Source organism: Vagococcus allomyrinae (genome assembly GCF_017829975.1).
Lineage (GTDB): Bacteria > Bacillota > Bacilli > Lactobacillales > Vagococcaceae > Vagococcus_D > Vagococcus_D allomyrinae.
In genome coordinates this window covers 230686-288356 of the sequence record NZ_JAEEGA010000004.1, presented here as the reverse complement: position 1 = coordinate 288356, position 57671 = coordinate 230686, and the positions used below count along the sequence as shown (strand labels likewise).

Below are 57671 nucleotides of genomic sequence, written 5' to 3'. Positions count from 1 at the left end.
TCAATGGCAGTTTACCTATAATCAAGGAGTCTACATTGGTGCCTGTTTGGCGTTTTATGAGATCACCAAAGATTATCAATACGTCCGTCTAGCCAATCAAAATGCTCAGACAACCATTAAGCTGTTAAGCGATGGCAAAATTTTTAAAGAAGAAGGAGAAGGAGGCGATGAAGGTCTCTTCAAAGGCATTTTTTATCGCTACTTTGCTGACTTAGCCGCCATTACTCATGATCAGAGTCAACAACAGTTCATTGAAGCCGGCGCGGAGATCCTGGTCACAAATGGACTAAAAGATCAGCATTTGTTAATGGGAATGGACTGGTATCACCCAACAGTTGGTAAAATTCCTTTCTCGGCACAACTCAGTGGCATCATGATTCTAGAAATGATGGCGAAATTAACGAAATAAACGAAAGAACAACCTCAGGCTCTCACTTAGATCATTAAACTAAGTGAGAGCCTGAGGTCTTTTTCTGTTAGGAAAATTAAGTAAGGGAGCGGTACACACGTTGTAAAGCTTGTGAAAAAAGACCAGTCGTTGACAATAGGGTATCAATATTGATAATGGGGCTTTTACATTTGAAAGCGATTACGGTAAAGTGGAGATACAAATAGATGAGTTGGAGGAGTAAAGATGAGACACAAGCAAAAATGGTTGACCAGTATGGTAATGTTATCCAGTTTAACACTCGGACTATCCGCCTGTGGGACAGGTGGCGAAGAGAAAGCCGAAACAAAAAAGGAGATTACTTACGCGATTTGGGATCAGATTCAACAACCGGGGATGAAAGACGTGGCAGATGCTTTCATGAAGGAAAACCCTAATGTTAACGTGAAAGTTCAGGTAATACCTTGGGATCAGTATTGGACCAAATTAGAAGCTAGTGCCAATGGCAACACATTACCAGATGTCTTTTGGATGCACGGCAGTGAAGTGGATCGTTATATGAAAGCAGGAGCTTTATTGGATTTAACAGATTCTTATCAGAAAGAAGCTGGTAACTTTCCTGAAGACTTAGTTGATCTGTACGCTTATGAGGGGAAAAATTATGGCATTCCTAAAGATGTCAGCACGATTGGTTTATGGTACAACAAAGCCCTATTTGATGATCAAGGGATCGCTTATCCCGATGATACATGGGACTGGAGCACACTTAAAGAGATGGCCAGTCAGTTAACAGACAAAGAAAAAGGGATCTACGGCTTTGCAGCTGCCAATGACACTGAAGGAGGTTATTACAACGCAATTTTCCAAAATGAAGGAAAAGTCATTAGCGATGATAAGCAGACCTCGGAACTGAATAACCCAGCAACTCAAGAGGCGTTGCAATGGTGGGTTGACTTTTCTCTAAAAGATAAGGTTTCGCCAACAGCTACCCAATTTGCCGAAAATAATGCTCGCAGTTACTTCACTTCTGGCAAATTAGCCATGCTTTTTGATGGTTCTTGGATGTATGGTGAGTACGCTGCCAATGACTACATTAAAGAAAATGTTGATGTGACCGTCTTACCAAAAGGGAAAGTCCGAGCAACTGTCTATAATGGCTTGTCGAATTCAGTTTCGGCCACAACTAAGAATCAAGCTGAAGCGGTTAAGTTTGTTGAGTTTCTGAGTTCCAAAGAAGGGATGGACATTCAAGGGAAATCAGCAGCGGCGATTCCAGCATATAAAGGAGCCGAAAAAAGTTTTGTTGATGAAACCAGCGGCACCTTTAATACGCAAGTGTTTTCAGATATGCTGGAATACGGTGTCTTAAGACCTAATGGACTGAACTTTAATAATGCCGAAAACTATACGACGGAAAACTTAAATAAAGTCTTTAGTGGCAAAGAAACGGTTCAAGAAGCTACCGAGCGAATCGTCCCTGAAGTCAATAAAATATTTAGTGAGTAAGCGATAACCTAACATCTAAGAAGAGACCACTCTTCTTAGATGCTGAATAGAAAGAAGGGCTAGGAATGGAAAGCATTGGAGACTTACCGAAAGCAAAAGGCAGCGTTAAAACGAAAAAGAAATATAAGAAAGATGCCATATTCTGGGGATTTTTATTAGTTGCCCCAACGATGTTAGGCTTATTCTTTTTAAACATTAAACCCGCTATCGACACGATCATCATGAGTTTTAAAAAATCCACTGGCCTCGGCGGTTCTCAGTGGGTTGGCCTCGAAAACTATCAGCGCTTACTGCAAGACGAGAACTTGCCCTTAGCGATTGGCAATACCCTTAAATATTCAGTGCTAGTGGTGCCGGGCATCATCATCTTTTCTTTGCTGGCAGCGGTATTACTCAATCAGAAAATTAAAGGCAGAGGGCTTTACCGCGTGATTTATTTTTTACCAGTCGTCGCCACACCAGCGGCCATCGCCATGGTTTGGAAATGGTTGTACAATTCAGAATATGGGCTGATCAATTACTTATTGAGTTTAGTGGGCATCACTGGGCCTGCCTGGCTAGCCGATCCCAAGTATTCGATTGTGGCCATTGCGATAGTTGGCGTTTGGAGTGCTGTTGGCTACAATATGGTGATCCTACTGTCAGGATTGCAGGAGATTCCCCGAGATTATTATGAATCATCAAGCTTAGATGGGGCCGGACCAATTCGTCAGTTTTTTGCGATTACCTTGCCATTGGTTTCGCCGACGCTCTTTTTTGTCAGCATCACCACGGTGATCGGGTCACTTCAGGTGTTTGACGTGATTTATTTGATGTTTGACATGAAAAGCGAAGTCATACCCTACACCCAAACACTGGTCTATATGTTTTTTAAACATTCTTTTGTCATGAATGAAAAAGGTTATGGGGCCGCCATTGTGGTCATCTTGTTAGGGATCATTGGGTTCTTGACTTTTATTCAAATGAAACTGCAAAAACGTTGGGTTCACTACTAGGAGGAGCATTATGAAAAAAATACACACTAAAAATCACCTGATCATCCACAGCGTGTTGCTGATTGGCAGTGTGATCATGATCATGCCCTTTATTTGGATGATTCTGACCGCCATTAAAACACTGCCCGAATCGACGATGGTCCCACCGATCTTATGGCCAAAGGTGGCTCAGTGGCATAATTTCCCTGAGATATTAGCCAAATTGCCTTTTATGGCCTTTTATGTGAATACTGGCTTGATGATCGTCGGCCGCGTCTTTTTCGCCTTGTTATTTAGTTCCATGGCGGCTTACGCCTTCGCGCGAATTGATTTTCCTTGTCGCAATCTGCTTTTTAGCGTTGTGCTGATTCAAATGATGATTCCCTCGCAAATTTTTATTACACCACAATTTTTATTGGCCCAAAAATTAGGGATGCTTGACACGATTCCCGGCTTGATTCTGCCTGGTTTAGTCAGCGCCTTTGGTACCTTTTTATTGCGTCAGTTTTTTATGAGCTTGCCTGATGAGCTAGAAGAAGCGGCTATCTTAGATGGCTGTAATATCTGGCAAATTTTCTATAAAATCATGCTGCCATTAGCCAAATCCGGGTTGGTGGCACTGGGGATTTTTACTGCGCTATTTGCCTTCAAGGATTTAATGTGGCCTTTGATCGTCAATATTTCAGAGGATAAAATGCCTTTGTCAGCTGGCTTGGCTACCTTACAAGGCCAATATAGCACGAATTTCCCTGAGCTGATGGCCGGCTCGTTGTTGGCGATTTGGCCGATGTTGTTGATTTTTATGCTCTTTCAGAAAAAATTTATTGAGGGAATTGCCACTTCAGGTGGTAAGTTATAACACTCGATCGGGGAGGTCCTTATGGAAATTAAGATGTTGGAAAATGAATATTGGTATGGCACAGCGGTTGCCCATGGTAGGGAGATGCCCTTGCATAAAGAGAGCCACCTAGCAATAGATTTACGGGTCAATCAAACTGTCAATCAAACGATGCCGTTGCTAGTCTCAAGCAAAGGGCGCTATTTGTGGCACGCTCAAGGTTTTTATTTACAGGTGGAAAATGGTCTTCTGATCAGTGATCGAGAGATCCTGCTTCAAACAGGCTTTGATAACTTAAAAGGGGCCTATCTTGCGGCAATGGCCAATCATTTCCCCTTTAGCTCATCCGCACCCAATGAAGCTTTGTTTGAAAAAATCATTTACAATACCTGGATTGAATTGACCTTTTTTCAATCTCAAGCAGCGGTCTTAGCTTATGCCAAAGGGTTGATAGACCAGCAATTGCCGGCGGGTGTCTTAATGATTGACGACGGCTGGTCGAATAGTTACGGGGATTGGCGTTTTCACAGTGGGAATTTTCCTCAACCCAAACAAATGATCAGCGAGTTAAAGGCCTTGGGCTTTGAGGTGATGGTGTGGGTCTGTCCCTTTGTGACTGCTGATACTGTCGCTTATCGAGAAGCGGCCGCCTTGGATATTTTGATTAAAGCAGCTGATGGGCAGCCTTTGATTACCAAGTGGTGGAATGGCTACTCAGCCGTTCTTGATCTGTCACATCCTCAAGCTGACGCTTGGTTGACCCAACAGCTAGATCAGTTGTTGGCATTGGGAATTGCCGGTTTTAAGTTTGACGCCGGCGACAGTCTTTATTATCCTGCAGATATGGTGACCTTTGGCCATACCTCCCCTGATGAACAATCCAATGCTTGGGCCAACTTTGGTAGCAAGTATTCCTTTAACGAGTTTCGCGTGACGGCCAAAGCTGGCGGTTATCCATTGTTACAACGACTTTCAGATAAAGATCACGCTTGGGGCGCTACTGGCATTGCCTCTTTAATCCCAGATACCTTGTTACAGGGGATTACGGGCCACGCTTACAGTTGTCCCGATATGATTGGCGGCGGTGAGTACCTTAATTTTCAGGAGATCACTCATCTGGATCAGGAATTATTTGTCCGACATGCTGAAATTGCTTGTTTGTTACCGGCAATGCAGTTTTCGGCTGCACCGTATCACTTAGATCCTCCTTATCTAGCAGCGATCCAGCGAAGTTTGGCAGTTCGCCAAAGCTATTTACCAGAAATCATGCAGTTGGTGGCCCATGCCCAACAAACTGGCGAGCCGATTATACGTTATCTGAGTTATGAATTTCCCGCTGAACCAGTGGAAACCATCACCGATCAATTTATGTTAGGAGCCGATCTCTTAGTGGCCCCGATCTATCAAAAGGGCCACCGCAAACGCCACGTTTATTTGCCTAAAGGTCGATGGACTTTGGCGGAAAAGAGCTATGAGAGCAAGGGCGAAAGGGTGGAAGTCGAGATGCCCTTAGGAGTCCCAGCAGTGTTTCGTCGGCACAGATAATGCTATAATGAAAGAGTACTTGATAATCAGAGAAACTGACGTAGCAAGGCTATGTCAGTTTTATCTGTAGTTGTTTGAAAGTGCTTTCTGATTAATTTGCTAGTGGGGTGGCTGTATGAAAAAGAAATCAACACTGTTTTTAATGTTATTAATTCTCTTTTTATGTGTGATTGTGGCTTTTATTGGGTATTTTTATTTTGAAACGCTGCGAGTGAGCCGAGCTAATTTGCAATCAGTGGTTAAAACGAATCTGACCTATGTTCAATCGCGGCTTGAAGGCAGGCAACAAGAGATCGAAGATGGGGCCGCCATGTTGTTGGTCAATCAAAAAATTAAAGATTTGCAAAAAGATCAAACAGACCTTTATAATTACGATTATTTAGAAAAGCTGACAGAAATTCGCCATATTTTAAAAGAACGATTGATTGACACAGAAGTCATGAGCAGTATTTCCATTTACTGGCCCAAAAGTGGCACCTTTATTTCAACTGATAGTAAGCAAGATTTAAAGCGCGAATTAATGACCAATAAACTCTCCAGCAATGGTTGGCGGATGGCCGAAAGAGGCTTGTATTATGCGATTACTTCCACCTTTGACCGAGAAAAAGGGGATGAAATCGTCGTCATGATCCACATGGCCGATGCCCTGTTACTGGACAGTGAAAGTCTGCTGACGGCTGATATTAACGGTGAAGTTAAGTCAATGTTGGTCTTGCCTGATGGCACGACCATCGGCAATGATCCAGACTTTCAAGCCAGCGTTGTGACGTATCTGGATCGAGAAACAGGAGCCAATAGTTCCTTGACCATCGCTAACAGAAAAGGCTATCTGATCTCTCAGGAATCTGCAAAGTCCGGCATCCAGTTAGTTTCCTTTTTGCCCCAAAATCCCAATGAGCATAAATTTAGTGCTATCGCGTTGGCTGTCATCCTGCTAACCGCCTTCGTGTTGATTTTTGGCTTCTTTCTGGTGCTACTGTTTTACCGCAATGTGGTGACAGAAGTTAATTTGCTGATTAGTAAATTTCAACAAGTCGAAAGAGGGGACTATGAAACGAGAATCACCACCGTGGTCAACAATGAATTTAATTATTTATTTGAGCAATTTAATGTGATGATCGGCGGCATTCAAAAATTGGTCACCTCTCTGCAGAAGGAAATAAAATTCCGGGAACAAGCTGAAGCTCGCCAGTTCCGCTCGCAAATTCAACCTCATTTTTTATACAATAGTCTCTTTTATATTGTTTCCGTCGCCGATAATCCGCGAGCGGTTAAAGAGATGACCCGACATCTGGCAGAGTATTATCGCTATTTAACGAAAAAAAATGACCGTGTGACAGTCGCCGACGAGCTGTCCTTTGCTCATCACTACTTAACCATTCAAGCATTAAGAAAGGATTTTCAATTCTCGATGACCATCGATCCTAAGATTAACCAGCTGACAATTCTGCCTTTGATCATCCAACCGATTATTGAAAATGCCATCGAACATGGCATCGAAGCCAAAGAAGGAGCCAACAGAATCGAGGTCACTGGCGAACGGATTGGCGACTGGTGTCAGGTGACGATCAGTGATGATGGGCCAGGGCTGACGCTGGTTGAGCGCGAACAACTGGTTCAAAGCCTGGAGAAAGGGCAGTGTGAAGACAAACAAACAAGCGTTGGTTTATGGAATGTTAACCGACGGCTGATCAACTTATACGGCAGCAAGGCCAAGATTAAATTGAGGACTAACAGCTATGGCGGTCTAAGTGTCTCGTTCCAGTTCAGAGGGGAGGAAGTTAAATGAAAGTGTTAATTGTTGACGATGAAAAACAGATCGTCAATTATTTACAGCGCATCATCCCATGGAAAAAATTTGGGTTTCAGGAAGTGAAGGGGCTCGTCAGCTCCAAGGAAGCCTTAGTCTTGCTGACTAGTGGCTATCAGCCTGACTTGTTAATTACCGACATCAAAATGCCCGAAGTCAGCGGTCTGGATTTAGTTCAAGCGATCGACGCTCATACCCAAGCCATCATTATCTCCGGCTATTCGGAATTTGAATATGCCCAACAAGCGATTCGCTATGGGGTGAAAGAGTACTTATTAAAACCGATCTATGAAGAAGAGTTGGAAGGGGCTGTCACGCGAATGATCGAGGGTGTTTCCGCCGAACAAGCTGCCAGTCAAATAGATCCTTTTCAGTTTTATTTGTATGTATTAACAGATATCAACGACTATGACGAGCAGCTCGAGACCATGTTAACTAAACTCAGGGAGAATGGCTATGAACCGCGTTTCTTAGCAGAAGGGGAAACTGGGCTTTTTAAGTTAAACTGGCAAAATCAGGTCTTTGGCTTTGTTAAAAGTGATCAAGAAATGCCGAAAATGACGAAACAGGGCGAGCGACAAAGGCTTTTTAAGGTACTTTTTGGTCTTTCTCTAAGCACCAATCTGTTGCCACCTACGATCAAAAAAGCCATCGACCAAAATCATTGGAACCTGTTAGTTGAGCTCTTAAGCCCATTGGAACAAGCGCCAGAGACTCAGGAAACTCTTACGCAAAAAATGCAAACCTTGACCTACCTTTACCTAAAGCGGCCGGATATCTTTAAGGAAATGGAAATCGATCATTTTTTACAACTGGCTACCGGTCCATTTTTGCGTCAGTTTCTTGAAAAATGGATGGAAATCAGTGTTTTAGCCGATAGTAACGAAGGAATCGTCCGCTTTATCCAAGGCTATGTCAACCGTCATTATCAGCAACCCTTATCCTTGGAGATTTTAGGAGAGCTGGTTCATCTCCATCCCGTCTATTTATCGAGAATGTACAAAGAAACCACCAACGAAAATCTTTCCACCTATATCTTAACCGTTCGCTTAGAAAAGGTTCGTGAATTGTTAATTAACACCGATTTTTCGTTAAAAACCATCGCTGAACTGGTGGGCTATCGCAAGCCGCAAAATGTCATTGCCCTTTTTAAACGAAAGTACTCAGTGACCCCAGCCCAATACCGAAATCAGCAAAAAAGTCACCTTAAGCACCATTAAATAAAACCACCTCTCGAAAGCTCCCGAAGGACTTTGGTGAGGTGGTTTAATTGGTTTATTCTGATTCAGCTCTATTGTTGGATATCCTGATTGGTTAAAAAGTTTAAAAAGGACTGATAATCATCGTGTTTTAAAGCTGACAGGACTTTTTTTCGGTCAGAGAAGAGCAAAGAAATCATCTCAAAAATAGTGTAAAATATTTTTTTATCTTTGTCATTAATGGCAAACAAGAACACAATATTGACAAACTCCTCATTGCCCCAGTCAATCGGTCGGTCACTACAAATGATATACATTTTAGAGTGGCGAGCGTTCATTTTAATCGTGTGTGGAATCGCAATATTGTTGTAAGCAGTGGACGAGAGGGTTTCTCTAAGCAACACTTGTTCCTCAAAATCTGCCTGAACAATTCCGGCATTAACAAAAATATCGGCCACTACTTGAATGACATCTTTCTTAGTTGTTAGCACATCGTTTTTCATAAAGTAATGAGAATCGCTGACTTGCCAGACACTTTGTTTAAATTCATCGTAACGTTTTTTTAATAAGGCTTCCTCAATATCAAAATAGATTTTTTTCTGATCAGATAGATTAAAAAAAGGGCTGATATTAATAATCGTTGCCTGACTGTCAACTAAGGCAAGCGGGATAGTGGTGATAATCACATCGAAATTTCGAAAGTCATTATAATCAATCACTCGCGTGTAGACCTGATCAATAAAAAGGGAATCTCCAAACTGTTTTTCTATTTTCGTTTTTAAATCGGAAGTCAGCGTGCGGATATCGGGAATAACCAAGGCTGTTAACAACTTCCGATATTTTTTGTTTTCTTTTGCAAAGGCCCCACCAAGATGAAGTGCCAGAAAGCCAATCTCGTCATCAGTTATTCGATTACTAATTTGCTTATTGATAATATGAGCAATCGAGACAGATAGTTCGTAAACAAAAGGGTGTCCCTCTTTAATACTTGCTAACAAGGGATTTTTAAGGAAATAAGCTGTTTGACTGCGGGTAAGCAAATTATTAATATGAACCGTAAAAGGAATTAAAAAGCCTTCATCCTCAATATCAATCACATAAAAATCATTTAAAAATGCCATGATTTCCTCAACAATCGTCAAGGCTTGAGGGTCAACAAATTGGATAATATTGTCCTTGGTGATTTTTTTTTGGCTGACCGTTGAGGTTTTAGCCAGCAACAAGACATAGACTTCGTAAATTTCATTTGTGGCAAAAGTTAATGCCGAAGACTCTTCCAAGTAAGTCACTAACTGTTTGGCAATCGAATACAGGACAGGATCATTGACCTCGATCTTCGTGTTGATCGTTAAGGTATGACTGTTTTTAATCCGTTCCACCATGATCGTCAGATGAAGCACGATGCTAGTTAAAAGGTAATCATCCACAAAAAGATTGTTTTCTTTTAATAAGTTGAAGGTCAATTCAGAGATCTGTTCAACGGGAATTGCAGGGAATAACTTTTCAATAAAAGCGATCGACAAACTGTTGGTATCATAGTCATCGTAGACCTGATCAATAAAAAGTTGTCGCTTATTTTTTTCTGAGCCAAGCACCTCGACAAAATCACCACTTACCGCAATCTTTAACTCGTAGTTAGAGAACTCTTCTCTGATTTTATTTAAATCATTTTTTAAGGTCGTCGGACTAATAAAGAGCAGTTCTCCAAGATCAAAAACATTTAATTTATGGCGTTCTCTTAATAATGCTAGAATAAGTTGCTTACGTCGTTGACTTAAACTTTGTAAGTTAGGCGCCGGATCAATTTGAAAATCGCTAAAAACTTGATTTTTTAAAGAGGGTGTTAGCTGATAACCATTTTGAGACGCACTAATGCCATTTGGCACAAGTCCATTTATTTGTTGGACGTAGTTTTTGATCGATCGCTTAGAGCAACCAAGATACTGAGCTAATTCATTTGAAGTTGTCCAACCACTTCGGCTATCCAAAAATAAAATAACTCGCATAAATTTTTCTTCCAATTTTATAGACCTCCTGACGAAGACGTTTATCTACTATTATTATACCTTCTTTTATCAAGGAACAACAACTTGGAGTTGCACCGGCCCGGTGAAAAAGTCAGATGTTCAACTCGTCAAATACTTGCTAAACTAGGGTTATCAAATCAGAACGGAGCGATGTAAAATGGATAAGATAACAGTTATGTTAGTTTGTGGTGGCGGTGCAAGCAGTGGCTTTTTAGCCAGTAGCATGCGGAAATCAGCGAAGAAGCAACAATTAATCATGGAAGTGTTTGCTACCAGTGAGTCGGAAATCGATAATCATGTCGACGAGATTGATGTGCTACTAGTTGGCCCTCATCTACGTTACCTAGAAGAAGAAATTCAAGAGAAATTAGCGGGGAAAGACATTAAATTAGCGATCATTGAAAATGATATCTATGGGTCGCTAGACGGTGAGCGAGCAGTAAAAAAAGTAATCAATATGATGGAGGAATAAGAGATGAACGCATTTATTACCCTTGTCAATAAACGAGTCACCCCATTTGCGACCAAGTTGTCTCGCAATATCTGGATAGCCAGTTTACAAGATGCGATTATGAGCACACTGCCTTTAACATTAGTTGGGTCAGTCATTTCGGTATTATCAATTTTAAACAGTTATTTTCCTAAATTTCCAGATTTAAGTCCTATTAGTAGTTTTAGTTTTGGCATTATTGGTTTAGCCATCTCTTTTGTATTACCGGTATATATTTTACAACGGAAAAAGATGGACAATAAAAAGAACTTAGCAGGAATCGCCAATGTTGGCTTATATTTAATGTTAGTCTTAGCTCAAATTAATGAAAATGGCGAACTGGTTTTTGCTGGCGACAGCTTTGGTTCAGGCGGGATGTTTTTAGGGATTTTATCTGGTTATTTCACCGCTATTATCTTTATTTTATTAGCGAAATTCACTTTCTTTAAGGACAGCGAAGCGATTCCCGATTATATCGTGTCGAGTTTCGATTCCTTTATGCCAATCTTGATTATCTTGACCATTGCCTATTTGGTGGTCTTTACCTTTAATATCAACTTTTTCGAAATTTTGACCAAAATCTTACTGCCCTTAACTAATTTTGGCCAGAGTTATTTAGGCTTATTAGCTTTTGTCTTTGTCACAACCATCCTCTACTCATTCGGGATTAGCCCTTGGTTACTTTACGGGTTATTTTATCCAATTCAGTTAGCAGGAATTGCAGAAAATACCCAGTTAATCAGTCAAGGACTAGCAGCAACAAACATCAACACTGGAGAAGTGGTTCAAGGTCTGATCACTTTAGGGGGAATGGGGACTACCTTACCATTAGCCTTTATGTTAATAAAAAGTAAATCAGCCAGATTAAAAGCAATTGGTAAAGCCGGCATCGTTCCAAGTATCTTTAATATCAACGAGCCAATCGTCTTTGGTGCACCGATCATGTTAAATCCCTTGTTGATGATTCCTTTTTGGTTAAACTCCTTTATCAATCCAACAATCGTCTATTTTGCGCTCAAAAGCGGATTAGTGGCGATACCAACAAAAGTCTTTAACTTGTGGTTTATTCCTGCGCCTATTCAAGGTTACTTAGTCTCAGGAGATTGGAAAGGGATCCTTCTTTCATTGGTTGTCTTAGCTGTGGCAACCGCCATTTGGTACCCATTTTGGAAGGCATATGATTTAGAACAACTTGAATTAGAAGGAGAAGCTAAATAATGGAAAAATTTAGAAAAGAAGACCTGGTTCAAATTTCCATGGAGATGATCTTACATGCTGGCGATGCTCGAACCGCCTTGATGTTGGCCTATGATTTATTGGAAGAGGACCAGTTAGTAGAAGCTGAAAGCAAAATGAAAGAAGCCAATGATCTGTTAACTAAGGCACATAAATGTCAAACCAAAGTCGTTCAAAGTGAAGCGGCGGGAATCTCGATTGAGTACTCACCACTTTTCAGTCACGCTCAAGATACGATGATGACCGTCCAATCTCAGTACATTCTATCAAAAAAGATTTTCAAATTGTACTTAAAGCAAACAAAAGGCAGAGAAGGAGTATAAGATGAAAAAAATAATTGTGGATACCTACGAGGACATGAGTCAACTTGCGACAGATCTGATCATAGCTGCTAGCCTTCAGGCCAAGCGCATCAATTTGTCATTAACCGCAGGCAGTACACCTAAACGGATGTATGAACTATTGAATCAAAAATTGGCCAGCTTACCAGAAATGACCAATGTCCATTACTACACATTTGATGAAACGCCGATCAAAAATCAAGCTCATGAGGTAGTTGGCTATGATAATTTTGACGGTTTAAATGAAAGCTTCTTTAAACCTGCTAAGATCGATTCCACACGGATTCACGCCATGACAGGTGACAACTATCGGGATTTTCCAGCAGAGATTGATGCTGCTGGCGGCCTTGAGTTAATGGTGATTGGTATTGGCGAAGATGGGCACTTTTGCGCCAATATGCCAGAGTGTACTCTATATGATCAAGAAGTATACAAAGTTAAGTTAACCAATGAGTATCCGTGGAATGAACCTTACCAACAGAGTCTTCAAGGAAATTATTCAGATTACATGTACACACTGGGCTTGCCAGCCTTATTAAAAGTCAAAAAGTTAGTTTTAATAGCTAATGGCCTTGCAAAAGCCCAAGCCATTAAAGCTGCCTTGGAAGGGCCCATGACCCCTGATTTCCCTTCCTCTTATCTTAGATTGCACCCAAATTTAGTTGTGATTTTGGATCAGGAAGCCGCCTCAGCATTGACTTAAGAAAAGCTGGACGAGGCGTTGCCATTGCTCTTATTGCTTTAGCAATTAGAAGCAAGGGACATCGAAGTCAGCCCTGAAAGAAAAATAGCAAAATATTTAAGTTGGCTCTCTTCTGTTTCTACGCAGAAGAGGGTTATTTTTTTCGATAAAATTAATAGCCCTATCATTTCAAATGATGGGGCTAAACTGCTACTATAAAACTTTTTCTAACTAATTTCACGCCAATACTCTTGGCAAGTCTGTTCGCTGGCATATATGGTATTACCACAAGATTGACAAGTGAACATATGGGGAGTCTGCTTATATTTCCTCAGTCAGAGTGCGAACATAATTGCAAAAATACCGAATATCGTAAATACCAATGTAAACAATAGGCATACTGATATTATTATAATCATCTTTGCCCGCCTGTTGACATTTCCCGCATAGCTCACCGCATTACTACCACAATTTTTACACGTGATTATTTCTTGACCTATTTGCATTTTATTATCTCCTGTCTTTATGAATTATCTAATATTATTTAACATCCCACTGAATGAAGAACCTTTGAGCTGGTTGATTGTCGCTTGTTCTAGGCTCTTTATAGTCAACAAGCTTTCGAGGCTCTCCGCCGTCGGTAGGGGCAATAAAAGCCTCTAGGTCATCTACGCCTTGTTTAGAGCAAAATAAAACCTCTTTCCTATCTGAGGAAGCAATCACGCCTACATTTGACCTTGAATTTTCTGGCAATAAGCTGACTGGTTCTTCGTTTTCTGTATTCCTTGAATTCATTTCACTATCGAGAAAATTACTTTCACCCAGCCATGAAACAAAAAAGCCAGACGCTTGATTTCCATTTGGATGTATTTCTGAGATTGTACGAGTACTAAAATCATCCGTATTAGTTTTACTATTAATATAACCGCCACTGATTGATGGATATATTTCATAAGCAGAGTCCTTTTTCATTTTTATTTCAGGCGGTGCAAACTCCTGTAATTTATTTAGTGAAATATCGTTGATTGGTATATACATGACTTTTTTATCTCCACTAGTTGCATCAGTGAAATAGAAATTATCATCAATAAAACGCGGATTGCAATGCTTAGGTGCTGAGTCTGAAAAACTATCCTGTTTAGAAATTTTACCTGTTACATCTGTCTTTTCTCCTTCCGAGTCAATCCATCCAACATGCAAGGAGCCATCAGGAAACTCTTCAGTGTATACAAGTCTATTAAAATCGCCATCAAAACACGCTCTGTTGGAAAGGGTATTTTCGCCAAAAGTCGTATTTATAGCTTTCATTCTTGTCTCTCTTTTTTTATAATTCGCAAATTCCTTTATAACTTTCGATGATCCAGTGGTTGAATTTATTTCTTCCAAATTAAATCGCTCTTCTAAGACCGATCCAGTGCTATCTGTTGGCTGAAAAGAAACAAATGTAAAAGCAATGATTTTCCCTGAATAGTCAATTTCTTCATCTTCCTCCTCGGAACTACTTTCCATGGTTGATTCCTCTGGTATGGATGTCGGGAGAAACGAACTTGAACTTTCAAAATCATCGCTACTGCTCGGTGCGGCTTCTTTATTTGAACAACCAACTAATAGCGCGATTAGTGTCACCAACCCTAATGCAAAAACTACTTTTCTTAATTCTTTCAAAGCTAAAAATCCTCCTTTGTTTGTTTTGCCAATACCTACACCAAACGAACGTCAGATTAATTTCTAAAAACATGAAAAAAGCACCAACTTTAAAAGGCGATACCCTTATAGAATCAGTGCTTTGAAATATATCGGTATATATGTTTCAGGACTCAACCAAACGTTCGTTTGTTGAAGTATTGGTTACCAAAATATTAACATAATTTAACTGAAAAGTGTAGGTTTTTTTGAAGTATTCCGACGATTTAAACCGTTGCGCCGAGCGACATTGTAGACGGTCGTTTCACTTACTTTACATTTCTTAGCAATATCTTTGATAGTCATCTCATTCAATTGGTATAGGCGCAAAATTTTATCTTCTGTCTTTTTAGGTAAACCTTGGTTACCAAGTTTTTTACCTTGGGCCTTGGCTCGTTGCAAACCTTCTATAGTTCTCATCTTGAGAGAGTTTAGCTCATATTCGCTAAAGACAGAAATCATCTGGTAGAACAATATGCCGGAGGGTGTAGAAGTATCAACATTCTCCTTGATGCTGACAAACTCTACCTTATGTTCTTTGAGTTCTTCAATTGTCCGAAGTAAGGTGCTGGTTTTTCTGGCGAGTCTATCCATTTTGTAAACCACTAGGCTAACTTCATGACCCTCTTTAGAAAGTTTCTTGGCAAGTTTAATCGCCTTATTGAATTCTGAACGGTTGTCGTCTGACCCTGAGTGCCTTTCCTGAAAAAGATAGTCGCAATGCTCTAGGGCGCTTATCTGGACGCCTAGACCATATTTTTGGTGTTGACGAGCATCTTCTGCGGTTGAAACGCGGGCGTATGCGACTTTAATTTGTTGGTGTTTGTCTTCTGCTGTTCTCATATAGAGACCTCCAATATATTAGTATTTGTTAGTGCTATTACCATGGTAAGGGTTATATGAATAAAGAGTGGTCTATAGGCAAAATAAAAAGCCTGTAATTCCCTCAAGATTACAGACATATCTATTGCATAGTTTATTGGTCATTTGGTGTTATCTAATCATCTCAGGAAAGTATCATAAAAAAGTTTTGTAATTCTTAAACTCAGCATAGACACCTACTGTGCTTAAAAACTTATTCATAATTGATTTCTTCTCAGATGGATTATTTTTTACTTCAATAAAAAGCCCGAGTAATTGTATCGTTGAAATTAAGCAATGATCTCGTTTTGTTGAATAATTGACCATTTGATTCGGGAAAACTTCTTCAGTTCTTGAAGATAAGTCTTTTTTCCTGAAGCCATTCACAATTAATATACCCTTAGGTACTTGCTCTTCTTTTTCAATAAACTCCGCAACCCATTTTTCTAGTTGAGCTCCATGCTTTTCAGCAGAACTACCATTAACACCTTTGACTTCTGTTACTATTTTCATGCCCTCATATTCAAAGACTCCATCCGCTCGATTATGCTCAACAGGCATGCTTTTAAAGCCCATGTCTGTAAGCATCTCATACACTATAGTTTCTAGTTCCTTGCCTGTTGAAGTAAAGGCTAGCTTATACTTCTGTATTCTTGCCAATTCATTTTCAGTATTTGTCTTTTTATTTTTCAAACTATCAATATTTGAGTTTAGCTCCTCAATTTCTTTCATTTTATTTTCTTCATCAAAGATATTGTATTTATTTGTCCATTCAGGAAGAGAGTAGCCGTCTAATGAAGTTTTTATTTCTTCTTCTAAATCATCGATAGTGTGAAGAAATAAATTTATCACAGTTCGATACTCCTTCGCATTTGAATAATTACCTTCATCAAAAACATCTGGAAAAATTATGAGGTGGCCTTCGCCCATTGGAAAAGCTTTTGAAATAGTTTTTTCAGTATTAGCGATATAGGCAACGGGTATACCCATATCTTTAGAATTAAAATAAGTTGTATAATAATATTCCATGTCTTTTATTTCCAATAGATTTCTATATATAGAATCTGCTGAACATGAAATTTTACTGCCAAAACCTGCGGTCATATTTATATTTATCGGTAAAATGTCTAATATATTAAATTCGTTAACTATATTAGTAGTTTGTCGATTTCTACCAGTTCCTGAATGCTCCTGTCTTCCTGTATAAATATAGAAACTAGGCTCTACTGGAAGAATTACATAAATTGATTTTCCAAGAGCTAATAAGTCTTTAATTTCTTCTTTTCTTCTTTTGAAATCAGAAAGAAACTGAAATGAGCTATCTTCTTTGAGTAATCTTTTACCAGCATAGGTCTCATTAGATCGATATTCTAATGGAACAACCCCTAAATCAATAACTGTTATATCATAGTCTAATAACGAATTATAGGAATTAAATGATATTAAATCAATATTTTTAAAATTCATATGAGAAAAACTCATTGATAATCCTGCAATATTATTTTTCATGTAGATTCTCCTTGTGTAATACCCATTTAGAAAGAGTAATTTCTTAGTAAAATTATATCATACTTCAAGTTATAATTTTCGGAGTTTAAGTTATTAAAAAGTATATCCTATTCAGGTTTATGTTTCATGGGTTATAGTGCTGTATCTCCTGTAGACTTTATCTACCCGATATATAGTTATGTAGATAGTCTATCTGTCGGAGGTTTGTATTAAAATATTAACTCATTGAGTCAGGCTGATATGTTTAATACATTAATAATGATATTGAAGCGTCAAATACTGGATACAAGAATTAATCATAAAATGATATAAGCAGTACATATATTTGAAACAAAAACTTGTAACGTATTATCGCTCCATATTTTACTTATCGGCTGGTGCTATTGTTTAACTAGTCACGTATTTACTCATCTAAATTCTTCACATTGGGTGCCTCCAATATATTGGTTTTATTAGCGCTAGTATAAGGCAATTATATTTCTGTCAATTTTGATAAAAATGCTTTTATGATTTTGTTAGTCATAGCTTTGAACATTTGATATAATGAAAGAAGTCACAAAAACCAATTGGAGGGCTAAAAATTGTCAAAAAAACAAGATAAGCTACATAGAGGAACGGAAAAGAGGGCTAAATATGAAGCTAAACATTGATACAACTGATGTATTCCTTGGAAATGAAATCGATTTCCGAAAAAAAATTAATTTCGTTTTCGGAAAAAATGGTACCGGAAAATCAACAATCACTGAATTAATCAAAGAGCAATATGGACAAGAACTAGATGTGCGTATTTTTCAAGGATTTGACTCTATTATTGGCGAGGACAGTAAACTAAATGCAGTCACTCTAGGTGTTGAGAACACTTCAATCAACAACCAAATCAGTGCTAAAGAAGAAGAAAAAGAAAAAATTGTTCTTAACATAAAAGAAATAAGTAAACTAATAAACCCACCTGAAAATAGCGATAGCCAAAATTTATTTTCAAAACTCGAAAAAAGCAACAAGGAATATAGCGATAAAAAACAAGAAATTGAAGCATTCTACACCAGTTCAGCAACGACTATTTCGGGCAATAACAATCTTGTGAAAAATGCCCGTACTTATAGAAAAGATTCTTTCAAAAAAGAAGTTAGTGATTCTGTGACTCTCGAAAAAACCGAACTAGAAAAAAATAGTAGCATTTTAAAATCAGAAAAGAAAGTAGCTAAAACAATCACTTTCCCTAAAATTGATTTTTCGAAATATCAAGAATCCGTGAATGAAATTCTATCATCTAAGGTTGAAAGTAAAATAATAATTGAAGAATTAGTTGGTAGCGCTAGCAAGACTACTTTTGCTGAAGAAGGTGTGCCTCTCCATAAGCCTGGAGAAAAATGTTCATTCTGTGGTAATTTAGTTACTGAAGAAAGAATGACTTTATTAAAAAGTTATTTTTCAGCCGACGAAGTTGAACTCCTAAAAAATCGAATTGCTAAAGGAAGAAACACAATTAATGAGTATAAAGAGTCTCTTACTTCAGTAGTTATAAAAACAGAAGACTTTTACCCAGATTTTCTAGAAGAATCTGAAGCAATTAGGTCAGACGTTTCAAGGATAGTTGAATCCCAGAATGTTTTCTTAGGCGAACTTATATCTGCTCTTGATGAAAAAGATAAAAAACTATTTGAAAAAGATAAAGTCTTAACCCTGTCTTTGCCAGAGAATTTCGAAAGCATTATACCAAGATATGCAGAAATAATAAAACAAAATAACGAGTTTTCTAATAACCTAGAAGTAAAGCAAGACGAAGCCAGATTAGCTCTTAGGCTGCATGAAGTTAAAAAAATAATTGACGATTTTAAACTGGACTCCGAGCTAGTTATGCTAGAACTTTTGAAGGAAAAGACAACAGAGGCAAAAACAGACTGTGAAAATGAGAAAGCAAAGATAGACGAAGAAAAAAAGAAAATTGAAGCAATAGACAGCGACATTGTAGCGCTTAAAAATGAAACTAAAAACACAGAAAAGCTAGCCAATAATATTAACAGCAAGTTGAAGCATTCAGTTTCATTTGAGCTAGTCAGAAAAAAAGCGGATAATCAAGAATTTTACGAGATCAAAAACCTTTCAGAGGAAATTAGGCCAATCACCGAGCTGTCAACTGGAGAAAAAAATATAATTGCTTTTTTATATTTTATCGAAAAACTCTCTGAAGTTTCGGACTCTCCCGATAATATTAATAAAATTATCATTTTCGATGACCCTATGACTTCAAATGATGATACGATGCAATACCTAATTATTGATGAACTTCAAAAAACGATTAAAAAGTGTGATAAAAGCTCTAGTTCTGATAAGTTTATATTACTTACGCATAACATATTCTTTTATTTGAACTGCTCTTTCGAAGCAAAAAATCGAAGAGATGGTAAAAATGCTTTTGAGGAAAACAACTTTTATAAGCTTCAGCGTTGCGATGGTCAAACAAAAATTGGTAAAATTGAGAATAAACAGCAAGATTTCAAAACAAATTATGAGGCTCTTTGGCATGAACTTGTTTTCTTATATAAGGAAGAAAAGCCAGAAATGATGCTCAATCCCATTAGAAGAATTATCGAAACATATGTAGTCTTTAATGGAAAAGAAGATTTCTATAAAGACAACAAAGATGCAAAAAATCTTTTTAATACAAACTCTCACTATTTTCCAGACCTTGAAGCGGATTTAAACGGAAAAAATAGAGACGATATTAAAACTATGATGCAAAAGTGTTTTAGAGACAACGGAGCAGAAAGCCACTTTAATAAACATTGGAAGAATGCGAACAAGCATAACTAGAATATTATTGTAAACAGGATTTGTAAATTCACAAGTCCTGTTTTGTTGATTTCTCGTTTAAAGTTGTCTTATTTCATCTTGCAATGCTATAATTGCTAGGATATTCATAGAAGCTCCTAATTGCAAAAGTAGTTGTCTTTATTTCTAGAATCAGCAAAAGGCTTGTAGTGTAACTACAAGCCTTTTGAGTTGTGGAGTAATTGCGTAAAAACTCATCTTTCACCGAATTAAATTTATTATTTTATTCGATTAATTCAAAAATTGTTTTATGGAAGTTATTTATTATTACTAAAATAATTTTGTCTTTTTCCCGAAGGGGGTGACTCGTGAAGTTGGATCCAAACTACGATATAGAGAAAGTTTTATAATTTCCTATAAAGTAAAAAAAACCGTCTGGATTTTATTTCCAGACGGCTTTTAGTTGTGAAACAGGTTTTCACGAACGAGTTTCTCAGCTTGAAAAGAGTCTAACAAATCAAGCAAAGGCTTGCGAATACCTAAGGATGCCTTCACAATTTTTTAAGCCATCCTTCGTTAATGGTTTGATCAGAAAAGCCTCATCGGGCACCTCAAAAGGAGGCACTATCCCAAAGTTCTTTGCGGCAGTATAACCAAACCGCGTGTAATAGGTTGGATGACCTAAGATGCTAATATAGGGATAGCCCAGCTCTGTGGCTCGACGTTCAAGTTCGCTCATGATTAATTTGCCAATGCCTCGCTGTTGACAGTCAGGTAAAACGGAAAGAGGGGCTAAGACTAAACCAACACGATCAACCTCTTTGCTTTCAATCACTACATCGCTTAAAAGACCATGGCCTAAAATCTGCTGATCCTCAACCGCCACTACTTCCAATTCGTTCTGATAATGTTTTTCAGCACGAATTTTTTGGACAAGCTCTGCTTCATTTCCGTAGCCATAACTAGAGGAAGTGAAGGCTTTTCTAATCAACTGATCCACCTCATGGTAATCAGCTTGGGTAATGGTTCTTACGATCATAGCTATCATCTCCTTCACTGCTAATTATAGCACTAGTTTCACGAAGCTAACACTCTCAAAAGGAGGGCGTATAAATAAACTGTGGCAACCCATTGTCATTAGGGGCTGCCACAGCTTAGGCTGGCATGTCTTATTTTCTTACAAAAGTTTGAAACTGATTATGTGTCAAGTGCTGGGGTCTCGCTAGTTGGGTGACCTCATCAAGACCTACCGCCACATCAGTCTCCTTGATGACACCTTCTAAACTAACTTCCTTCTGAATAAAGGGATTATAAACCCGATAGACCAAGTTGTCGCCTAGCTCTGACTTTTTCAACGTGCTGAGAATCACGTCTGACTCAGCAAAATCAAGCAATGAATAGTGGGGAGCTAGGGTTTTAGCTGGCATATTTTTTTTGAAAATTGTTCGGCCATTTAAGAAATCAGTTAACTCGTATTGTTGTAAAGGTGTTAAGTATTCCTTACTGAGCTTGGCAATGGCCACCTCATCAAAACTGCTATCTTCGTAGGCTACAGCGACTTCAAAGTTCAGGGTGCCTAGCAATTGGGCGTCAGGTGTTGCCACGATTTTTTCACCAGAGGCTCGGCCAGGACGGTAAACCAGATTTTCTTTCCCCATATAACCAAAGCAGCGGAAGAGAGTCAATTGGATGTTGCTGTAGTGCTCACCGACAATTTCATACTCCCGAACCCCTTCAGTCATAACGGCAACGGTAGCTTGTTGATCTGATAAAGCCACAAAGGATTGCAGTGGGTTGATGGCGATTGGCGCCTCTGTCCACTTGTCTTCTTGCCAATAGTCCATAGCAGAGTGGCGCATGTCCATGGTTTCCACCCCGAAAAGTTTATCGGCAATCGACTGGTCAGTCTGAATATTAGTTGACTGATGCAGACACATTCGATGGTCTTTAGCCAGATTATCGACGGTTAAACCAACTCTGACGATTTTTTCACCTTGACGCAAGCTGATCCGTTGAGTCACAGGGACTGTCACCGATTGAATCTTAGCCGCCCGCTGTTTTAAGTCGGCGGGTAAGATCAGGTCGTAACTTAAAAGCAAACTGTCACCTAACTGATTTTTTTCTGCGATAATCTGAATATTTTGAGCATCTGTCTCACTTGACAGGACCCAGTCTTCACGGGGAGGACTATAATTATAAGAATCCCCATCATCCCCATTATCAAGCAGCACAAATTGGCGGTCATAACTGACATTACTAGCCTTATGGGTCACACTAAAACTGTTTCTTTCTGGGTCGTATTGAACCCGATAGTGTTCGTTTTCGATCCAGTGGTCATCGTTGATTTCCAGAGGGGAAGCCAGCAACCCAGGTTCATCCGGCAGTAAGTATAATTGACAATAGCCCATTGCCGGCACTTCTGGTACAGCGATTTGCAGACGAGCAAAATAGACTTTGTCGGGAATGTATTGATCCCCCATCTCCTTACGGTATAGGTGGGGCGTTAAGTAGGCAAACTGGTTTAACAAATAATCGGACTGGTCAACCTTGGAAAGGATGCTATAGGCCAGTTCATTGCCAGCTTCATCAACCAGTTTAAAATCGCCATCGGGAATGTACAAATCCGTTTCCAGAATACTGCTCCGTTGATAAGGTAAGGTGTTGTAAATGGTCAGGGCGTATTTCTGATTTTGTTGGATTGCCATGGCAATTTCCCGCATATGTAGATCTAACAAGTTTTTGACCAGATCTTCTGCCAGCTTATAACGGCCTTTAATATCCTGGTTGGTTTCGTCGCTGTTACAGCCGCCGATGCTGTCGTGAGCCGCATTTTCAAAAAGCAGCTTCCAAATTTCTTCAATCTCTTTATGAGGGTAGCGATTGCCCAATGAAAAACTAATCGCTAAAAGAGGCTCCAAAACATTGGTTAGCTGATTTTCAATGCGGTTATTGGCCTGTTTTAAATCAGCGCGGGTGGAGTAGATCGATTTGTGAATGCGGCTGTTTTTCCCTTCAATCATTTCCCCCTTAATAATCGGCAAGTTCTGGGCCGATTGTTTTAACTCATCAAAGAACTGTTCCGGATTTGATAAACAGTAGTCCCGACTGGGGTCCTTTTGATTCATTGCGCTGACCACTTCTACCAAATTGGCCTGAATCGCCGATTGATCACCACCACTTGGGAAGTAGAGCACTTCACTACTAGCACGGGCTTCTAGCGGTGGAATCACGCTGTCAATGTAATCCACCAGTGTGTCCGGATTTTGAGGGATATTTAAGCCGTAATAATAAGCAAAATACATTTGGTTGGCTAAGACTTGAGAGCTGTCAGCCCCTTCCCAAATAAACTCCAGTTGTGCTAGGCGATCATCGGCAATTCCTCGCCAAAAGAGCAAGGTATCGATGCCGAAGTGCTGGTAGATCTGTGGCATGTTAGCCCCTTGACCAAAGGCATCAGGCGCATAACCAACCGACATGGCATGTCCTAGCTGTTGGGCACCTTTGATGCCGTAATACAAATTTCGGACAATCGATTCAGCCGAAATCACCAATTGATCTGTCTGGGTATACCAAGGCCCAATCAGCAAACGTTTGGTGCGAATTAGCTCCTTTAAAAGGGCCTCATGTTCTGGGTAATAGCGCAGATAATCTTCCACTAACGAGGTTTGACCATCAAGTAAAAAGGAGGTGTAACTAGGATTGTTGGTTAGAACCTCCATGATTTCCTGGACTTGACGCATCAAATAGACCTTTGAACGAGAGGCGGTAAAATACCACTCTTTGTCCCAATGGGTATGAGGGACGATATGGACTCTTTTTTTACTCATTTAAGCCGCTCCTTTTGCGAAGAATTTACCAAAGACCAAAAGCAAGACATTGACCACAATGATCCCAATCGCAATCGTCAACAAGTACAATAACACATTATTCGTGGCCCCTAATAAGCCAGCAACTGGCCCGCCATTAGGAATACTAACACTTACCTTGAAGAGCATGGCAACCGCCCCAGTGACAGCCGAGCCTAAAATAATACTTGGCATCACCACTTTTGGGTTAGCGGCCGCAAAGGGAATCGCGCCTTCGGTAATTCCTAATAAGCCCATTAAAAGAGCAGGGATGCCTGCTGATTTTTCTTCTTCAGAGTAGGATTTATTGATAAACGTTGAAAGACCTAAAGCTAAAGGCGGAACACCGATCACCGCCGCGACAGCTCCCATAATCATGGTGTTACCAGTGGTAATCGAGGCCACCCCAAAGAGATAAGCCACTTTGTTAACAGGGCCACCCATGTCCAAGCCTAACATGGTACCTAAAATAGCACCAAGTAAAATACTAGTTGAACTATTGCCAGAAAGGGAGGCTAGCATATTGTTTAAACTATCCATTAACCAAGCAATTGGCGCACCTAAAACAAGCATCAGAGCCGCTGCGATAATCCCCGTACCGAGAATCGGAATGACCACTGTCGGCATGGCGGCTCTTAAATCTTTAGGAATCTTCCAAGAATTCATCCACTTAACTAAATGGCCCGCCATATAACCAACTAAAATGGCACCTAGAAAACCAGTTCCTGATTCCGTGCCTAAAATACTTGGGGTATTCGCTATTTGAGCCCCGATCATCGCTGGTGCTAAGGCTGCCCTTCCAGCAATGGCATAGGCGATATAGCCAGCAAAAATCGGCAACATTAGACTAAAACCAATCGCCCCAATATCACTGACCCGTTGCCAGATCGAGCCATCTGGAATAATCAAGCCTTCAGGTAAATTTTCACCGCCAATCGCCGCAGCAATGGCAATCAGCAAGCCTCCAACGACAACAAAGGGTACCATGTGAGAGACGCCATTCATCAGTTGTTTCATCGGTGAACCACTACCAGAAGCTGGCGCCGCCGTTGTGGTTGCTGCCTGAAAGACAGTGGCATTGACCTCAAGAGACTCAATCAGTCCTTGGGCATTTTTTAGGACGTCGGCAATCGGCACTTCAAGGAGTTTTTTACCAGCAAAACGCTCTTTGCCATCAATTGCAGCATCAGCCGCAATGATCACATAATCAGCTTGTTGAATATCTTCAGCGCTTAATTCATTCTCGACTGCTGCCGCACCTTGCGTTTCAATCTTGACTTGATAGCCTAACTGTTTGCCAACTGTTTCCAATTTTTCAGCCGACATATAGGTGTGAGCCAAACCGTTTGGACACTTTGTGACCCCAATAATTTTTTTCATGTTAATCCTCCAACTTCTGATTTAAGTACTCACTAATTGCTCGTTCAGTTGTTAGTGAGTCTAAGGTGTTGATAAAGTCCTCATGCATCAACAAACGAGCCAATTTGGCAATCATTTTGAGATGCAAGTTGCTTTCGTCTGTTTCTGGCATGACCAAGGCAATGGCAGTCGTCACTGGTTGATCATCCATGGCTTCCCATTGAATCGGTTGACTAAAACGGAAAAAAGCTACTAGTCCGCTTCCTGCTTTAATTTTGGTGTGGGGAATCGCAAAGCCAGAGCCAAAGCCAGTGGTCGAAAGAGCTTCCCGAGCTGTAAAACCAGCTGCCAGTTCATCCGCTGAAAGAGACGTCACCTGGCTGATTTTTTGGCTGATTAAAGTTAAAGCGTCAATCTTATTATGGGCAGGGACGTCAACAGCCAAAAAGACCGTCTCCTGATTTATCATTGTTGTCATCGAAAATCCTCCTAAAAATTAATGAGTAAAAAGCTTAAGCAGTTGTTTGCGCAACTGAGAAAAATCCTGTTCTCCTTTGATTTTACAAAGAGAAATGTAAAACATGTTTTTGGCCACCACACGATAAAAATTGTTAAAGAAATGCGTGTTGGCCTTCATCGTATCTTCGGTAATTGCCAGCATAAATACCCAGTCCACTAGCTGATCTTCCCATTGAAGGGGTGTTTCTAGCTTTAAGACAGCTAAACGATTTTGTTTGACGTGGCGGATATTCCCGTGGGGAACTGCCACCCCTTTGAGAGCTGTTGAAGATAGGGCTTCCCGTGCGATAACACTGTCCAAATAATGTGAGTCAATCGCCTCAACTCTTGTCAGCTCAGTCGTCATCAGTTCCATTACTTGTTGAGAACTGGAGACTGATTTTTTTTGAATGATCAAGGCCTGATTCATGATCGCTTCAATCAGATAATCGTATTTTTTATTTTTAATAAAATGGTTGATCTCACTGACCACACTGTCTGTTAAGACTAAGGGCAGATAAATAACTGGAAAGGGGCAGTCTTCAATATAGGACAAGGACAATACTAAATCGATGGGCTCCTCATAATCCTTAAACAAAAAATCACTATAAGACGTAATATCCACCGTGTGAATACTTTCAAACTGTTGCGACAGTTGATTGTCGATCAACTTGCCAGCAGTCAAACCATAAGGTGTAATAATCACTGTATTGAGATAGGTTTTTTTGCGCTTGCGTTTTTCCAAGGAATTTTGGAAATGAATGGATAAGTAAGTTAAGTCATTGGTATCAAAAGAAACGGCATATTGATCAGATAAGTGCTGAGAGGCAATCACCGCTGACTCATAACTTAAAGGATACTGTTTTTTCATATCCATAAATTCCAAGGATTCCACGGGGCCAATCTGATCTCGATACTCCTTCCAAGTAAAATCAATGTGATTCATCAAGCCCTTAATCAGCTCCTGATCTTGCGAAAAACTGGTTCCCAAAAAGCGATCAATCGAAGCCAACATCTCCTGAACAATTTGTTGATGGTGTTGTTGCAGTTCAGCATCAACTTCCACAGCGAACTCTGTTAGTTCCCTCTGAGAGGGTTCCGTTTCTTGTAAAGCCCTAAAAATTTGACTTAAAAACTGTTTGGTAATTAAGTGATCCTTAAGCAGATCGCTCCGCTCTTTTAAAGCGTGAGCGTCCCTGATGGCATCAGCCACCACTCCTTCAGGTATATAAGCCGCTAGTTCAAACTGTTTCAAGCAAAAAAGTTTATATTCCTCTGCAAAGTTATTGCCTTTAAAGTAAGGGGCCAGCAAACTGATAAAAACATCCGCACGAATTTGCTGATTATCGGTAAAATAATAACCATTTCGCGAAGAGTGAACCAGTCCTGCCGAAAGCTGTAACAACTGATTGGCAACGTTGACAATTTTACTTTTACTGACATACAATTCATCGGCGATCTCCTGTAAGGGAATCGTTTGGTTTTTTAGCAATAGATATAATTGCATTTTGGAGGTCAAGGACATTTCCACAAAGGAATCAATAATTTTGAGCAGTTTAAGAGCCGCTCCCAAGTCATTAAAGCCAATAAGACCACCATCCAGATAAACGATTGAAACCGAATAATCAACGACCTCACCATTAAGATGGTCAATATCACTGCGCAGAGTGGGTTTTGAAATCCCTAAGTAAAGACAAATATCACTGATAGTACAAGGATTATTTTCAATTAAAAACTGAAAAAGTTCCTGATGTCTTTTAATCATGAGTATGCTCCTTCCATTTGATTTATCAGCTAGGTTCATTCTATAAGAGAAGCAGGGGAAGCGCCTATACATATTTTTTTCAAAATTATAAAATAAAAAACAATGAACCAATCAGCCTTGTGTTAACTCTATTTTATAACGGAAAAAGAGTGATTGGTAGTTTGGGGAATTGAGCCAAGATATCGCCAGAAACCTCTCCTCTAAATGGGGCCTGCTCACGCCCTTAAACAGGTCATCTCAAGGTCTGACAAAAAAAGCTTGACTTGTCTTTGCAAAGTTGTTAATATTTACTTATCAAAATAGAAACGTTTCCAAAAACGACTATTTTTCTTTTTTTAAGCAAAAGTGGAAACGTTTCTAAAATGAGAGGATGATTAATTTGGGTGTAACTGCAAAAAATTTAGTCGAAGGAGGAAGGGGTGTCAGACCAAAAATAAGCAAAGAGACTCAATGGAAAAATAAGTTGAAATTGGTGAAAAGAGACAAGTGGTTATACCTGTTAATGCTGCCGGGTATTCTCCTAACCTTGGTGTTTAAATATTTCCCCATGTACGGTGCGATCATCGCGTTTAAAAATTATAATCCCATGTTGGGAATTTTAGAAAGTCCTTGGGTCGGCTTAACCCATTTCAAAGAATTTATCTTCTCGCCAAACTTTTCGTTATTGCTGGGAAATACCTTGAAGATCAGTGTATACGGCTTGCTGTTGGGCTTTGTGCCACCGATCTTGCTGGCCTTGTCTTTAAATCAAATTCTCAATAAAAAAATCAAGCAAAAAGTTCAATTGGTTTTGTATGCCCCTAACTTTATTTCAGTGGTGATTATTGTCGGCATGCTCTTTTTATTTCTTTCTGCAAATGGCCCAATCAACGGTTTGGTTCAAAAAATTACCGGCAATCCGCTGATGTTTATGTCTAACCCAGACTATTTTAGAACCATTTACATCCTTTCGGGGATCTGGCAGGGCATGGGCTGGTCGTCGATTTTATACACCGCTACCTTGGCTGGGGTTAGTACAGACTTGTATGAGGCGGCTAATATCGATGGTGCTAATATTTTACAAAAAATCCGCTACATTGATTTGCCAGCTTTGAAACCAGTGATGGTCATCAATTTTATTTTATCGGCTGGGAATATTATGAATGTCGGCTATGAAAAGGCCTATTTAATGCAAACCTCAATGAACATACCTGCTTCGGAAATTATTTCGACCTATGTTTATAAAGTCGGGCTTCAGTCAGGGGATTATGCTTACTCAGCAGCTGTCGGGCTGTTCAACATGATCATTAACGTCATTTTATTGCTATTGGTCAATGGCATTGTTAAACGGATCAACGATGGGAAAGGAATTTAGGTGGAAAAAATGAAGCTATCAACATACTCAAACTTTGACAAACGGATCATGTGGTTGAATCGCGTAATTGTGGCATTTCTCGTCTTAATCACCATCGTTCCCCTAGTTTACGTCGTCATCGCGTCATTTATGGACCCAGCCACCCTGATCAATCAGGGAATCAGTTTTAATCCTAAAGACTGGACGACTCAAGGATATAGTCGGGTCTTAGCCGATGATTCGATCGTCAGAGGCTTTTTAAATTCCCTGATCTATTCCTTTAGTTTTAGCTTTTTGACGGTCTTGGTCACCATGCTGACGGCTTACCCCCTAGCAAAAGCAGACCTGGTGGGCCGTAAGTTTTTTATGACTTTCTTTGTGATTACCATGTTTGTGGGCGGCGGCTTAATTCCCACATACTTATTGATCAAAAATTTAGGGATGCTAAATTCTGTCTGGGCCATCATTATCCCAGGCTCGATCAATGTTTGGAACATCATTTTGGCGCGAACTTATTTTCAGTCACTACCAAATGAATTGGCTGAAGCGGCTACGATCGATGGGGCAAATGACCTTCAGATATTAGTTAAAATCATGTTGCCATTAGCCAAACCGATTATGTTTGTCCTCTTTTTATACGCCTTTGTCGGTCAGTGGAACTCCTATTTTGAGGCGATGATTTATATTAAGGACCCTGATTTGCAACCGCTCCAATTAGTCTTAAGAAATATCTTAATTCAAAATCAACCTTCCCAAGACATGGTTGGAGCCAATACGGCCATGGCCGAAATGAAGCAAATCGCCGAATTAATTAAGTATGCCACCATTGTTATTTCAAGTTTACCCTTAATTGTGATGTACCCATTTTTCCAAAAATATTTTGATAAAGGTGTTTTAGTCGGATCAGTGAAAGGATAGGAAAAAATGAAAATCAAAAAAAGCATTATTACGACGATGTTATTAAGTGTTTTAGTATTATCAGCTTGTGGAAAATCAACCAAGGAAGAAACTGCCAGTCCAGATTACGAACTAACCAAGGTGACTTTCCCCTTAGCTGAAAAAGTCTCATTAAAAATGATTTCTCAAAGTGGGGCCTTGGCGCCCAATGACCCCAATGAAAAATTGATTTTCCAGCGATTGGAAAAGGAGACCAATCTGCATATCGATTGGACCAACTACAATGCCGATTTTGCCGAAAAACGGAATTTAGATATCGCCAGTGGCGAGTTGCCTGACGCTATTTTTAATGCTGGCGCCGGTGATTATGACCTGCTTAATTGGGCTGAAAGTGGTGTGATCATTCCTCTGGAAAGCTTGATTGAAGATTACATGCCAAACCTAAAGAAACTCTTTGATGAGTATCCCTATTACCGCCAATTATCAACAGCGCCAGATGGGCATATCTATTCCTTTCCGTGGATTGAAGAATTAGGGGAAGGCAAGGAGTCGATTCATACCGTTAATGATATGGCTTGGATTAACGTTGAGTGGTTAGCCAAATTGGGCTTGGAGATGCCGCAAACTACCGATGAACTAATGGCGGTTTTAGAAGCCTTTAAAAAAGACGATCCTAATGGGAATGGGGAGGCCGATGAAATTCCTTTGACGTTTATTAACGACGGTGGCAATGAAGATTTAAAATTCTTATTTGGCGCCTTCGGTGAAGGAGACAATGATGATCATTTAGTGGTTGAAAATGATGGTCAGGTTCAGTTTACAGCGGACAAAGCCGGCTACAAAGAGGCGATTAGCTATTTTAATCAACTGTATGACAAGGGGCTGATCGATTCAGAAGCTTTTGAACAAGATTGGAACACCTATGTGGCCAAAGGCAAAGAACAAAAGTATGGTGTCTATTTTACTTGGGACAAAACCAATATTACCGGTGACAATGACAATTATGAGGTCTTACCCGTCTTAGCAGGTCCCAGTGGCAAAAAACATGTGACCAGAACCAATGGCATTGGCTTTTCAAGAGATCGGTTTGTCATCACTAGCAGCAATAAAAATCTGGAGCTAACAGCCAAATGGGTGGATAAAATGTACGAACCCCTGCAATCCGTTCAAAATAACTGGGGGACCTATGGCGATGACTCACAGCAAAATATTTTTGAACTAAAAGATAACATGTTGGTTCATTTAGACTTAGCTGGCACAGCACCCGGTGAATTACGACAAAAAACCGAAACCGCAGGCCCCTTAGCCGTTTTAAACAGCTATTACGGGACAGTCACCACCATGCCAGACGATGCTAAATGGCGCTTGGAGTTAATGCATGACAACTATTTGCCTTATATTAACAATGAGCATAATTACCCAAAAGTCTTTTTAGAAAAAGCTGAGACCGATCGCTTGGCGAAGATTGAAACCGATATGTGGGATTATATTTACCGCAAACGGGCCGAATGGATCACCAATGGCAAAATTGACAAGGAATGGGACGACTACCTGCAAGAATTAGAGCGTTTTGGCCTCGCAGAATGGCTGAAAATTAAACAAGACGGCTATGATAGCTTTGTGAAAGGAACTGAATAAGCGTGAGTAACAATGGTGAATTACTAGAACAAGCAAATCGCTATATTGAGCAACATAAACGAAAGGTCAATCAGCGTTATCGAAATCAGTATCATTTAATGGCACCAGTGGGCTGGATTAACGATCCAAATGGCTTTGTCTATTTCCAAGGGGAATACCACTTGTTTTATCAGCACTACCCTTACGACAGCCAGTGGGGGCCGATGCATTGGGGGCATGCAAAATCAAAAGACTTAATTCATTGGCAAGAACTGCCAGTGGCTTTAGCACCTGATCAAGTTTATGACAAAGACGGCTGCTTTTCCGGCAGTGCCATTGAAAAAGACGGTCTCTTGTATTTATTTTATACCGGTCATGTGGTGGAAAAGGGTGTCACTTATCAAACCCAATGTCTGGCAATTTCAACCGATGGCATCCATTTTGAAAAAAGTGCCAACAACCCAGTCATCGACGCTCAAAACTTGGGCGATAAAGGGGATATCCATGATTTTAGAGACCCCAAAGTTATCCAGCACGACGAGGCTTATTACATGGTCGTCGCCACTAAAACAGCGTCAGACGAGGGCCGAATTTTAATGTACCGCTCCGCTGATTTGCTGACCTGGGATTTTTATTCGATTTTACTTCAAGGAAATAAAGACCAAGGGATCATGTGGGAATGTCCCGATTTATTTCATTTAGACGGTCAGGATGTCTTGATTTTGTCTCCGATTCAAATAAAACAAGCAGGCTTAGAATATCAAAACATCAGTTCAACCATGGCTTGTCTTGGCCAAATGAATTGGCAAACAGGGGAATTAAAGGTTGAGACCTTTCACGAGATGGACTTTGGTTTTGATTTTTATGCCCCTCAAACCACCTTAGACGCTAAAAACCGCCGCGTGATGATCGCCTGGATGCAAATGTGGGATCGCAACATGCCCACCCATGAGTTAGGCCATCACTGGGCTGGTTCCATGACCTTACCAAGAGAATTGCACGTTAGGGAAGGGAGACTAATTCAAAAGCCTGTGTCCGACTATTATCGCGAGTTAGAGTATTTATATGGCTTCGAAAATATCAGTGTTGAGGCCAAACCCGTTACCTTTCACAAACTAATAAAAGATAACACCTATCTCCATTTAGTCGTCGATTTGTCACAGACAGCCAGCTTTGAAATCCACTTTGCTAAATCCAAAAACGAGGGAATTATTTACAGTTATGACGCCACAACCTCAGAATTTTCCCTTTCAAGGGAGAAGAGCGGCTATCAAATAACTGGCAAAGAAGCTCAGCCCTTAAACAAACGCCGGGTGAAAGTGCCGTTGATCGATAATCAACTAGTATTAGAAGTTTTCAGAGACACCTCTTCTGTCGAAGTGTTTATCAACGGATTGGCGACGATGACAAGCACTTTTTATGAAATTGAAAAGGGTGAGGATATTTCCTTTGTGGCGTCAGAAAAGGCTGTTATCGGTTCCTTTGAAGTCGGGCGAGTAAAAATTTCTGACTAGTAAAATAGTAGTTGTTCCCTTATACTTGAGTTAATAGACTGTGAGGGATGACATGAAAATTACCATGAAAGAAGTGGCTCAACACGCTGGCGTGGGAGTCGGAACTGTCTCGCGAGTGTTAAATAACGGGTCAGTCAAAGATAGCACCCGCAAACGAGTAGAAGCCGCGATCAAAGAATTAAATTATCAACCTGATTTTTATGCTCGCGGGCTAAAAACCAATAAAACCAATACCGTCGCCTTAATCTTACCAAGTGTCTGGCATCCATTTTTTTCGGAATTTGCCTTTCACGTGGAAAACCGCTTAGAAGTTAACCATTATAAATTGTACTTATGTAACTCCAGTGGCAATTCCGAAAAAGAAAAAGAGTATATTCAGATGGTCACCCAAAACAAAGTGGACGGGATCATTGGGATTACCTATTCAGATATCGATGACTACGTCTCCAGTAATTTACCCTTTGTCAGCATTGATCGCTACTTTACCGAGGATGTTACCTATGTCACAGCGGACAATTCAGCCGGTGGCCGCTTGGCGGTTAATGAGCTAAGCAAACGAGGCTGTCAGAACCTGGCCTACATCGGCGGCTATCAAGAAACGCCAAACGAAACCAAAAGCCGACGTAAATACTTTGAAATCGAATGTAATCAACAACAGATCGAGTATCAAGTCCTGGATATGTTAGAACCATTACTTGACAGCTGGGCCACCATTGAAGCCTTTTTAATGGAGAACGACACAATCGATGGCATCTTTACGATCAATGACCCGATGGCCATCGAAGTCTGTAAAATATTAAAAAAACTAGGAAAAAGAGTGCCTGAAGACGTCCAAGTGATCGGCTTTGATGGCCAACGAATATCCGAAGGCGAAGGTTATCTCGTCTCAACCATTGTTCAGCCCATCGAAAAAATGGCCCATTCAGCCGTCGATTTATTAATCGCCGTGATTGAGGGCAAAGAAGTTGAAAAAAGAACCGTCTTGCCGATAAGTTTTGGCGAAGGCGGAACGACAAAAAAGCTTTGAAAAGTATTGTCGTTCATACATAGAAGTATGAAGCTGAGAAGTGACTGTTTGTTGAGAATATGATACTAAAACCATTTAATGATTGGCAGGTTTTGCAATCATTAAATGGTTTTTTCTATAGTTCAATTAGCTGATAAAATCAGATGATAAAAAGGCCAATACTTCCTTCTGTAACTCCTCTTTGAAATGTTCTTCGTTAACAATCTTGGCTAAAAGTAGTCCCTCATTTATCTGATCTCTGGATTGAGTCGCAATACCGTGTCTAACCAAGCCAATCATTAAAAAATCATATCGCTTTATTTTTTTAGCCGAGGTGATTGCTTGATTAGCGACTTTGGCCGCCGTCAGATGTTGGCCTTGTTGTAGACATAATAAGGCCATATTGAGTTTGAGAGAAATGTTTAGAGGGTCAATATCTCTAAAATGTTGATATTTTCTACTTCTTTTCAGGACCTCGTTGCCGATTTGGATGGCTACCTCTGTTGGAAAAAGGAATAAGATGTAATTAATGATGCGAAAATCGATCATATACCATTCATCTTGAGCGGATAGTCGTTGCCAAATTTCTTCCACAAATTGTTGTGAGAAGGGACTGATGGAGTCAGGAGCGTTTTCTCCTAATTGCAGAAAGGATGACATAATTTTTAAAATACTTTCAATATACCAATTGTTGCCATTTTTTAAGAACTTCTCACATTGTTTAATAATACCTTTAATTTTTTTGGTATCCAGACTGGAATGCAAAGAGAAAAAGGCATCGAAAATAGCTGTTTTACTATTTGCTTGATACCCATTCAAAATGAAATCAAATTCATCATATGAGATATCGAGCTGTTTTAAAAAGAAATGAAAATGTGTTAGTGAAACATCAACTTTGCCGTTTTCAAAGCGAGACAAAGTTGTGCGAGAAATTTTATTTTGACAGATATCTTGTTGAGAAATTCCCTTGTTTATTCTGATTTGTTTGTAAACGTCCCCTATTATATTTTTCATCTTAACCTCCGTAAAAAAGTAGTGTGCATATAGTTTACAATCCTGTCGGAACAATTGCAAGTTTAGTATGATTAATGGAAAAGGAGATGATTGGGATGATAGAATTATTCTTAATTTGGTTAGCTGGCGGGTAGAGTTAATTTTTGATGATAAAAGAATATAATCTAGATCGATTATATTCTTTTATCGCATTTTTAAGAAAAGAAAACATGCTGGAGGAGAGTGTGGGTAATTTGGTTAATATCTATATTGGTATAGTTGCAGTATTTCTTGTAATACTGGTTTTTTTATTTTGGAAGAAAAAAGATAAAGGTGTCAAAAGTACGATTGAATTGGTCGTGACCGTTGTTTTGGCATTAATGCCTATCGGATTGACATTTTTAGCACCAGAACAAGCTATTTCAGTCGCTTTTCCAGACATCGAAAAATATATAAAGCAGGCAGAGGATTTAGAAAAAGAAAATAAAGAATTAGCTCAGAATATTGTGGAATTACAAAAAGAAAACACTAAAGTAAAAGAAAAAAATGATTTGTTAAGCGAAAAAAAATATGCTGAAATCATTAATTCTGAGTTAGTTGTGGATGGTTTGAGTTTAAAGGCAAAAAATAATTTTTTAGCGACCATTGATTCTGAAAAATATATCCATGAAAATATTCTCAAAGAAGTAACGGGAAAAGATGTTCAGTTTGATGAGGAGCAAAATAAAATTTTTATTGGAAGTCAGGATGTCAATAAAGTTACTAAGGTAAATTTTAAAGAGGTCAGCAAAATTTTATATGACGGAGATCGCCTCATTAAATATGATGATGAAAACGCTGATACGTTCGTAGTGGCTGGAAAAGAATATGATAGTGGATTCGTCTTAGATGCTAACGAATATTCTGATACTGGTGCTATAGCTTTATTTAATCTTGATGGGTCGTACTCAAAAGTTGATTTTGATGTTGGGAAAATTGATTCAAGCAGTCTAAATGATGTCAAAATGAAAGTATACTTGGATGGAGAAGTAAGTGAACAACACGCTTTGTCTTCGCAAGTTCCGTCAACCAAATTTAGTATTCCGGTCAATAGTGCCAAGAGTTTAAAAATTCAATTAGTTGATGGAACGTCAAATTTTGGATTTTATGATATAGTTTTTACTAAATAAAATCTAGTAATGCTTTTTAGTTGGGAGATAGTTTTCTCAACTATTTTTGTATAAAAGAAGACCAATGATTTGCGCCAGATGACATTTTACTTTGTAACTATTGTGATTGGTGCGCCGCTATTAATGAGACTAAAATATGAAAAGGGACAACAAGTATGAAGGAGGATTTATGAAAGAACAAGCAAAGCGTGTTATTGAAAGTTGGTTAGTGATTGAATACTTAAGTACAGGAAAGCTACCTTATTCGGATGAGCAAAAACCATTGTTTGAAGGATCCAAAACGAGCTTAAACAGCTTTTCTCAAATAAAAAAAGGCAACAAAAGCTTTATTTACTTTGGGATTTATCGCTCTTATCAAATGGCTGAAATTATTAGACGATTTTTTAAAGATGAGTCAGAAATATACAATGAAGATACATCCCTAAACTATTCACTGTCGATCCAGATCAATGATGAAGGGAAGTACATTGAAAATAGTATTTTTATTCCGAAAATCCAATTTTTATTGAAAGAAATCTTTTCTTCGTCGTTTAGCAATGCCTCATTAGAGCGTTTAAATAAAGCAATGCAACGTGCATTGGATACGCTTGAAGTGGAGATGCAACTTATTTTTAGCCAAGGAGTGACATCAGAGGCGTTGGATATGACTCAAAAGTTGATTAAGCTTCATTTTGGGTTAGAAAGCCTCTTAGATCGAGAAATTTTTACACTTCAAAATCGTTCATCCAAAAATGAACCAATCGAAGTCAACAGTTTGATTGTCTCTGATTTAGAGACCGTTTTGATGAGCGAGGAGCTGTCACCAGCATTAGAAAAATATATCAATGGCGAGGAAACCTTCAAGACAATTGATGAAAATCGAGATTTGATTACCCAACTATTAGACATTGAGAAACTGCCCGCTGGAAGATGGCCGTCCAACAATAACTTTAAGCTTTCACTGATGCAACAAGTGGCGGTTAATAGTATCATTAACGAAAAAAAAGATATTTTTTCTGTCAATGGCCCACCAGGGACAGGCAAAACGACGCTTTTGAAAGATGTATTTGCTAATTTGATCATCGAACGAGCTCAGAACATGGCAAGCTTTGCCGATCCTACTGAGGCTAAAGAACGAACAGGTAGCTTTGATTTAAAAGGATTTAAGGTTCACACCTATCAATTAGCTGAGAGAATCAAAGGTTTTGGGATTGTTGTTGCCTCATCTAACAATGGGGCGGTTGAAAATATTTCCAAAGACTTACCTAAAAATAAAGAGATTATCCATGAAAATGATCATGTTGCAGAAGATGAGATTGGTTTCTCCGAGATGATTAAAGACGTCAATTTATTTCCAGAGTATGTCAATTATATGTTTGATGGTGAAACGAAAAGCAAACCAACAAATTCATTTGATAACTATTGGGGACTCTTTTCCGCTCCTTTAGGGAAACAAACGAATATCTCTAAAATATTTGATGTCTTATTAACAAATTTTCAATTGGAAGATGGCTCAGAGGAATTAAGTTTGTACAATCAATTAAAAAAGGAACGGTTTGTCCAAGAGAACTGGGATCAAGCTTGCCAAAAATTTATCGATATTCAACAACAAATCAGCACAGAAAAAGACATCATTAAAGAGCATGCTGAAACTGTTGTTAAACAAGAAAAATTAAACATACAATTGGCAGATTACGCTCAAGCCTTAGTGTTAATTGCTGAAAAGTTAAAACGACTTGAGGAGTTAATAGCGACAAACGAGGACAAAATCACTAAAATTGACCAAAAGAAAGCACTCTTGCCTAAAATAGCTTGGTATAAGCGACTGCTTCGACAAGTTACAGGTAAAAACGATCCGATTATCGAAGAGTATAATAAACAAATCCTGACCCTTCTCAATGAAAATGAGGATACAGAAGAGCAAAGCCAAAAATTGAAATCAGACAGAGAAACGTTTAGCCAAAAACAAGCAAGCTTGACCAAAGAATTCTCCTTAAGTGAGGGACGACTTGCTGAATTAACTGAACATTTTGACAAAGATGAGTATCAATTATTTAATGATGAGATGTGGCAAACGGAAAATTACGATAAGCGTCAATTATCTGTTCCTTGGCTGACGAAGCGTTTAAATTATTTACGAGGTAGTTATTTTATTCAAGCCTTAAAGCTTCATAAGCTGTTTAATCAAGCCAATGCGCCAATCTTTTTCTCAGCATTTACGATTATTAATCGTCGTAGAGAGTTAAATTTAAACAATCAGGAAGAGCGTGAGTTGTTAAGAGAATCCTGGAGTATTTTCCATTTAATGATTCCAGTTGTTAGCACGACATTCGCTAGTTTAGGCAATATGTATCGCGGCATGGGAATGGGCTCATTGGATTATCTCTTTATCGATGAAGCTGGCCAAGCAACGCCACAAGCGGCAGTAGGTGGAATTTGGCGTGCGAAGCATGTGATCGCTGTTGGTGATCCTTCACAAATTGAACCCGTTGTCTCGTTGGAAGATTCGTTATTTAAAACTGTTCAAGATGCCTATGCTCTTGAAGAAAAATATCTAAGTAAAACGACTTCTGTTCAAAGTTTAGCAGACCGAGCCAATCAATACGGAATGATGAAACCCAATGGTGAGCGAGTAGGGGTGCCACTATGGGTTCATCGAAGATGTTTAAATCCGATGTTTCATGTCTCCAATGATATTTCTTATGATGGCAAAATGGTACAAGGGGCAACGCCAGAGGCTGCTAATAAGGGGCGGATCGTGTGGCTTGATGTAAAAGGCGAGGTAAAAAATAAGCAGTATGTGGAGGAGCAGGCTCAAGCATTATTAAAACAAATTATCGACTCGTCACACCTGCGTAATATTTATGTGATTTCGCCTTTTAAAGCGGTTGTTGAGCAAACAAAAGCTTATATTAATAAACACGCCTCTGATTTTACAAAAGTGTCAAGTCAAGAAGTCAAAGCATGGAGTAAAACTTCCGTTGGAACTGTTCACACTTTTCAAGGGAAAGAGGAAGATACTGTGTACTTCATTTGCGGAACAGACGAAAAAACGGAGGGAGCTGCAAACTGGTCATGTCAAAAGGCAAATTTGTTAAATGTAGCAATTACTCGTGCGAAAAAAGAGTTTATCATTATTGGTGATTACTCTAGGTTTAAACATAAATCTTATTATCAGACGGTGGCGAAGTATAGTAATTTAGAAAGACTAGAGAATGGAGTGAGAAAATAAAATGAAGTTGATTTTGTCAAAATTTAGAAGTAATTCACTTTCAGAAGTAATAAAAGAAATAGAAGGATGTAGTTATGTTCAAATTGGCGGGATGAGGAAGGAGCCCACATTTAATTTGGAAATGAGATTGTTTTTTGAAAGCCACGAGAAGAAACCTCCTGTATGGCTTTCAGAAATAATAGATTTTTTTAATGTAGAATCTTCAGAACAAGAAGAATCTAATATTAATCAAAGTGTACTTCATCAATATAATGCAATTATTATTTTGAAGACGCGTAATAACTTATACGCTCACTCTTTTGGACAAGGGTTTAGGACAACTGAGAAATTTATAGATAGTGAGTTTGGATTGAAATTTGCAGAAAAAACAATTCGAAGTGAGCAAATCACACTAAAGAATGTTAGTTATATCCAAAAAAATAAAATGAAAGGTATTATGAATTATAAAAAAGATCAAGGAGAGTTTCCTAAAGCTAGTGAAAGTTATGCATTTGTTAGTGGTCGCCCAGAGTTTGAGTTGTTTGGCAATAGCATTGATTGTGGAACGGGTGTTTCATTTCCTAAAAATTATGCCATTAATACTACAGAAGGCTTTTATAAAATTTCTGAATTGCTTGACGCAGTTGATACAGCTTTGAAAAGCAAGTCAACCAAAACAATTTTACCACGAGTAAAGAAAGTGGCTAAAAAATCTAAATTGACCACAGAACTAGACGAAGAAGCTCTATCATTAATAATTAATAGCACTGATGAGATTAATATAGCAATTGATGTAAGCAAGATTCATTTAGAGAATAACAGTATTGACGTTTATTCGGAAAATAGCAATCTCGAAATTTATATCTCCAATAACCTTAAAGTAACAATTCAAAGGATTGATGCGACAGATGATTCAATAGTAAAATACATAAAGCATTATCAAGATAAGATACTCTCTTTGGATAATGTGAGAATAAGAGTGACAAATGAAGACAATCATGTTGTGGTATCTAAGTCATTGAAAGAGTGGATATATTGTGAGTTGGAGTATAATAAAAAAGTCTACATATTAGATTCAGGTTCTTGGGGATATTTCAATGATAGATTCTCATTGTTATTGGAACAACAATTGAATGATATTAACAGAATTGTAACATATTCTGACCATTACAATATTAACTATATCTCTGGGGAAGGGCACTTTTCTGGAGAAGGTGGGTATATTGAAGAATTAACCAAAAAGAATACGTACGTAAAACTTCATCAACGAAATGTATTAGTGAATGGAACAACAATAGAAGTAGCAGATATTTATGACAAAGAATCAAAAGAATTGATTGCAATCAAACGTGGAATGGATACGTCGAATTGTATGTATAGCTTTGAACAATCGGTTTTATCAGTGCAAATACTTAGAAATTCTGATGAGTTTAATGTAAAGAGTGAATTACTGAAATATAATAACAGAAGGAAATATGCTGATATCGAAAAGTATCCAAATATAAGAGAGTCTATGATTGATAAAATTTTAGATTCAAGACAGTCATCAGTACTATGGCTACATAATACTAAAAAGTATGTGGAGATGACAGAAAAGGAACAATTTGATTTAAATCAGATTGGTTCAATGTTGTTGAAATTAAAAATAGTGGACTGGTATAGTTTTGTTAACGAAAATAATTATACTCCTAAAATTTATATGGGGATAGATAAGCCTGCAAAGGCCTGAAGATTGGCTGATGATCTATTTGGATAGCAATCAAAAAATGTATATGTTTAGGTCGTGTCTGCTAAATAACATTGTCTTTTTTCTTAAGAAAGAGGGAGAAGATAAAGAACCTTGTTTCTATACTTATGAAACGAGGTTTTTTAAATAAAATAAAAGTCTTTCGTAGTTGTAAACTTACAGAATGTAATATTTTATTAAGTGTTTTTTTACAGAGAGCCTGACGTTTCATGAAACACCGGATTATATCTTACTACAGTATGGAGGTGTTGTTGATGCTTTGTTATGATCTTTTTCTAATAAATTAGTTAAACTTCCAATAGTCATGATATAATATGTTGGAGTTTAAGTAAGCAAAAGAAGGAATGACTTATTAATGTTTAATGAACAATATAGATATGATCAAACAACAATTAATGTACAAAAACAAGCAAGTTTGATTTGGAATGTTGCTGATATTTTGCGAGGCTTGTATAAACCTCACGAATATGGAAAAGTAATTTTACCAATGACTGTAATAAAAAGATTACACGATACACTATTACCTACCAAAGAAGCAGTACTTGAAGCTTCGGTAAAAACAAAAGATATGAATGACACAATGCGAACTCTTTTCTTGGAACAGGCATCAGGTTATTCTTTTTATAATACTAATCTTTATACCTTTGAGACCTTGCTGTCCGATCCTGATAATATTGAGGAAAATTTTAAAGCATATTTAAATGGTTTCTCAGAAAATATGCAAGACATCTTATCTAATTTTAAATTTGAGGCTGAAATCACTAATATGGCAGATAATGATGCACTATTTTATGTCATTCAAGAATTTAATAAAAAAGACTCTTACTTAGGACCAGATAGAGTAACTAGCACTGATATGGGCTATATTTTTGAAGAGTTGGTACGTAAATTTTCAGAAAGTTACAATGAAGAAGCAGGTGCACATTTTACAAGTAGAGATATTATTTATCTCATGACAGACTTACTATTAGCGGAAGATCGAGATACATTATCAGGAAAAGATGTAGTAAAAACTGTATACGATCAAACGATGGGAACCTCTCAGATGTTGTCAGCCATGATGGAGCGTATTCAATATTTTAATAAGGACGCAGAAGTAAAAACCTTCGGACAAGAGCTAAATCCTGAAACGTATGCAATTGCGAAGGCTGATACAATGATTCGTGGTGGAGACGCAGATCAAATGAAGTTAGGTAGCACCTTATCCAATGACCAGTTTACGGATTTTACTTTTGACTATTGTATTTCTAATCCGCCATTTGGGATTGATTGGAAAAAGGATAAAAAATCTGTAGATGCTGAACATAAACTTGGCGAAAAAGGTCGCTTTGGTATAGGACTGCCTAAAATCAGTGATGGACAATTATTATTTCAACTGAATGGTATCTCTAAGTTAAAAGAGACGGGACGAATGGCAATTGTTCATAACGGGTCAGCGTTGTTTTCTGGAAATGCTGGTGGTGGAGAAAGTGCAATTCGTCAATATGTGATTGAAAATGATTGGCTAGAAGCAATCGTTCAACTGCCTACAGGACTATTCTATAACACTGGTATTTCAACTTATGTCTGGTTACTTACAAAAAATAAATCAGTAGATCGTCAAGGTAAAGTTCAGTTGATTGACGCATCAAAGTGTTTTGAAAAAAGACGTAAAAATATTGGCGAAAAGAAAGTAGATATCACAGAAGAATGTCGGAATTTAATCATCCAAGCTTATGGCGAATTTTCTGAAAAAATGTATCGACAAGAAGATCGAATGGTTGAGTCAAAGATATTTGACAATGAAGAGTTTGGTTTCACGAAAGTTACTATTGAAAGTCCGCAACGAGATAAAGATGGAAATATTGTTTTAAAAAAAGGAAAACCTATTGCAGATTCAAAATTACGTGATACTGAAGATATCCCATTAAAAGAAGAAATACAGTCTTATTTTGAACGTGAAGTGATACCTTTTAATTCAGATGCATGGATGGATCGAAAAAAAGACAAGGTTGGATATGAGATTCCATTTACTCGTTTATTTTATAAATATGTTGCTCCAGAGCCGTCAGAAGTTATTGCTGAACGCATCAAAAAACTGGAGGAATCAATAGTGTCAAACTTTGAGGCACTATCAGGGAAGGATGTGTCTAATGTTGAATAGAAAAATGAAGGACTCTGGTATAGAATGGATTGGCGAGATACCAAAAGAATGGAATATTAGGAAACTGAAATATATATTAGTGGAGAGGAAAGAAAAGAATGACCCAATAAAGACAAATAATATACTCTCACTCTCTGTGGAACGAGGCGTATTTCCGTATTCTGAGAAAACAGGTGGTGGAAACAAAGCCAAGGAAGATTTAACTGCATATAAAGTTGCCTACCCTTTTGATATAGTAATAAATAGCATGAATATTTTAGCAGGAGCTGTGGGGTTATCACAATATATGGGAGCAGTCAGCCCAGTGTATTATACTTTGTTTTCTAGAGATGATAAAATTAGTATAGAATATTATTATTACCTATTTTTAACAGAAGCTTTTCAAAGAAGTTTACTTGGTTTAGGGAATGGGATAATGATGAAGGAATCCTCTACAGGAAAATTAAATACCATTCGGATGAGAATTCCGATGGAAAGACTTGCTTCTTTGTATTTACCAATACCTACTTCAGAAAATCAAGAGAAAATAATATTTTATATAAGAGAGAAATTAGTTCAAATTGATTCTGTAATATCTGGAACAAAGCAATCCATTATTGATTTAAAAAAATACAAACAATCTTTAATTACAGAAACAATAACAAAGGGATTAAATAACAACATTGAGATGGAGGCCAGTGGGATTGATTGGATAGGTAAAATTCCTAGAACATGGAAGTTAACTAAAATTAACACTTTGTTTAAAATTAAGAAAAATATTGCTCGTGAATTAGGGTATAATGTATTGTCTGTCACTCAAAACGGCTTAAAAATAAAAAATATCAGTCAAAACGAAGGTCAGATGTCGGCTGACTACAGTAAATATCAATTAGTATTAAAGGGACAATTTGTTATGAATCATATGGATTTGTTGACTGGATGGATTGATATTTCTAAATTTGATGGGGTAACTAGTCCCGATTATCGAGTATTTGAATCAAAAGATTCTAGACTAGTACATGATAGGTATTTTCTTTATATATTTCAACTTTGCTATTTAAATAGAATATTTTATGGGTTGGGTCAGGGCGTATCAAATTTGGGGCGTTGGAGGTTACAGTCTGATAAATTTTTGAATTTTTTTCTTCCATTGCCTACTTTAGGAGAACAACTTAAAATAGCAAAATTTCTTGATGAGAAAACCATTGAAATTGATCAATTAATTTCAGACAAAGAACAGCTTATTAAAGAATATGAAACCTATAAAAAATCATTAATTTATGAATATGTTACTGGAAAAAAGGAAGTTTAGGGGGGCGGTTTTGTTGCTAGAAAATAGAGAGAGTCGTTTCGAACAGGATATTGAAACTAGTTTGATAACCAGAGGTGGTTGGCAAAAACTACTCTTTAGCCAATCAAATTATGATGCCACTATGGGGATTGATTTGGACCAGTTACTTTCATTTGTTAAAGCAACACAATCGAAACAATGGACTAGGTATCAGAAGATTTATCAAGAGAACTCCCGAGAAAAGTTTTTTAAACGGTTTAACGAAGAGGTAAACACACATGGCTTGCTTCACGTCTTGAGAAATGGAATCAAAGATCGTGGTGTTAATTTAAAGGTAATTTATTTTAAGCCAGTTTCTGGTCTAAATGAATTAACACAACAGCAATATAAAGCTAATTTTTTTTCCTGTATTCGTCAATTTGCTTATAGTTCGATCAATCATAAGACTATTGATATGGTATTGTCAGTGAACGGTATTCCTTTAATTGCTTTAGAATTAAAAAATCAATATACTGGACAATCAGTTGAAAATGCAAAAATTCAATTTCAAAAGGATCGAGATCCTAAAGAAATGGTTTTTGGGTTTAATAAACGTTTTTTAGTCTATTTTGCTGTGGATCATTTTGATGTTTACATGACTACTAAACTTGATGGGAAAAAGACATATTTTTTGCCATTTAACCAGGGATCGAATGGTCCTGGTAATGTTGGGGGAACAGGTAATCCTCAGAATGATGAAGGGTATCCAACTTCATATTTATGGGAACAAATATTGATGGCCAATAATTTAATGGATATTATTCAAAAATTTATGAATTTAGAAATAAAGAGGGAGAAGCAAGGTGAGCGAGAGATTACAAAGAAAACGTTGATTTTCCCCCGGTTTCATCAACTGGATGTTGTTCGCAAATTAGTTGGCGATGTAAAAAGTAATGGGAGCGGTGAGAACTATTTGGTACAACATAGTGCTGGATCTGGTAAATCAAACAGTATAGCATGGTTGGCATATCATTTAGCATCAGTACATGATGAAAGTAATCACCCTGTTTTTTCTTCAATTATTATTGTCACAGACCGGACCGTCCTAGATCGGCAATTACAAGATACTATCATGAGCTTCGAACATACTGGCGGTCAAGTAGAAACAATAGATGATAAAAAAACATCACAAGATTTAAAGGCTGCTATTAATGATGGGAAGAAAATTATTATTACGACATTACAAAAATTTCCTGTTATTTATAAGGAAGTAGATGAGGTTGCAGGTAGGTGCTTCGCAGTTATCGTCGATGAGGCACATTCTTCTCAAACAGGCAACAGTGCTCAAAAGTTAAAAACTGCATTAGCAGATAAGCAAGCAACTTTACAAGAATATCAGGAAATTGAGTCAGAGATTGAAAATAAGGAATTGGATGACCAAGATGAGTTAGTAAAAACGTTGATTTCCCAAGGTCAACACAATAATTTAAGCTTCTTTGCTTTTACTGCAACCCCAAAAGAGAAAACCATTGATATGTTTGGAACGCTTCGTGAAGACGGAACAAAAACCCCTTTTCATGTATACAGTATGCGTCAAGCAATTGAAGAAGGATTTATTCTTGATGTGTTAAAAAATTATATGACCTATAAAACTTCTTATCGTTTGGCAAAAGAGATTGAAGAAAATCCAGAATTACCAACAACAGAAGCAGTAAGGGCTATCGCAAGGTATCAAGCATTTCACCCTTGGGTGTTACGCCAAAAAACAGAAATTATGGTAGAGCAGTTTAGAGAAGTATCAAAGAAAGCTATTGGTGGTCGTGGCAAAGCAATGGTTGTGACCCCATCTCGCTTGCATGCTGTTAGGTATATGCAAGAATTTAAGGATTATATCAAAGAAAAAGGATACAAGGAGTTAAATGTTTTGGTCGCGTTCTCAGGGAAAGTGACTGATGATGAGAACGAGTACACAGAAGCGTCGCTCAACCGTAATAATACTGGAGAACGAATTAAAGAAAGTCAACTGAAAGATGCCTTTCATTCAGAAGAATTTAATATTTTGATTGTTGCTGAAAAATACCAGACAGGGTTTGATGAACCTTTACTCCATACCATGTTTGTTGATAAAAAATTAAAAGGGGTAAAAGCAGTTCAAACATTGTCTAGGTTGAACAGAACAATGCTTGGAAAAAAAGATACCTTTATTTTGGATTTTGTAAATACTAATGAAGAAATTCAAGAAGCATTTCAACCATTTTATGAAGAAACACGATTAGATGAAGAAATTAATATCAACTTAATCTATGACACACAGGCAAAATTGAGGAAATATAATGTGTATAACCAAACTGATATAGATACGGTGATTAAGCTAGTTAAACAAGCACAAAAGAAACAAGATGAACGTTTGTTAGGTAGAGTATCCAGTCAGTTTAAACCAATATTACAACGTTATGAAGAGTTAATTGATGAACTAAAATATGAATTTAGAGTTACTCTCCGTAATTTTGGTAAATGGTACAATTATATTTCTCAACTAGATCGTACTTTTGATATGGAATTGCTAGAGGAAAGCATTTTTACTAATTATCTCTTGAAGTTTATTCCTAATGAGCAACGAGAAAAAGTTGATATTAAAGACAAAATTAGCATGGAGTATTATAAAATTCAAAAAGATTTTGAAGGTGAGATTTTTTTAGTATCAGAAGATCCTGATTATGGTATGCTAAAGAATCCTAAACAAATAAATGCTGGATTAACCCCACTAGATGATCGTAATTCTTTAGAAGATATTATTTTTAAAGTAAATGAACGATTTCCAAATAATTTTACAGACAAAGACAAGGTACTATTGGAAGAAATATATCGCTCTTTTATTGATAATCCAGATAATAAATTAGTAAACATGGCTAAAAATAACGATGCACAAATGTTTGAAAAAACACTGTTCAAAGATATATTTGAAGCTAAAGTGATGGACGAATATCAAAGAGGGCAACAAGCGTATGAAAAACTTTTCAGTAAAGACGACTCTTATTTCAAATTAGTCTATACACTAATTGCAAAAGATTTGTATAAGACATTAAGAGGGAATTAGCATTTTTTGAGCACCAATGTCCTAACAATGATATGGAAAAATCACCGGCTTTAAACGAGCAGGTGAGCATTTTAGAAGAACAAGTCGGTATCTACGAGACCGTGAAAGGCTCTTTAGTTGAGGTGGATGATAGAGCCCCCGATAATCGAGCCGATTTTTCTAGTATTGAGTTTTATGGTGAAAACAGCATTAAGTTATATGATATTGATGCGGCCTATATCAATCGCTTATTGGGAACTTACTCTGCTCATAACCAAGACATCCGCGAGGAAATTGAAAAAGCGCTAACTAAGTTAAACAAATCAGAAGCAGTCAAAGACATTTATCGAGAAATTTTAAATGCCATGGATGAACAAACGGTTAGTAGTAATGAAGATATTTTTGTGGTTAAACGTCATTTTTTCACGAAGGCAGTAGACCAGGCCATTCAAACTTTTGCAGATAACTGGTTTGTTTTAGTCCAGGAACTTCATTCGTCCGCTATGCAATATGTCGTAGGGGCAGAGCCAATTCCTAATATTGGGGCGATCATTGAGAGCAAGGACTTTGATGGATATAAGAAACAACACCCTGAAGCGAGACCCTTTAAGTATGCTCAGGACATGAAACGTGATTGGCGAGTGACCTTAGATGAGGTCATAATGCCATTGAATGATGAACTGAGGTAAATAGTAATAGTGAACTATGATAAAAAGTGAACTTACTTTATAATTGAAGTGAGATGATTTTTTATCATAGTTTATTTTAAGTGTAGAAAAGTAATTTACCGAAATAAAAGGGGGAGAAAGATGAATAATGACTGGTCCAAACTAAAGCAATCTGCCAATCAAATACCAACCAATGATTCTTTATTGCCGTATGTGTTAGAAGTCCTAAAAAATGGGGAAGAAGGAACCAATCATGTTATTAGAACTCGTGTGTATGACTTTTTATCGATTCCAGAAGACATTAAAAATATCAAATACCCAAATTATCCAGATGATGATGGCATCCTAGCCAATCGATTTAGTTTTTCCTTAAGTAAGTTGTATAAGGCTGGTGCATTAGTTCGACCAAGACGAGGCATTTATCAAATTACTGAAGTGGGGCAACGCTTGTTGACACAATACGGAGATCAACTTACCGAAAAGGTTCTAGAAGAGGAACCTGATTATATTAGATATATGAGCGAATTAGCTGAACGAACTGAACGGAAAAGTAATGCACTTCAAGAAGTCAACATTGATAAAGCTGATCCAGAAAAGGTTGAGATTGGCAAGATGGTTAATCAGATAAATAATGAGATAGCCATCGAATTATTAGATAAGATTCGTAATAGTAGCCCAAAATTTTTTGAGTATTTAGTAGTGGACTTACTTGTGAAGATGGGATACAGTGGCGAAAATGGCGATGCTAAGATAACGAGCTACTCCAATGACAATGGGATAGATGGGATCATAAACCAGGATCCACTAGGGACGAGTACGGTTTATCTTCAAGCTAAAAGATATAAAGAAGACAATAAAGTCGGTAGGCCTGCTATTCAGGCTTTTTATGGGGCCTTGGCCGGTGTCAATGCAGACCGAGGTGTCTTTATCACAACTTCTGATTATTCTAAAGAAGCTAAACTATATGCCAAAAGTCAAGGAATTGTGTTGATTGATGGAATCCAACTAACGGATTTGATGCTTAAGTACCAAGTTGGTGTTGAAGAAGCACATCAGTATACTGTTTTTCGGATTGATAATGATTATTTTGAGTTAGAATAACAGGCAATCGAGTTTTGGATCGTTGAAACTATTTCTAATTAGAAATGCTCAGTACTTCTATAGTCAGTATTTACAGTGATAGGTGTTCTGAGAAGCGCCATGTATAAGGTAAATGGCATGTGGTTTGTAAAGGATAAAACTGGTTAAAAGGAGGTGCGACAATGGTGCTTAAGACTTATCTTGCGGTGATCCAAGAAGGAGAAGAAGGCGGTTATACGGTCTATTTTCCTGATGTCGAAAATGCCTATACAGAAGGTGATACGATTGAAGAAACCATGGCGAACGCTCAAGAAGTGTTAGGTGTGATGTTGGCTTATCGGATTGAGGCAAAAGAACCTTTCCCTACACAATCATCTATGGTAGCTATTCATGACTCATTAAAACCCAATGAGTTTGCCGCGCTAATTCAAGTGGATGTTAGCCAATATCTACGAGCGTCTACTGTCGTAAAAAAAGCAGTCACAATCCCTGACTGGCTAATTAAAAGGGCGGAAAAAGAAGGGATTGACCTTTCCGGCACTTTAGTTGAGGCATTAAAAGAAAAATTAGGTGTTTAGTTCTGAACCTTTTCTTCATTGTAGGAGAAGGTTTTTTAGTGCCAGCATTTATGAAGAACGTATAATTGCTGCTAATTTGAAGTAATTTCAATTGTTAGTCAGATTCACTTGACTAATAAGGTTGTAACCCTTTACAATGTAGGTGTTAAGGTAGTGGAAAAACAACCAAATAAAAAATGGCACTTCTCAGATTGGTCCTACCCTCTCCGAGAAGCCCTTAAGCGTCAGTCTGACCTGATACTCAAAGTTGCCAGTTAGTAAGAATTACTAACATATCTATTGTACTTAATTTTTGCGAATTGTGCTAGTTTTTTTCAACAGGCCTTTCGTAAAAAAATAGCGGTATGTTAGGTCTATTTGTCTAACTCCAAACGAGCAGTCACAGGTCGCGATAAAGCGTCTGTTGATGGCTCGTTTTTATTTTTTATTTGGGCTACCTTTAAAGTGAGATTGGTGCAAGTCGAACGGTTAATAGTGGAAACAGAATGCCAGTCAAAGGAGGAAAAAGATATGGCAGAAAAAGAAAGGAACATACTCACCAAAAAGAATCAACCGCTTAAAACTATTGTCTATCAAGATATCTATGCAACCAAAGAAACCTTAGAAAAATTACAATCATGGGAAAGTACCTTAGAGTTATTTGTAACATTTTTTGCTGAGCAACGTAACAAACCTCTAAACAAAAAAGAAATTATCCAACACTATCATGCGGCTTCGCAAATATTTGACGTCTTTTTTGATGATTTTACAAAGCAGACCAATTTATTGGAAAGTCAACTTGAAGCATTACGAACAAGTAGAAAGGTCGGTGACTAATCTGTTTAGGCGGCATAGCTAGTGTGTGTGTTTACTTTCGTGACTGAAAAGAGTATCAATCAAATGGAAGTATGGCTTAAGATAAACAATTAATTATGGCAGAGGTGAAAAATGTATTGGCAATTAGTGAGGCGCTAGAAGTAATGGGTTCTGAAGTGAGAAGGGCCAAAAATTAGGAAATCGCTACCTTTAAAGTGTTGAAAACATGGGTGGTTGGTTTTAGCTTAATCGTAAAACGCAGGAAAAATATTATGGTCAAAACTGTTGAAAATAGTGGTGGCTCAATCGAAGAACTATTAGTTATCCAATTAATAGCATAACAATGATTTAGATAGTCTTGTCGATAGTGTGAAGATATGTGGTACAATAATGAAAACGGGATTATTCAGACACTATCTGCAATAATAGTGGACGATATTTATTTACGGATTTAGAGGGTTATCCGAATAAAATATTTTTTGAGGAGTATGATACATGCCGATTAAATTAGCAAAAGACTTTCCGGCAAAAAAGGTTTTGGAAAATGAACGTATTTTCACGATGGATTCGACACGAGCGGAAACGCAAGATATTCGACCATTGAAATTAGCTTTAGTCAATTTAATGCCAGACAAAATCACCTGTGAGATTCAATTTCTACGATTGCTTTCTCAAAGTCCATTACAGATTCACGTTGATTTTGTGCAGATGAGCACACATCAACATAAATACGCTAGTCATGATCATCTGTTTAAGTTTTACGAAACACTGGCAGATATTGAAAACAATTATTATGACGGGATTATTATTACGGGTGCGCCGGTTGAAACAATGCCGTACGAAGAGGTTGATTATTGGCCGGAATTCACCAAACTTCTAGACTGGAGTCAAACTCACGCGACATCCGTTTTACATGTTTGTTGGGGAGCTGAAGCAGGCCTTTATGTTCATTACGGCATTGATAAAGTTCTTTATTCGGAAAAGCTGTTTGGGGTTTATGAAAACCAACTGATCAGTGAACACGTGTTAACTCGTGGTTTCGACGATGTGTTTTTTACACCACAATCTCGTTACACGGGGATTAATGAAGCTCAAATTGATCAAGAAGTCTTAGAAGTCTTAGCAAATAATCAACAATTTGGGTCGACCATTTTAGCATCGAAGGATCAAAAAAATGTGTTTGTCTTAGGGCATTTTGAATACGACAGTGATACGCTAAATAAAGAGTATATCCGTGATCATGAACGTGGGGTGGCGACTCAGTTACCAGCTAACTACTTTAATGAAGACAATCCAAATGGAAAAATCATCAATAAATGGCGGGCTCACGGCTTTTTATTCTATCACAATTGGTTGAATGATGTCTATCAACGGACACCTTATGAGTTAAATCAGGCAAACTTAGCGATGAGTAAGCCAAAGTCAGACTAAATAGTTATAGTAAATTAGCCAAAACCGGTGATAATGTTTATCCGAAGTTTGAAAACGAGTAAAGTACTCTATTAATAGTCAAAAAAGCCCTCAGTCACCGACTGGGGGCTAAATGTATTGCAAAAGACAAAGGAGTAGCCCTCAGATGGAAGCTTATGGCGGAGGAATTGAGATAACTAACAATCAACTAAATCATGGAAAAGTCATTGTTAAAATGCCTATACATGATAAATAAGGGGCTCGTTAGCTCGCTATTGCTCTCTGATATAAAGCAATAGCCAAGGCTGATGTTTGGAACTCCCTCTTCGTTAGACATGATGTGCTAGAAGTCAATACCAAATATGGAGTTGAGTCGGCTTTTCGTACGTTAGTTCCCTAAGAAGAAATGCTGGAGGGGCAATCGTGACAAGAGCGTGAGCTAATGACCGTAGATCAGTCTTGACTCTTTGTTATTAAAAGCGCTTAAAAAATAAATTATGAGAGTTTTCTCATAATCAACCATTACCCCTTGTTATTAATGTATAAGTAAGGTAAGAAGCGCCTTGGAAAAGTAATTTGAATTTAGATGGTGTGAGCGGAAAAGTAAATTAAAGATGATGATACCAGTCTTCTTGGGAGTTTCCCATGAAAGATGGAATACCCCAAAGAATGAATGTTTTTTTGGAGATGGTGTTATTTTAATCAGTGGAAAGTTTTTTGAAGAAGTTTCGATTTTGGGCGGAAATTTAGTTCCGTTATTTTATAAAGCGGTTTCATTAGAGCGGAAGTGTTAAGTAAGGAGGTTAAAAAGGAAAGGGGAAGGTTGAAATGGTTAGAGACCAACAGCAAAAGGAGCTGCTTGAGTCAGCCTCACAGTTGTTAGTTCAGGTCAGACGGGACAACAGATTGACTCAAGAAAAACTGGCAGAAAAAATGGGCGTGAGTGCTCAAACCATTAAGCGAATGGAACGAGGGGAAGGCGCAAAATTGGATTTGGTGAAATTTTCAAAGGCCCTAGAAGCATGTGGTGAACAGTTGGTTGTCAGTAAAAAATCAAAACAACGGGCACATTATGCTGCCGTTGCCAAGGAACAACAGATTATTAGTCATTTTCGAGAGGGCCAGATCGCAGAAGCCAATCAGGAATTGGAGCAACTAAAAAAATGGGAGTACTCAATTTTGGAAGCAGACGGACGAAGTTTACATGAAGTAGGAGTAGCCCTTAGTTTGTATTTTGCTGGCAAGCCAGGTGCCAGTGTCTCACGGCTGAACAAAATGTTATTGGGGGTAGCTTTGAGCGGGTATAAAAAAAGAGCGCTTCAGTATCAACAGATCTATCTAAACACGATCGAAGCGGCCGAAAAGGTGTTGCTTCAAAAGGAAAAAGGGGGGAAGTCTGATGTTTAATGAAAATAATGATTACGTTGAAAAACTTCAATTGGAATTCCAAAATCAGATGGGATCAAAACAAAAAATCAATTTTCCCATCTTTTTTAAAGACGTTGAAACAGACTACCTTGTGGAGCAAATGAAAGAGATCATCGAAATGGGGTTACTTTTAGATCACAGAGCCTATGATCGGCATTTAACCAAATTTACTGCTGCTCGTCATATTACCATCCTACGCACAACGGTGTTTATGAATGACTAGTTCTAGTGAAGAATATTGCAGGTTAGAGAAGGAGCAAGTCTCGCAATTGATCACGGTGAGGCTATGGCCAAAAATGTGTATCGGCAACTATCCTAATCCCAATCTGAATGAATCGCGGTAGATGGGGGCGAAGGGCGGTCAAAAATAGTTATAGCGTATCGAAACTTGAACCTGTTGGACTGCCTAAAGCGTGTTTGGCGTTAGGGAGATCCTTCATTGTTTGTTAAATCAAGGCTGAGGGTTATAGAAAATTATGATAAGGTATCAAAATATGGTGCCTTTATTGCCAGGAATTATTGTTGAGTAAGATGGGGGTCCTCTGAAAAAGGACATAATCAGAATCCTATTACATCAGTCGCGAATGCTGCAATTAACTTCTTTAAGGTATCAAAACTTGTTACTTTTTAAGAGAGTTGTCAAGTTCTTAAAATGAGAATAGCCTACGGATTGGTTAAAAACACGGAATTGCGTTGGAATAGGGATTTAAGTGTTAATAAATTGGTTTGAGGGGTCAAAAGGTGTCACGTTTAGAGCTGTGATTTACGAGGAAACTCATTTGTAAAATGGCAAAGTCAGAATCCTATGATATCACTGCTCAACGGTGTAATAAACGTATCTAGGGTATCAAAATTTGTTACTTTTAAGAGGAGTCCTAAGAACTAAAAATCAGAAAGACAATTGAATTGGTTAGATGATAAATGGGATTGAGGGGATAGAGTTGAAGTCGTCATCCGTTTTTCTGTCAGTGGTAACTGTTGAGACTATAGTTAAAAAAACTAAGTGATTGATAGAGTTATGTGTAAAATCAACTATTCCTTGTCTAATGATTTTCTTGAAAATTTCAAAAGATGGGCTTACATTCGTTTGCAGGGAGTGTATTTATTGGTTTCCAAGAAAGATGGTATAGGATTATTTGATTCATACGAGGTTTCGAGTTTTGCGTAGGTCTAATGGTTTATGAAATACTAGACATGAGATTGTAGATATTTCGTGAAATTAAAAGAAAGTATGAGTGAACAAACGTATCATAATAATTGTATGAAGATTGCGTTAGTTTTTTTGGGTGATTTTTTTGTCAGACCAACTTTTGAGTGTTTTAATAAGGGGAGCTATAGGTGTTTTAGGTACAGTACTAGGTACTGTTATTACTCAAAGGGGTTCTAGAGTAATTAAAGGATTAGAATTAAGACAAAAAGATTATCAAGCGAAAAGAGACATATTAACTGATGTATATAAATCTCTAATAACAATTATAAATCTATATCCTGATGAATCACCTGTGATCAGGATGAAAATAATATTAGAGCATGTCGACGTGAATTAATTCACGCGATGAGAGAGGATATTGGGATTTTTTGAAGCTACAGGCGATAGTTCTATCAAAACCGAATTGTTAAGTTACTTTTGCTATTGATGTTGGTTAATTATCGTGAATCGTAGTTTAGGTTATTTACATATATTGGAAATAATTATCCAGTCAATAAGCTCCCTTTTTTGCCCCAACTTGCTTATTAGAATATGGCTATCAGTATGACAGCTTCGACAAACGGTATGATGCGCTAAAATTTGTTAAACCGGAAACCAACTGTCGTGAATGCCCTCTTCAGCATGAAGGAATGTGTCAAAAAGTCATTAAAATCAAACAGACAACAGATGTTCGCTGTTATGCTCATCCAGCTCGGGGAACCAACGCTTGGAAGAGTCTTTATAAAAAGAGAAGCGCCGTTGAGCGTGTCAATGCCTATTTAAAAGAATATTTCCAATTAAATCAACCCTGTTCTGTTGAAGGGGAAAAAGCTCATATTAACAGCGTAATGATCCAATTAGCTTATAATACCTCGAAATTTGCCAGTCAACGATTGGCAAAGACGACCAATCAAAAAGAAATAGCTGCCTAATTTTAAAAATGAACCAATTAAAATTGAGTAAGTATTTACTTTTTTTAAAAGTGACTTATGAAATTGATTCTAGTTAATTGTTTATGGTAAACTTGTTATAAATTAAGAACGTTTTTTATAAAGGAGGTGTTTCGTCGTGTTCTTAACAGCCAACTATGAGGCAAAAAAAGAAAAGTATAAAGCGCTGAAAATAGAGTTAACTGAGTATCGCTCACAACACAACAGGATTATTACACAACTAACTGACCTAATGAATTCGGCAACCGGTCGTTTTACGAGTGTTTCGGCAACTAGTGATATGCCAAATGGTGACACATTAAACAAGACTGAGGAGATCGTTGAGGAAATAGAGAGACTCCTTAAACAGGTTAAGAATAGAAACGATAGTCTAGATGAGGGTGTGAGCATTGCAATGAAAAAATACACCCATTATTTAGATTTATATGTGGCAGAGAAAAAACGCGAAGCTGATTATCATGCGGAACAGGCACGGATCGTGTTAGATCGGTTAAATAAGCAACAAGAAGCAATGAGAAATAATAAAATTATTCCGAAGTAAACAAGGAGGAGAAAAATGGCAGATATCGAGATACGTTCTAGCGACCTATCAGAAATAGTGTCTCTTGCGTCTGATACGTCAGAAAAACTACGTGCATCTTTAAGCAAAATAGACAAACTCCTATCCGTAAGTAAAGGGTATGATCAAACATGGTCTGGTGAATCAAAAGACAGTTTTTTAATGTATTTGGGTATCGTGAGTGCGTACCACAAAGATGTTTCAGAGTGTTTTAAGGACTATCAAACAGCCGTCACAGCGTTATCAAATGATAGCGAGACGTTTGATGCAAGTGATATGGGAGAAATTAGAAGGATATAGGAGGATATCATGACAATTTTTTCAACAGAAGAATTAGTTGTGCTAGCTAACATGGTTGGCGTAGTAGAGCTATTTGGTGTACCGGAGTTACAGAGTCACCGGTTAAATTCGGCAGTAGCCTATCCTAAAGGGATTCAAAATCTAGAGAAAAAAAACGTGCTATCACAAGGGAAATTGACCAAAAAAGGGTTTATGGTTGCCTCTCTTATTGAAAAATATGGCAATGCGACAGATTATCTTTGTTTGGATCAAACCGATTATGTTGCGACTGGCAAGCAAGCCATCTTACTACACAAAAAAGATGAGGGGGTTGAATTAACGATTCAAGCACCTGCGACTGTCTTAGGACGCTGGCTAAGTGATTATGCTATTTTAAGACGAAAAGGAACAGCGGAAGAAGAAGGATTTAGGCTAAGACGATCATCGTTATCTTTAGATGACTTACAAAAACAAGGGATTGAGGCGGCTTTTTCAATCGGACAAGTTAAGAAAACGTCTAGCGATATGAAAAAAAGTGCGTATATTTTATTGTTATCCGAAGGCACATTGTATCGTCTGGAAGGAACAGAGTTAAAAGAAGCAAGCCAATTCTGGTTAACAACATGGGTGGTGGATGCCTTAAAGATTCCCTATGAGGTGCCAGAAGGTGATGGCCTGACAAAAGGTAAAGGAGTGGCTGGTTATTTGTCCAATTTGTCTAATAATCGGCAGACAGAAAAAGAAAAGAAGGTGACATGGTTTGACTGGTAAAATCACTGTTAAAGCAAGTGAATTGAGTAGTATTACGTCTGAGTTGGAAAGTGTTATTTCGGAACTTGAATCCTCTCACGAGGCACTGAAAAAAATTTTAGCGAACGAGTACTATCTAGAAGGACAAGCTAAAGGTCTAGTAGGGATGTTTGCCGTCACTTCTGTACGACTGAATGAATTGATTGCTCATTATACACGATTGAAAGAATACGTCAGCTTTGCCGGTGAGACGTTTGTGGAAGTCGATAGCTCTATTAGTCAGACGATTCAGACAAACAAATAACCGACTAACGTTAAACATGAAAGTAGGGATGCTATGAAAGACATCAGGTACAAAGATAGTGAGTGGCAGTCATTATCTGAAGGAATTGTCCAATTAACCAATTCTGGTATGTTTGATTGGCTAGCTGAAGCGGATAAAATTAGTGAAGATGCTGCTAGTGCATGTGATAGGTATGATGTGGATCGTGCGATTACGATTGACACAGCAACAAACATAAATTATAGTGAGATTGAGACACGGGTAACACAACTTCAACAAGCCATACAACACTTACCAGATAAGCTGTCAGCTACAGTGGATTATCCGTTTTATGACGCGATGGACTCGCTAATCGAACGCTTAAGTAACATGAACATCACAAAGTATGAAACATCAGCGAGAGGTCTTTTTTATAATGGTGAAGGTGGCGCACATTCTCC

Annotated in this window: 45 protein-coding genes and 1 pseudogene (2 of these 46 only partly in view); 36 read left to right on the top strand and 10 right to left on the bottom strand. The window is 38.0% G+C overall.

The features are described 5' to 3' along the window. The 7 genes from I6N95_RS08370 to I6N95_RS08340 form a co-directional block, all read left to right on the top strand. Positions 1 to 409 carry the 3' end of a glycoside hydrolase family 76 protein gene (locus tag I6N95_RS08370; RefSeq protein ID WP_209526648.1) on the top strand. It extends 623 nt beyond the left edge of the window, so the window shows 409 of its 1032 coding nt (coding positions 624–1032); its start codon lies off the left edge, out of view; the stop codon is at positions 407 to 409. A gap of 225 nt (positions 410 to 634) precedes the next feature. Further along, positions 635 to 1894: an ABC transporter substrate-binding protein gene (locus I6N95_RS08365; RefSeq protein ID WP_209526645.1), complete on the top strand. Its 1260-nt coding sequence runs from the start codon at positions 635 to 637 to the stop codon at positions 1892 to 1894. A gap of 65 nt (positions 1895 to 1959) precedes the next feature. After that, on the top strand, positions 1960 to 2889 hold the full coding sequence (locus tag I6N95_RS08360) for a carbohydrate ABC transporter permease (protein WP_209526643.1): 930 nt from the start codon (positions 1960 to 1962) through the stop codon (positions 2887 to 2889). Positions 2890 to 2899: 10 nt separating this feature from the next. Continuing rightward, positions 2900 to 3727 (top strand): carbohydrate ABC transporter permease, encoded by an 828-nt coding sequence (locus tag I6N95_RS08355; RefSeq protein WP_209526641.1) that lies wholly within the window; start codon positions 2900 to 2902, stop codon positions 3725 to 3727. Positions 3728 to 3748: 21 nt separating this feature from the next. After that, entirely contained in the window at positions 3749 to 5251 is a 1503-nt protein-coding gene (locus I6N95_RS08350) for a glycoside hydrolase family 31 protein (RefSeq protein WP_209526639.1), read from the top strand. A 115-nt stretch (positions 5252 to 5366) separates the two neighbouring features. Next, positions 5367 to 7040, top strand: coding sequence for a sensor histidine kinase (locus I6N95_RS08345; protein ID WP_209526637.1), 1674 nt, complete (start codon positions 5367 to 5369; stop codon positions 7038 to 7040). Next, the gene (locus tag I6N95_RS08340) at positions 7037 to 8281 is read left to right on the top strand and encodes a response regulator (protein WP_209526635.1); all 1245 of its coding nucleotides are present in this window, start codon (positions 7037 to 7039) and stop codon (positions 8279 to 8281) included. Before I6N95_RS08345 ends, I6N95_RS08340 begins: the two co-directional genes overlap by 4 nt. A gap of 71 nt (positions 8282 to 8352) precedes the next feature. Here the strand turns inward: I6N95_RS08340 and I6N95_RS08335 are convergent, their stop codons facing one another. Next, positions 8353 to 10281, bottom strand: coding sequence for a BglG family transcription antiterminator (locus I6N95_RS08335; protein ID WP_209526633.1), 1929 nt, complete (start codon positions 10279 to 10281; stop codon positions 8353 to 8355). Positions 10282 to 10444: 163 nt separating this feature from the next. On the opposite strand from I6N95_RS08335, the gene I6N95_RS08330 reads away from it, so the two are divergent. The 4 genes from I6N95_RS08330 to I6N95_RS08315 are packed head-to-tail and all read left to right on the top strand — an operon-like array spanning position 10445 to position 13057. Next, the gene (locus I6N95_RS08330; protein ID WP_209526631.1) at positions 10445 to 10759 is read left to right on the top strand and encodes a PTS sugar transporter subunit IIB; all 315 of its coding nucleotides are present in this window, start codon (positions 10445 to 10447) and stop codon (positions 10757 to 10759) included. A 3-nt stretch (positions 10760 to 10762) separates the two neighbouring features. Beyond that, positions 10763 to 11995 (top strand): PTS sugar transporter subunit IIC, encoded by a 1233-nt coding sequence (locus tag I6N95_RS08325; RefSeq protein WP_209526629.1) that lies wholly within the window; start codon positions 10763 to 10765, stop codon positions 11993 to 11995. Next, complete coding sequence (locus I6N95_RS08320) at positions 11995 to 12336, top strand: PTS sugar transporter subunit IIA (protein ID WP_209526627.1); 342 nt, start codon at positions 11995 to 11997, stop codon at positions 12334 to 12336. Before I6N95_RS08325 ends, I6N95_RS08320 begins: the two co-directional genes overlap by 1 nt. A 1-nt stretch (position 12337) precedes the next feature. After that, positions 12338 to 13057, top strand: coding sequence for a 6-phosphogluconolactonase (locus tag I6N95_RS08315; protein ID WP_209526624.1), 720 nt, complete (start codon positions 12338 to 12340; stop codon positions 13055 to 13057). A 519-nt stretch (positions 13058 to 13576) separates the two neighbouring features. Here the strand turns inward: I6N95_RS08315 and I6N95_RS08310 are convergent. The 3 genes from I6N95_RS08310 to I6N95_RS08300 all read right to left on the bottom strand — a co-directional run bounded on the left by I6N95_RS08310 (position 13577) and on the right by I6N95_RS08300 (position 17089). Next, on the bottom strand, positions 13577 to 14701 hold the full coding sequence (locus I6N95_RS08310; RefSeq protein WP_209526622.1) for a hypothetical protein: 1125 nt from the start codon (positions 14699 to 14701) through the stop codon (positions 13577 to 13579). Positions 14702 to 14905: 204 nt separating this feature from the next. Then, the gene (locus I6N95_RS08305; protein WP_209526620.1) at positions 14906 to 15562 is read right to left on the bottom strand and encodes a recombinase family protein; all 657 of its coding nucleotides are present in this window, start codon (positions 15560 to 15562) and stop codon (positions 14906 to 14908) included. Between the two features lie 174 nt (positions 15563 to 15736). After that, on the bottom strand, positions 15737 to 17089 hold the full coding sequence (locus I6N95_RS08300; RefSeq protein ID WP_209526618.1) for a hypothetical protein: 1353 nt from the start codon (positions 17087 to 17089) through the stop codon (positions 15737 to 15739). Between the two features lie 633 nt (positions 17090 to 17722). On the opposite strand from I6N95_RS08300, the gene I6N95_RS08295 reads away from it, so the two are divergent. Next, positions 17723 to 19903, top strand: coding sequence for an AAA family ATPase (locus I6N95_RS08295; protein WP_209526615.1), 2181 nt, complete (start codon positions 17723 to 17725; stop codon positions 19901 to 19903). A gap of 475 nt (positions 19904 to 20378) precedes the next feature. Here the strand turns inward: I6N95_RS08295 and I6N95_RS08290 are convergent, their stop codons facing one another. From I6N95_RS08290 to I6N95_RS08270, 5 genes are all read right to left on the bottom strand, one after another. After that, entirely contained in the window at positions 20379 to 20900 is a 522-nt protein-coding gene (locus tag I6N95_RS08290) for a GNAT family N-acetyltransferase (RefSeq protein ID WP_209526613.1), read from the bottom strand. A 130-nt stretch (positions 20901 to 21030) separates the two neighbouring features. Beyond that, entirely contained in the window at positions 21031 to 23688 is a 2658-nt protein-coding gene (locus I6N95_RS08285; protein WP_209526611.1) for a glycoside hydrolase family 38 N-terminal domain-containing protein, read from the bottom strand. Continuing rightward, positions 23689 to 25086, bottom strand: a complete 1398-nt coding sequence (locus tag I6N95_RS08280; protein ID WP_209526609.1) for a PTS fructose transporter subunit IIC — start codon at positions 25084 to 25086, stop codon at positions 23689 to 23691. 1 nt (position 25087) lies between these two features. Continuing rightward, positions 25088 to 25543 carry a PTS sugar transporter subunit IIA gene (locus I6N95_RS08275; protein WP_209526607.1) on the bottom strand — a complete coding sequence of 152 codons (456 nt, stop codon included), beginning with the start codon at positions 25541 to 25543 and terminating at the stop codon, positions 25088 to 25090. A gap of 18 nt (positions 25544 to 25561) precedes the next feature. Beyond that, positions 25562 to 27328 (bottom strand): BglG family transcription antiterminator, encoded by a 1767-nt coding sequence (locus I6N95_RS08270; RefSeq protein WP_209526606.1) that lies wholly within the window; start codon positions 27326 to 27328, stop codon positions 25562 to 25564. Between the two features lie 370 nt (positions 27329 to 27698). Between I6N95_RS08270 and I6N95_RS08265 the strand changes: the two genes are divergently transcribed. Genes I6N95_RS08265 through I6N95_RS08245 form a run of 5 tightly spaced genes read left to right on the top strand, consistent with a single transcriptional unit; the run spans position 27699 to position 33716 of the window. Further along, complete coding sequence (locus I6N95_RS08265; protein ID WP_209526605.1) at positions 27699 to 28682, top strand: ABC transporter permease; 984 nt, start codon at positions 27699 to 27701, stop codon at positions 28680 to 28682. Positions 28683 to 28691: 9 nt separating this feature from the next. Next, positions 28692 to 29579, top strand: a complete 888-nt coding sequence (locus I6N95_RS08260; RefSeq protein WP_209526604.1) for a carbohydrate ABC transporter permease — start codon at positions 28692 to 28694, stop codon at positions 29577 to 29579. A 6-nt stretch (positions 29580 to 29585) separates the two neighbouring features. Next, positions 29586 to 31196, top strand: coding sequence for an ABC transporter substrate-binding protein (locus I6N95_RS08255; protein WP_209526603.1), 1611 nt, complete (start codon positions 29586 to 29588; stop codon positions 31194 to 31196). Positions 31197 to 31198: 2 nt separating this feature from the next. After that, entirely contained in the window at positions 31199 to 32689 is a 1491-nt protein-coding gene (locus tag I6N95_RS08250) for a glycoside hydrolase family 32 protein (protein WP_347340539.1), read from the top strand. Between the two features lie 52 nt (positions 32690 to 32741). Further along, entirely contained in the window at positions 32742 to 33716 is a 975-nt protein-coding gene (locus tag I6N95_RS08245; RefSeq protein ID WP_209526602.1) for a LacI family DNA-binding transcriptional regulator, read from the top strand. 126 nt (positions 33717 to 33842) lie between these two features. On the opposite strand, the gene I6N95_RS08240 is transcribed toward I6N95_RS08245, so the two are convergent. Next, positions 33843 to 34709, bottom strand: coding sequence for a helix-turn-helix domain-containing protein (locus tag I6N95_RS08240; RefSeq protein ID WP_209526601.1), 867 nt, complete (start codon positions 34707 to 34709; stop codon positions 33843 to 33845). Between the two features lie 146 nt (positions 34710 to 34855). Here I6N95_RS08240 and I6N95_RS08235 point away from each other — a divergent pair, with 146 nt between their 5' ends. From I6N95_RS08235 to I6N95_RS08145, 19 genes and pseudogenes are all read left to right on the top strand, one after another. Beyond that, on the top strand, positions 34856 to 35857 hold the full coding sequence (locus I6N95_RS08235) for an NPCBM/NEW2 domain-containing protein (protein WP_209526599.1): 1002 nt from the start codon (positions 34856 to 34858) through the stop codon (positions 35855 to 35857). Between the two features lie 169 nt (positions 35858 to 36026). Then, positions 36027 to 39068 carry a DEAD/DEAH box helicase gene (locus tag I6N95_RS08230; protein ID WP_209526597.1) on the top strand — a complete coding sequence of 1014 codons (3042 nt, stop codon included), beginning with the start codon at positions 36027 to 36029 and terminating at the stop codon, positions 39066 to 39068. A 1-nt stretch (position 39069) separates the two neighbouring features. Then, a complete protein-coding gene (locus tag I6N95_RS08225) occupies positions 39070 to 40776 on the top strand; it encodes a DUF6119 family protein (protein ID WP_209526594.1) in 1707 nt (568 codons plus the stop codon). Positions 40777 to 41149: 373 nt separating this feature from the next. Next, positions 41150 to 42937, top strand: coding sequence for a type I restriction-modification system subunit M (locus I6N95_RS08220; protein ID WP_209526592.1), 1788 nt, complete (start codon positions 41150 to 41152; stop codon positions 42935 to 42937). Beyond that, on the top strand, positions 42927 to 44228 hold the full coding sequence (locus I6N95_RS08215) for a restriction endonuclease subunit S (protein WP_209526590.1): 1302 nt from the start codon (positions 42927 to 42929) through the stop codon (positions 44226 to 44228). Before I6N95_RS08220 ends, I6N95_RS08215 begins: the two co-directional genes overlap by 11 nt. A gap of 13 nt (positions 44229 to 44241) precedes the next feature. Then, positions 44242 to 47283 (top strand): type I restriction endonuclease subunit R, encoded by a 3042-nt coding sequence (locus I6N95_RS08210; RefSeq protein ID WP_209526588.1) that lies wholly within the window; start codon positions 44242 to 44244, stop codon positions 47281 to 47283. Positions 47284 to 47315: 32 nt separating this feature from the next. Then, a complete protein-coding gene (locus I6N95_RS08205) occupies positions 47316 to 47951 on the top strand; it encodes a type I restriction endonuclease subunit R, EcoR124 family (RefSeq protein ID WP_209526586.1) in 636 nt (211 codons plus the stop codon). Between the two features lie 120 nt (positions 47952 to 48071). Then, the gene (locus I6N95_RS08200) at positions 48072 to 49031 is read left to right on the top strand and encodes a restriction endonuclease (RefSeq protein ID WP_209526584.1); all 960 of its coding nucleotides are present in this window, start codon (positions 48072 to 48074) and stop codon (positions 49029 to 49031) included. A gap of 161 nt (positions 49032 to 49192) precedes the next feature. After that, on the top strand, positions 49193 to 49588 hold the full coding sequence (locus tag I6N95_RS08195) for a type II toxin-antitoxin system HicB family antitoxin (protein WP_245249298.1): 396 nt from the start codon (positions 49193 to 49195) through the stop codon (positions 49586 to 49588). A gap of 510 nt (positions 49589 to 50098) precedes the next feature. After that, positions 50099 to 50404 carry a hypothetical protein gene (locus I6N95_RS08190; RefSeq protein ID WP_209526582.1) on the top strand — a complete coding sequence of 102 codons (306 nt, stop codon included), beginning with the start codon at positions 50099 to 50101 and terminating at the stop codon, positions 50402 to 50404. A 474-nt stretch (positions 50405 to 50878) separates the two neighbouring features. Further along, complete coding sequence (locus I6N95_RS08185) at positions 50879 to 51814, top strand: homoserine O-succinyltransferase (protein ID WP_209526581.1); 936 nt, start codon at positions 50879 to 50881, stop codon at positions 51812 to 51814. A gap of 807 nt (positions 51815 to 52621) precedes the next feature. Continuing rightward, complete coding sequence (locus I6N95_RS08180; protein ID WP_209526580.1) at positions 52622 to 53200, top strand: helix-turn-helix domain-containing protein; 579 nt, start codon at positions 52622 to 52624, stop codon at positions 53198 to 53200. Next, positions 53193 to 53444, top strand: coding sequence for a hypothetical protein (locus I6N95_RS08175; RefSeq protein WP_209526579.1), 252 nt, complete (start codon positions 53193 to 53195; stop codon positions 53442 to 53444). Before I6N95_RS08180 ends, I6N95_RS08175 begins: the two co-directional genes overlap by 8 nt. 1583 nt (positions 53445 to 55027) lie before the next feature. Then, a pseudogene (locus tag I6N95_RS08170) lies at positions 55028 to 55342 on the top strand (transposase); the annotation flags it as partial. Between the two features lie 136 nt (positions 55343 to 55478). Further along, the gene (locus tag I6N95_RS08165) at positions 55479 to 55901 is read left to right on the top strand and encodes a hypothetical protein (RefSeq protein ID WP_209526578.1); all 423 of its coding nucleotides are present in this window, start codon (positions 55479 to 55481) and stop codon (positions 55899 to 55901) included. A gap of 15 nt (positions 55902 to 55916) precedes the next feature. Further along, entirely contained in the window at positions 55917 to 56219 is a 303-nt protein-coding gene (locus tag I6N95_RS08160; RefSeq protein WP_209526577.1) for a hypothetical protein, read from the top strand. A gap of 9 nt (positions 56220 to 56228) precedes the next feature. Further along, the gene (locus I6N95_RS08155; RefSeq protein WP_209526576.1) at positions 56229 to 56969 is read left to right on the top strand and encodes a DUF5081 family protein; all 741 of its coding nucleotides are present in this window, start codon (positions 56229 to 56231) and stop codon (positions 56967 to 56969) included. Continuing rightward, on the top strand, positions 56959 to 57252 hold the full coding sequence (locus tag I6N95_RS08150; RefSeq protein ID WP_209526575.1) for a hypothetical protein: 294 nt from the start codon (positions 56959 to 56961) through the stop codon (positions 57250 to 57252). The genes I6N95_RS08155 and I6N95_RS08150 overlap by 11 nt, the downstream gene beginning before the upstream one ends. 33 nt (positions 57253 to 57285) lie before the next feature. Beyond that, positions 57286 to 57671: the 5' end (the start) of a pre-toxin TG domain-containing protein gene (locus tag I6N95_RS08145; protein WP_209526573.1), read on the top strand. It continues 931 nt past the right edge of the window; 386 of the gene's 1317 nt are visible here — the first part of the coding sequence; it begins with the start codon at positions 57286 to 57288; its stop codon lies off the right edge, out of view.

What these genes read in the sequence shown, in the direction of transcription:
- I6N95_RS08365 (WP_209526645.1), top strand. Translation starts at nt 635, where the DNA reads ATGAGACACAAGCAAAAATGGTTGACCAGTATGGTAATGTTATCCAGT.
- I6N95_RS08360 (WP_209526643.1), top strand. Translation starts at nt 1,960, where the DNA reads ATGGAAAGCATTGGAGACTTACCGAAAGCAAAAGGCAGCGTTAAAACG.
- I6N95_RS08355 (WP_209526641.1), top strand. Translation starts at nt 2,900, where the DNA reads ATGAAAAAAATACACACTAAAAATCACCTGATCATCCACAGCGTGTTG.
- I6N95_RS08350 (WP_209526639.1), top strand. Translation starts at nt 3,749, where the DNA reads ATGGAAATTAAGATGTTGGAAAATGAATATTGGTATGGCACAGCGGTT.
- I6N95_RS08345 (WP_209526637.1), top strand. Translation starts at nt 5,367, where the DNA reads ATGAAAAAGAAATCAACACTGTTTTTAATGTTATTAATTCTCTTTTTA.
- I6N95_RS08340 (WP_209526635.1), top strand. Translation starts at nt 7,037, where the DNA reads ATGAAAGTGTTAATTGTTGACGATGAAAAACAGATCGTCAATTATTTA.
- I6N95_RS08330 (WP_209526631.1), top strand. Translation starts at nt 10,445, where the DNA reads ATGGATAAGATAACAGTTATGTTAGTTTGTGGTGGCGGTGCAAGCAGT.
- I6N95_RS08325 (WP_209526629.1), top strand. Translation starts at nt 10,763, where the DNA reads ATGAACGCATTTATTACCCTTGTCAATAAACGAGTCACCCCATTTGCG.
- I6N95_RS08320 (WP_209526627.1), top strand. Translation starts at nt 11,995, where the DNA reads ATGGAAAAATTTAGAAAAGAAGACCTGGTTCAAATTTCCATGGAGATG.
- I6N95_RS08315 (WP_209526624.1), top strand. Translation starts at nt 12,338, where the DNA reads ATGAAAAAAATAATTGTGGATACCTACGAGGACATGAGTCAACTTGCG.
- I6N95_RS08305 (WP_209526620.1), bottom strand. Translation starts at nt 15,562, where the DNA reads ATGAGAACAGCAGAAGACAAACACCAACAAATTAAAGTCGCATACGCC.
- I6N95_RS08300 (WP_209526618.1), bottom strand. Translation starts at nt 17,089, where the DNA reads ATGAAAAATAATATTGCAGGATTATCAATGAGTTTTTCTCATATGAAT.
- I6N95_RS08295 (WP_209526615.1), top strand. Translation starts at nt 17,723, where the DNA reads ATGAAGCTAAACATTGATACAACTGATGTATTCCTTGGAAATGAAATC.
- I6N95_RS08290 (WP_209526613.1), bottom strand. Translation starts at nt 20,900, where the DNA reads ATGATCGTAAGAACCATTACCCAAGCTGATTACCATGAGGTGGATCAG.
- I6N95_RS08285 (WP_209526611.1), bottom strand. Translation starts at nt 23,688, where the DNA reads ATGAGTAAAAAAAGAGTCCATATCGTCCCTCATACCCATTGGGACAAA.
- I6N95_RS08280 (WP_209526609.1), bottom strand. Translation starts at nt 25,086, where the DNA reads ATGAAAAAAATTATTGGGGTCACAAAGTGTCCAAACGGTTTGGCTCAC.
- I6N95_RS08275 (WP_209526607.1), bottom strand. Translation starts at nt 25,543, where the DNA reads ATGACAACAATGATAAATCAGGAGACGGTCTTTTTGGCTGTTGACGTC.
- I6N95_RS08270 (WP_209526606.1), bottom strand. Translation starts at nt 27,328, where the DNA reads ATGATTAAAAGACATCAGGAACTTTTTCAGTTTTTAATTGAAAATAAT.
- I6N95_RS08265 (WP_209526605.1), top strand. Translation starts at nt 27,699, where the DNA reads ATGATTAATTTGGGTGTAACTGCAAAAAATTTAGTCGAAGGAGGAAGG.
- I6N95_RS08260 (WP_209526604.1), top strand. Translation starts at nt 28,692, where the DNA reads ATGAAGCTATCAACATACTCAAACTTTGACAAACGGATCATGTGGTTG.
- I6N95_RS08255 (WP_209526603.1), top strand. Translation starts at nt 29,586, where the DNA reads ATGAAAATCAAAAAAAGCATTATTACGACGATGTTATTAAGTGTTTTA.
- I6N95_RS08245 (WP_209526602.1), top strand. Translation starts at nt 32,742, where the DNA reads ATGAAAATTACCATGAAAGAAGTGGCTCAACACGCTGGCGTGGGAGTC.
- I6N95_RS08240 (WP_209526601.1), bottom strand. Translation starts at nt 34,709, where the DNA reads ATGAAAAATATAATAGGGGACGTTTACAAACAAATCAGAATAAACAAG.
- I6N95_RS08235 (WP_209526599.1), top strand. Translation starts at nt 34,856, where the DNA reads ATGATAAAAGAATATAATCTAGATCGATTATATTCTTTTATCGCATTT.
- I6N95_RS08230 (WP_209526597.1), top strand. Translation starts at nt 36,027, where the DNA reads ATGAAAGAACAAGCAAAGCGTGTTATTGAAAGTTGGTTAGTGATTGAA.
- I6N95_RS08225 (WP_209526594.1), top strand. Translation starts at nt 39,070, where the DNA reads ATGAAGTTGATTTTGTCAAAATTTAGAAGTAATTCACTTTCAGAAGTA.
- I6N95_RS08220 (WP_209526592.1), top strand. Translation starts at nt 41,150, where the DNA reads ATGTTTAATGAACAATATAGATATGATCAAACAACAATTAATGTACAA.
- I6N95_RS08215 (WP_209526590.1), top strand. Translation starts at nt 42,927, where the DNA reads ATGTTGAATAGAAAAATGAAGGACTCTGGTATAGAATGGATTGGCGAG.
- I6N95_RS08205 (WP_209526586.1), top strand. Translation starts at nt 47,316, where the DNA reads ATGGAAAAATCACCGGCTTTAAACGAGCAGGTGAGCATTTTAGAAGAA.
- I6N95_RS08200 (WP_209526584.1), top strand. Translation starts at nt 48,072, where the DNA reads ATGAATAATGACTGGTCCAAACTAAAGCAATCTGCCAATCAAATACCA.
- I6N95_RS08195 (WP_245249298.1), top strand. Translation starts at nt 49,193, where the DNA reads ATGGTGCTTAAGACTTATCTTGCGGTGATCCAAGAAGGAGAAGAAGGC.
- I6N95_RS08190 (WP_209526582.1), top strand. Translation starts at nt 50,099, where the DNA reads ATGGCAGAAAAAGAAAGGAACATACTCACCAAAAAGAATCAACCGCTT.
- I6N95_RS08185 (WP_209526581.1), top strand. Translation starts at nt 50,879, where the DNA reads ATGCCGATTAAATTAGCAAAAGACTTTCCGGCAAAAAAGGTTTTGGAA.
- I6N95_RS08180 (WP_209526580.1), top strand. Translation starts at nt 52,622, where the DNA reads ATGGTTAGAGACCAACAGCAAAAGGAGCTGCTTGAGTCAGCCTCACAG.
- I6N95_RS08175 (WP_209526579.1), top strand. Translation starts at nt 53,193, where the DNA reads ATGTTTAATGAAAATAATGATTACGTTGAAAAACTTCAATTGGAATTC.
- I6N95_RS08160 (WP_209526577.1), top strand. Translation starts at nt 55,917, where the DNA reads ATGGCAGATATCGAGATACGTTCTAGCGACCTATCAGAAATAGTGTCT.
- I6N95_RS08155 (WP_209526576.1), top strand. Translation starts at nt 56,229, where the DNA reads ATGACAATTTTTTCAACAGAAGAATTAGTTGTGCTAGCTAACATGGTT.